Annotated in this window: 47 protein-coding genes (2 of these 47 cut by a window edge); 25 read left to right on the forward strand and 22 right to left on the reverse strand. The window is 36.0% G+C overall.

Translation table 11 applies throughout. The annotated features are described in order from the left end of the window. The 3 genes from DFQ03_RS03815 to DFQ03_RS03825 all read right to left on the reverse strand — a co-directional run. On the reverse strand, positions 1 to 2,037 hold the 5' portion of the coding sequence (locus DFQ03_RS03815; protein WP_133671678.1) for a SusC/RagA family TonB-linked outer membrane protein. 1,068 nt of this gene lie to the left of the window's left edge; the window shows 2,037 of its 3,105 coding nt (coding positions 1-2,037); the start codon lies at positions 2,035 to 2,037; its stop codon lies off the left edge, out of view. Between the two features lie 146 nt (positions 2,038 to 2,183). Next, positions 2,184 to 3,305 (reverse strand): family 10 glycosylhydrolase, encoded by a 1,122-nt coding sequence (locus DFQ03_RS03820; RefSeq protein WP_133671679.1) that lies wholly within the window; start codon positions 3,303 to 3,305, stop codon positions 2,184 to 2,186. After that, positions 3,289 to 4,377 carry a carbohydrate-binding family 9-like protein gene (locus DFQ03_RS03825; RefSeq protein ID WP_133671680.1) on the reverse strand — a complete coding sequence of 363 codons (1,089 nt, stop codon included), beginning with the start codon at positions 4,375 to 4,377 and terminating at the stop codon, positions 3,289 to 3,291. Before DFQ03_RS03825 ends, DFQ03_RS03820 begins: the two co-directional genes overlap by 17 nt. Before the next feature lie 351 nt (positions 4,378 to 4,728). Between DFQ03_RS03825 and DFQ03_RS03830 the strand changes: the two genes are divergently transcribed. The 4 genes from DFQ03_RS03830 to DFQ03_RS03845 all read left to right on the forward strand — a co-directional run bounded on the left by DFQ03_RS03830 (position 4,729) and on the right by DFQ03_RS03845 (position 8,482). After that, the gene (locus tag DFQ03_RS03830) at positions 4,729 to 5,814 is read left to right on the forward strand and encodes a sensor histidine kinase (protein WP_133671681.1); all 1,086 of its coding nucleotides are present in this window, start codon (positions 4,729 to 4,731) and stop codon (positions 5,812 to 5,814) included. Continuing rightward, positions 5,811 to 6,524 (forward strand): LytR/AlgR family response regulator transcription factor, encoded by a 714-nt coding sequence (locus DFQ03_RS03835; RefSeq protein ID WP_133671682.1) that lies wholly within the window; start codon positions 5,811 to 5,813, stop codon positions 6,522 to 6,524. Before DFQ03_RS03830 ends, DFQ03_RS03835 begins: the two co-directional genes overlap by 4 nt. A gap of 64 nt (positions 6,525 to 6,588) precedes the next feature. Continuing rightward, the gene (locus tag DFQ03_RS03840) at positions 6,589 to 7,248 is read left to right on the forward strand and encodes a tRNA1(Val) (adenine(37)-N6)-methyltransferase (protein WP_243834411.1); all 660 of its coding nucleotides are present in this window, start codon (positions 6,589 to 6,591) and stop codon (positions 7,246 to 7,248) included. A 55-nt stretch (positions 7,249 to 7,303) separates the two neighbouring features. Then, positions 7,304 to 8,482, forward strand: coding sequence for an acyl-CoA dehydrogenase family protein (locus tag DFQ03_RS03845; protein WP_133671684.1), 1,179 nt, complete (start codon positions 7,304 to 7,306; stop codon positions 8,480 to 8,482). 133 nt (positions 8,483 to 8,615) lie between these two features. On the opposite strand, the gene DFQ03_RS03850 is transcribed toward DFQ03_RS03845, so the two are convergent. From DFQ03_RS03850 to DFQ03_RS03875, 6 genes are all read right to left on the reverse strand, one after another. Then, complete coding sequence (locus tag DFQ03_RS03850) at positions 8,616 to 9,977, reverse strand: GH1 family beta-glucosidase (RefSeq protein WP_133671685.1); 1,362 nt, start codon at positions 9,975 to 9,977, stop codon at positions 8,616 to 8,618. A 16-nt stretch (positions 9,978 to 9,993) separates the two neighbouring features. Then, positions 9,994 to 10,992: a glycosyltransferase family protein gene (locus tag DFQ03_RS03855; RefSeq protein ID WP_133671686.1), complete on the reverse strand. Its 999-nt coding sequence runs from the start codon at positions 10,990 to 10,992 to the stop codon at positions 9,994 to 9,996. Further along, the gene (locus tag DFQ03_RS03860) at positions 10,989 to 11,852 is read right to left on the reverse strand and encodes a UDP-2,3-diacylglucosamine diphosphatase (protein ID WP_133671687.1); all 864 of its coding nucleotides are present in this window, start codon (positions 11,850 to 11,852) and stop codon (positions 10,989 to 10,991) included. The genes DFQ03_RS03855 and DFQ03_RS03860 overlap by 4 nt, the downstream gene beginning before the upstream one ends. Before the next feature lie 239 nt (positions 11,853 to 12,091). After that, complete coding sequence (locus DFQ03_RS03865) at positions 12,092 to 14,389, reverse strand: FdhF/YdeP family oxidoreductase (protein ID WP_133671688.1); 2,298 nt, start codon at positions 14,387 to 14,389, stop codon at positions 12,092 to 12,094. Positions 14,390 to 14,472: 83 nt separating this feature from the next. Then, the gene (locus tag DFQ03_RS03870) at positions 14,473 to 14,838 is read right to left on the reverse strand and encodes a DUF7009 family protein (RefSeq protein WP_133671689.1); all 366 of its coding nucleotides are present in this window, start codon (positions 14,836 to 14,838) and stop codon (positions 14,473 to 14,475) included. A gap of 266 nt (positions 14,839 to 15,104) precedes the next feature. Further along, complete coding sequence (locus DFQ03_RS03875; RefSeq protein ID WP_243834412.1) at positions 15,105 to 15,983, reverse strand: nucleotidyltransferase family protein; 879 nt, start codon at positions 15,981 to 15,983, stop codon at positions 15,105 to 15,107. A gap of 143 nt (positions 15,984 to 16,126) precedes the next feature. On the opposite strand from DFQ03_RS03875, the gene DFQ03_RS03880 reads away from it, so the two are divergent. After that, the gene (locus DFQ03_RS03880; RefSeq protein ID WP_133671690.1) at positions 16,127 to 17,479 is read left to right on the forward strand and encodes a Gfo/Idh/MocA family protein; all 1,353 of its coding nucleotides are present in this window, start codon (positions 16,127 to 16,129) and stop codon (positions 17,477 to 17,479) included. A 3-nt stretch (positions 17,480 to 17,482) separates the two neighbouring features. On the opposite strand, the gene DFQ03_RS03885 is transcribed toward DFQ03_RS03880, so the two are convergent. The 4 genes from DFQ03_RS03885 to DFQ03_RS03900 all read right to left on the reverse strand — a co-directional run bounded on the left by DFQ03_RS03885 (position 17,483) and on the right by DFQ03_RS03900 (position 23,503). Next, complete coding sequence (locus tag DFQ03_RS03885; RefSeq protein WP_208295884.1) at positions 17,483 to 18,670, reverse strand: AEC family transporter; 1,188 nt, start codon at positions 18,668 to 18,670, stop codon at positions 17,483 to 17,485. Between the two features lie 118 nt (positions 18,671 to 18,788). Next, on the reverse strand, positions 18,789 to 19,979 hold the full coding sequence (locus DFQ03_RS03890; RefSeq protein WP_133671691.1) for a pyridoxal phosphate-dependent aminotransferase: 1,191 nt from the start codon (positions 19,977 to 19,979) through the stop codon (positions 18,789 to 18,791). A 28-nt stretch (positions 19,980 to 20,007) separates the two neighbouring features. Next, positions 20,008 to 20,511 carry a hypothetical protein gene (locus tag DFQ03_RS03895; protein WP_133671692.1) on the reverse strand — a complete coding sequence of 168 codons (504 nt, stop codon included), beginning with the start codon at positions 20,509 to 20,511 and terminating at the stop codon, positions 20,008 to 20,010. A 28-nt stretch (positions 20,512 to 20,539) separates the two neighbouring features. Next, positions 20,540 to 23,503 carry a TonB-dependent receptor gene (locus tag DFQ03_RS03900; RefSeq protein ID WP_166637429.1) on the reverse strand — a complete coding sequence of 988 codons (2,964 nt, stop codon included), beginning with the start codon at positions 23,501 to 23,503 and terminating at the stop codon, positions 20,540 to 20,542. Positions 23,504 to 24,039: 536 nt separating this feature from the next. Between DFQ03_RS03900 and DFQ03_RS03905 the strand changes: the two genes are divergently transcribed. After that, a complete protein-coding gene (locus DFQ03_RS03905) occupies positions 24,040 to 24,513 on the forward strand; it encodes an Lrp/AsnC family transcriptional regulator (RefSeq protein WP_133671694.1) in 474 nt (157 codons plus the stop codon). Here DFQ03_RS03905 and DFQ03_RS03910 read toward each other — a convergent pair whose 3' ends face one another. Further along, positions 24,514 to 25,905 (reverse strand): Gfo/Idh/MocA family protein, encoded by a 1,392-nt coding sequence (locus tag DFQ03_RS03910; protein WP_133671695.1) that lies wholly within the window; start codon positions 25,903 to 25,905, stop codon positions 24,514 to 24,516. It abuts the gene before it with no gap. Between the two features lie 233 nt (positions 25,906 to 26,138). Between DFQ03_RS03910 and DFQ03_RS03915 the strand changes: the two genes are divergently transcribed. Together DFQ03_RS03915 and DFQ03_RS03920 are read left to right on the forward strand one after the other, a co-directional pair. Then, entirely contained in the window at positions 26,139 to 26,597 is a 459-nt protein-coding gene (locus DFQ03_RS03915; RefSeq protein WP_133671696.1) for a COG2426 family protein, read from the forward strand. 105 nt (positions 26,598 to 26,702) lie between these two features. Continuing rightward, complete coding sequence (locus DFQ03_RS03920) at positions 26,703 to 27,056, forward strand: pyruvate kinase (RefSeq protein ID WP_133671697.1); 354 nt, start codon at positions 26,703 to 26,705, stop codon at positions 27,054 to 27,056. 183 nt (positions 27,057 to 27,239) lie between these two features. Here DFQ03_RS03920 and hutG read toward each other — a convergent pair whose 3' ends face one another. From hutG to hutH, 4 genes are all read right to left on the reverse strand, one after another. Further along, complete coding sequence (gene hutG, locus DFQ03_RS03925) at positions 27,240 to 28,196, reverse strand: formimidoylglutamase (protein WP_133671698.1); 957 nt, start codon at positions 28,194 to 28,196, stop codon at positions 27,240 to 27,242. 82 nt (positions 28,197 to 28,278) lie between these two features. Continuing rightward, positions 28,279 to 30,279, reverse strand: a complete 2,001-nt coding sequence (locus DFQ03_RS03930) for a urocanate hydratase (protein ID WP_133671699.1) — start codon at positions 30,277 to 30,279, stop codon at positions 28,279 to 28,281. Positions 30,280 to 30,358: 79 nt separating this feature from the next. Further along, positions 30,359 to 31,606 carry an imidazolonepropionase gene (gene hutI / locus DFQ03_RS03935; RefSeq protein WP_133671700.1) on the reverse strand — a complete coding sequence of 416 codons (1,248 nt, stop codon included), beginning with the start codon at positions 31,604 to 31,606 and terminating at the stop codon, positions 30,359 to 30,361. Between the two features lie 4 nt (positions 31,607 to 31,610). After that, on the reverse strand, positions 31,611 to 33,185 hold the full coding sequence (hutH, locus tag DFQ03_RS03940) for a histidine ammonia-lyase (RefSeq protein WP_133671701.1): 1,575 nt from the start codon (positions 33,183 to 33,185) through the stop codon (positions 31,611 to 31,613). An 84-nt stretch (positions 33,186 to 33,269) separates the two neighbouring features. Here hutH and DFQ03_RS03945 point away from each other — a divergent pair, with 84 nt between their 5' ends. After that, positions 33,270 to 34,163, forward strand: coding sequence for a LysR family transcriptional regulator (locus tag DFQ03_RS03945; RefSeq protein ID WP_133671702.1), 894 nt, complete (start codon positions 33,270 to 33,272; stop codon positions 34,161 to 34,163). Between the two features lie 146 nt (positions 34,164 to 34,309). Further along, on the forward strand, positions 34,310 to 34,867 hold the full coding sequence (locus DFQ03_RS03950; protein WP_133671703.1) for a nitroreductase family protein: 558 nt from the start codon (positions 34,310 to 34,312) through the stop codon (positions 34,865 to 34,867). 7 nt (positions 34,868 to 34,874) lie between these two features. On the opposite strand, the gene DFQ03_RS03955 is transcribed toward DFQ03_RS03950, so the two are convergent. Continuing rightward, entirely contained in the window at positions 34,875 to 35,390 is a 516-nt protein-coding gene (locus DFQ03_RS03955) for a DUF456 domain-containing protein (RefSeq protein WP_116770239.1), read from the reverse strand. A gap of 144 nt (positions 35,391 to 35,534) precedes the next feature. Between DFQ03_RS03955 and DFQ03_RS03960 the strand changes: the two genes are divergently transcribed. The 6 genes from DFQ03_RS03960 (at position 35,535) to hemW (ending at position 41,080) form a co-directional block, all read left to right on the forward strand. After that, complete coding sequence (locus tag DFQ03_RS03960) at positions 35,535 to 35,897, forward strand: BlaI/MecI/CopY family transcriptional regulator (RefSeq protein WP_071341198.1); 363 nt, start codon at positions 35,535 to 35,537, stop codon at positions 35,895 to 35,897. After that, positions 35,894 to 37,609 (forward strand): M56 family metallopeptidase, encoded by a 1,716-nt coding sequence (locus tag DFQ03_RS03965; RefSeq protein WP_133671704.1) that lies wholly within the window; start codon positions 35,894 to 35,896, stop codon positions 37,607 to 37,609. Before DFQ03_RS03960 ends, DFQ03_RS03965 begins: the two co-directional genes overlap by 4 nt. A 3-nt stretch (positions 37,610 to 37,612) precedes the next feature. Further along, positions 37,613 to 38,752: a tetratricopeptide repeat protein gene (locus DFQ03_RS03970; protein ID WP_133671705.1), complete on the forward strand. Its 1,140-nt coding sequence runs from the start codon at positions 37,613 to 37,615 to the stop codon at positions 38,750 to 38,752. A 42-nt stretch (positions 38,753 to 38,794) separates the two neighbouring features. After that, a complete protein-coding gene (locus DFQ03_RS03975) occupies positions 38,795 to 39,271 on the forward strand; it encodes a hypothetical protein (protein ID WP_243834413.1) in 477 nt (158 codons plus the stop codon). Positions 39,272 to 39,276: 5 nt separating this feature from the next. After that, a complete protein-coding gene (gene ruvC / locus DFQ03_RS03980) occupies positions 39,277 to 39,882 on the forward strand; it encodes a crossover junction endodeoxyribonuclease RuvC (protein WP_133671707.1) in 606 nt (201 codons plus the stop codon). Positions 39,883 to 39,955: 73 nt separating this feature from the next. Next, positions 39,956 to 41,080: a radical SAM family heme chaperone HemW gene (gene hemW / locus DFQ03_RS03985; protein ID WP_243834422.1), complete on the forward strand. Its 1,125-nt coding sequence runs from the start codon at positions 39,956 to 39,958 to the stop codon at positions 41,078 to 41,080. A gap of 116 nt (positions 41,081 to 41,196) precedes the next feature. Here hemW and DFQ03_RS03990 read toward each other — a convergent pair whose 3' ends face one another. Continuing rightward, on the reverse strand, positions 41,197 to 41,487 hold the full coding sequence (locus DFQ03_RS03990) for a GIY-YIG nuclease family protein (protein ID WP_133671709.1): 291 nt from the start codon (positions 41,485 to 41,487) through the stop codon (positions 41,197 to 41,199). 549 nt (positions 41,488 to 42,036) lie between these two features. Between DFQ03_RS03990 and DFQ03_RS03995 the strand changes: the two genes are divergently transcribed. From DFQ03_RS03995 to DFQ03_RS04035, 9 genes are all read left to right on the forward strand, one after another. Further along, complete coding sequence (locus DFQ03_RS03995) at positions 42,037 to 42,783, forward strand: cyclase family protein (protein WP_133671710.1); 747 nt, start codon at positions 42,037 to 42,039, stop codon at positions 42,781 to 42,783. Positions 42,784 to 42,785: 2 nt separating this feature from the next. Further along, positions 42,786 to 43,145: a DUF4260 domain-containing protein gene (locus DFQ03_RS04000; RefSeq protein WP_133671711.1), complete on the forward strand. Its 360-nt coding sequence runs from the start codon at positions 42,786 to 42,788 to the stop codon at positions 43,143 to 43,145. Then, on the forward strand, positions 43,138 to 43,758 hold the full coding sequence (locus DFQ03_RS04005) for a DUF4230 domain-containing protein (protein WP_133671712.1): 621 nt from the start codon (positions 43,138 to 43,140) through the stop codon (positions 43,756 to 43,758). The genes DFQ03_RS04000 and DFQ03_RS04005 overlap by 8 nt, the downstream gene beginning before the upstream one ends. A gap of 24 nt (positions 43,759 to 43,782) precedes the next feature. After that, positions 43,783 to 44,178: a Dabb family protein gene (locus DFQ03_RS04010; RefSeq protein ID WP_133671713.1), complete on the forward strand. Its 396-nt coding sequence runs from the start codon at positions 43,783 to 43,785 to the stop codon at positions 44,176 to 44,178. Between the two features lie 9 nt (positions 44,179 to 44,187). Further along, on the forward strand, positions 44,188 to 44,742 hold the full coding sequence (locus DFQ03_RS04015) for a GNAT family N-acetyltransferase (RefSeq protein WP_133671714.1): 555 nt from the start codon (positions 44,188 to 44,190) through the stop codon (positions 44,740 to 44,742). Next, positions 44,732 to 45,085, forward strand: coding sequence for an MmcQ/YjbR family DNA-binding protein (locus tag DFQ03_RS04020; protein WP_133671715.1), 354 nt, complete (start codon positions 44,732 to 44,734; stop codon positions 45,083 to 45,085). The genes DFQ03_RS04015 and DFQ03_RS04020 overlap by 11 nt, the downstream gene beginning before the upstream one ends. A 69-nt stretch (positions 45,086 to 45,154) precedes the next feature. Then, complete coding sequence (locus DFQ03_RS04025; RefSeq protein ID WP_133671716.1) at positions 45,155 to 46,927, forward strand: MutS-related protein; 1,773 nt, start codon at positions 45,155 to 45,157, stop codon at positions 46,925 to 46,927. Between the two features lie 144 nt (positions 46,928 to 47,071). Further along, complete coding sequence (locus tag DFQ03_RS04030; RefSeq protein ID WP_133671717.1) at positions 47,072 to 49,378, forward strand: hypothetical protein; 2,307 nt, start codon at positions 47,072 to 47,074, stop codon at positions 49,376 to 49,378. 67 nt (positions 49,379 to 49,445) lie between these two features. After that, on the forward strand, positions 49,446 to 50,447 hold the full coding sequence (locus tag DFQ03_RS04035; RefSeq protein WP_133671718.1) for a metal-dependent hydrolase: 1,002 nt from the start codon (positions 49,446 to 49,448) through the stop codon (positions 50,445 to 50,447). Positions 50,448 to 50,452: 5 nt separating this feature from the next. Here DFQ03_RS04035 and tamL read toward each other — a convergent pair whose 3' ends face one another. Both tamL and DFQ03_RS04045 read right to left on the reverse strand, forming a co-directional pair. Next, on the reverse strand, positions 50,453 to 52,777 hold the full coding sequence (gene tamL / locus DFQ03_RS04040; protein WP_243834414.1) for a translocation and assembly module lipoprotein TamL: 2,325 nt from the start codon (positions 52,775 to 52,777) through the stop codon (positions 50,453 to 50,455). Beyond that, positions 52,767 to 57,671, reverse strand: the 3' portion of a protein-coding gene (locus DFQ03_RS04045) for a translocation/assembly module TamB domain-containing protein (RefSeq protein ID WP_133671720.1). The gene runs 93 nt beyond the window's last position; only the last 4,905 of its 4,998 coding nucleotides appear in the window; its start codon lies beyond the right edge, outside the window — the gene reads right to left on this strand; its stop codon occupies positions 52,767 to 52,769. The genes tamL and DFQ03_RS04045 overlap by 11 nt, the downstream gene beginning before the upstream one ends.

The raw sequence follows: 57,671 nt of genomic DNA on the forward strand, positions 1-57,671 counted from the left end.
GTTTCCAAATATTTCATAAGTTAAAGCAAGAGAATAAGGGTCTTGAGCACCACCCGCAACTTCTGAATAACCACCTCTTAATTTTAAGAAGCTAACGAAAGAAGGCATGTTAAAAGCATCCGATAGAATTAAACTACCATTAACTGAAGGGTAGAAATCATCGTTAGGAGTAGTTTTACCTGGGAATGATAATGTAGAGAACCAGTCATTTCTACCAGTAAAGGTAACATATGCCCAACGGTCGTAAGACAGTTCTAGTGATCCATATACGGATCCAATTTTTCTTTCAGAATATTCTCTACTTCTAGATTGGCTAACAGTGTTGCCTATATCCTCTAGTCCAGGAACAATAAAGTCATTACCGCCTAAAAATAAATTTTCAGATTTAACGTGGTTGTTGTTCGCTCCCACTAACGCTGAAATGGCAAATTTGTCTGTAATATCTTTTTCTGCAGCTAAGATAAGATCTGCATCTACTTGATTATAACGTCTTTCTTCATCGTTAATACCACCTAATGGTTTGTATGCAGTACCAAATGGTTCTACAGATGTTCTTCTGATAATATCATTATCAATACCAACTCTACCGGTTAAGGATAACCAATCTAAAATATCATAACGTAGAGATGTAGATGCTATTATTCTATTTCTTACATCTTCATTATTGAAATTATAAGCTGCAAAATACGGATTCGTAGAAAACGTATTGTTTGAAAAACCTCTTTCACTTCCATCAGGATTTGTTGATGGTTGTAATGTTGTTACATCGATATTGCCTGGTAATAAGGCAACTGAAAAGTTCGCATTACCTGGTGAATCTGAAAGTCTAGGTCTATTTTGTACTTTTTCTATAATGTATTTGGCATTAACATTGCTTGTCAGTTTTTCACCCAAAATTGCACTTGCATTTAAAGAGAACGATTTTCTATTTAAACCTGCATTAGGCAATACATCTTCGTTTGTTAAATCTGATGCCGAAAGTCTATAGGTCATGTTTTCAGAGGCATTTGTTATTGCTACTGTGTTAATGAATGTAGTACCTGATCTATAAAATTTATCAACATTATTACCTGTGTATGAGTATGGTCTAGATACACCGTCATATTGTGGAGAACTAAGGCCATCGTAAGCCTCGCCCCATGATGAAGTACCTGCTTCAAAAGCAGCTTGTTGAGAACCTGGTCTTACGCCTCGTACACCTTGACCGTATTCAGTTTGAAAATCTTGTAGATCAGTATTTACTTTATCAAAAGTTACCGAACTACTAAATTCTACTCCAAATCCTTCTTGTCCTTTACCAGATTTAGTGGTTACGATAATTACACCACCTGCTGCACGAGAACCGTATAACGCAGATGCCGCACCACCTTTAAGTACTGATATAGATTCGATGTCATCTGGATTTAAACTAGAAATACCATCGCCACCATCAGAACCACCCCATAAACTGGCAGAACCATTATTTCCATTACCGATAGGAATACCATCTACTACGTAAAGTGGTTGGTTATTACCAGATAATGAACTTGCACCTCTAATAACAACTCTACTAGAACCAGCAGCACCTGTTGCATTTTGAGAAATGTTTACACCGGCAATCTTACCCTGTAAAGAGTTAATCGCATTCGGTGTTTTAATGGTAGAAATTTCTTCAGCATCAACTTCAGTTAAAGAATAACCTAAAGCTTTGGTTTCTTTACGAATACCTAATGCAGTTACCACTACTTCATCTAATTCGCTCGCATCTTCAGCAATAGAGGTGTTAATTGTAGATCTACCATTAACACCAACCTCTTTAGTCTTGTACCCTAAAGAAGAGAATACTAAAGTTGCATTGGTATCAACGTTAATAACGTAATTGCCATCAAAATCAGTTGAAGTTCCGTTCGATGTGCCTTTTTCAACTACGTTAACACCCGGCAAAGGTGATCCTGTATCATCAGTGACAACACCGGATACGTTTTTATCTTGACCTGTTACTCCTTGAAAAAAAAGCAGTAATGTAATGGTCAAAAAACTTAAGAATTTTTTGTTCATAAATGATTGAGTTATGTTAGTTGTATTTATTATCAGCTTAAGGTGGGCCATAATCTGTTGAATGATGAAAAATTTCGACAAATAACTATTGTGAAAAGCTTAACAACGTGTCAACAAAAAGTAAAATTTTAGAAATGAAATAATGATTATGGTTTTTGAGAAGACCTAATTATCTCCCATTGTTCTTCTGTTATGGCGGGTCCGTCAAAGAATGAGACTCCATTTGCACCATTACTTCTTGCTTGATAAATAGCTTCTTTCAACTGCTCAGGGGGCATTTCTGGTACATAAATACCCGTATGTAATTCTGTATTTTTTCCTTTTAAATCTTCAACGCCTTGCTTGGTTGCATACCCGATCCAGTCTATTTCTTCGTTATAGAAGACATTATAAATCATTGGTAAAACGGCATCCACCTTCCATTTATCCCATCTTTGACGTACCATATGGTCTGCCATTTCTGGATAAGGAAATACTGCTGCGGTCAATAGTTTGCCGTTTTCGTGGGTAATTTTATAGGCTTCGTCCACAATTGCCTTAACCTTGTTTAATCTGAAATTTTTCCACTCCATGTCAATAGCGGGGTTATTAAAGTCATTCGGATTTTTATGATGTTCTTCTTCAAATTCTGATGTACAAACATCGCAATAGCAGAAGTCATATTCTGGCAATTCTGTTTCTTGCTTTAAGTCATATTTTGGAAGTAGCCCAATAGGAAGAAAGATGTCTGAGTATCGTATATAATCTAAATGAAAACTAGCCACCCCCTCAACTTTTGCCAAACCTTCAATTAAACCTAGAATGTGTTCTCGAGATTCTTTTCTAGTTGGGCAAAGCCACTTGTAATAACCTACATAAGGTGGTTCGTCATAACACGATTTTCCATCCCTACTTACAGCATACCACTCTGGGTGCTGTTCTGCAACTTTGTCACCTGGGCGGTTCATAGTAAACATCCAAGCATGTACTTCTAGGCTATATTTTTTAGCAATAGGTACTAATCTGGCTAGTAATTCGGGGTCGCCATAGGTATTGATTAGTATAGCGTTTAATCCGTTGTCGCTATATTTTTTAAACTCTTCATCGAAAGAGACATCTGTTCTTGTTTTTTCAGCAGTAATCCACGTCCAAAGTTTGAAAGACTCCTTTTCTATTTTAGAGTTTTCTTTGTTAGTTGTAGTTGTTGCTTCTTTTTTGGTTTCACATGAAATGTTTAGTGCGAAGATAAATAGGGCTAGAAAAGGTAATAGTTTAGTCGGTTTTATCATGGTAAGTTTCAAATTTTCCGTCGGTATGTATAACTAATTTATTATTTGTGAAAGGACTTTTCACCCAAATGGCGAAGCCAAAATTGTTCTTTTCTAACAATGCAATAACCGGTTTGTCCTTTGTTATTTGCACTTCTCTTTGAAATTTCCCGTCCTTAAGGTCCCACCCCTGTTCATTATTGTTCTTAATATTTCTGTACAATTCGTACATATACCATTTTATATATTCGTCTTCAGAAATGGTAAATTCTGTGGAATTATCTTTGCTAAAGTATACATAGCCCCAATGTTCTGGCTCGTGCATATTAATTACCCCTTGTGGAGACCAAACCCAATTGTATTCTGGGAGAAAATTTCCTACTGCATCCTTCTTTCTTGTATATCGACCGTTTTCTAAATCGAAATCCCAATTCACCCTAGAAAAATTAATTCTCCAAGATTCATTTTCGGGTACTCGTGTAGTTCCGCCAGGTGTAGTGGTGAAAGACCATGGTATGGCAATTTCAATAGTCCAGCCTTCATCGATATCGGTAGAATTATTCAGTGTGCCATTCACTTGTACTGCGCTTTGTATTCCTTTAAAATCCCATCCATCCATAACATATCCGTTATTTCTGTACGGTTTTGATAAATATAGATCCCAAATAGTATTTAGAGCGTTCATTTCAAGCTCATAGTAGTTGTGTGTGTCGCCATCTGGGTCTAAGAAGATTTCAAAATCATTATCATAGAATATAATTGTGTCTTTTTGTTTTAAAGTAGCCCAAACATGAGGCTCTTTTAATTCAGCAAAAAAATAGATGTTTGTGTCATCCCAAAGCATTTTGAACTTTGTTTCATACGTTGGCTTTATAATACCTTCAATATCTACGAAGTTGCTAGACCAAGACGTTTTACTCCATGAAACCTCATCCATTTTACCATCGATATTGATGATTTCTGTGGTATTTTCAGCTACGTAGGTTCGTGGCTTTATTTGTGCCGCCATTGATATGGCACCTAGGTATAGAAAAAATAATAGTAGGGCAACTGCTTTTTTTGACTTTAGTGACTTTTTATTGATGATTGCCATAACCTTATTTTCAGTGTGGTAATTAATTTTTCACTAACATACGCTATACCAGTTAATGCAACACTTAGAGTTGAAGGATATTAGGTAAGTCAATCCTTTTACTTTAATTTGTTCTACTCTTTTGGTATTTATAATATTACAAGACGTTACGAATTGGCTATTAATCTCATTTTAAAATGAAATTATGTTATTGTTGTTTTTAAGTAATTTAGCAACAATTAAAATTTGCCAATTCTAAACAGTCACGTTGAATATTTTTAAAATATTGATCAATCTGAATATTTTTAGCCGTACAACGAAGAATTGATGCCCAACGTCTAATTAAGTGTATAAAAGAAGTGAATTTAGCCTATGGATATAAAATTGAGAAAGTTCTTAAGTAGGTCAAAATTCTTCGGAACCAGCGAAATTAAACTCTGGCACCATGTTTTATTTTGGTTTGTCTACTTCGTTTTCAATACTTTTCGTTGGAGCTTTATTCACAATGATTTCCTTCTTTCTTTACGTACCAATTTAATAGGTTTTCCTATACACATGTTTTTGGCGTATTTGAATGCTTACTATTTAATGCCAAAGTTCATTTATACAAAAAAGTACTTTCAGTTTACTGTCTATATTATGTTGGCTTTAGTAATAATGCTCTTATTCAAATATAACCTAACCTATTATTTGGTGAGTACAGACGTTATGCCCGAAGCGAACGAAGTTATAGACTCACTTACCATTGGCTATGCAGTGCAGACCATGATCGGTGAAGTATATGTAATATCATTTTTTACGGCTATCAAACTAACTGTCGATTGGCTTAGAGAAAGTAGTAAGCTACACGATTTAGAAAAGCGCCAATTGAAAACCGAACTGCGCTTTTTACGTTCTCAGGTTTCACCTCATTTTTTCTTTAATACCCTAAATAATATATACTCTTTAACATTAGAAAAGTCTGATCAGGCGCCAGAGGTTATTTTAAAATTGTCTGAGCTGATGCGTTATTTACTGTACGCTACTAAAAAGCAGCGGCAAGATTTAACCAGCGAAATAAATTGTATTAGAAATTACATAGATTTGGAACGTATTCGTTTTGATAATTCTTTGAAAATAGATATGAATATTTCGGGCAATCTTAATAATTGTAAGATACCGCCCATGTTATTAATTCCGCTTATTGAAAATTGCTTTAAACATGGGGCAAGTAAAAACATAGGGGAAATGAAGATTATAATTGACGTTAAGGTTGATGATGGTTTTATGGATTTTAAAGTGTCCAATTCTATTCCTATCGTTAATAAAGAGTATGTTTATCCTGTGGAAAGAGGTGGCATCGGACTCTCAAATGTGAAAAAGCGTTTGGAGTTAGGGTATGGTAAAAACGATTATGATTTACAGATATTCGAAGAAAATAAAATGTTCAATGTTTTTTTAAAGCTTAAGGTGATATGATTTTGAAAGTGATAGTGGTAGATGATGAACCGTTAGCAGTAAATGTGCTTAAAAACTATATAGAGAGAGTTAAGGAATTACAATTAGAAGGTACTTTTTCAAATGCTTTAGATGCCTCGGCTTTTTTGAGAGATCACCAAGTCGATATTATGTTCTTAGACATTAATATGCCCTTTCTTGATGGATTGGAATTCTTGAGTACCCTACACAAAAAGCCGTTTGTTATTATGACTACGGCACATGAAGAGCATGCATTGAAAAGTTTTGAACTTGAGGCGATAGATTATTTGGTAAAGCCCATTTCTTTGCCGAGGTTTTTTAAATCTGTAGATCGTGTAATTTGTTTAAAAAAAGGTTCAGATAACGGTTCGTCAGATAAAGATGAGAAACCATCCATTTTTGTGAAGGTCGATAAAAAGAAACTTCAGAAAATATATCTTGAGGAAATTATGGTTATAGAAAGCCTTAAAGATTATATTAGAATAATTACCCCAACTGCCAAATATATCATACATAGAACGTTAAGTAGTTTCACAGATGAGCTGCCAGGCGATAATTTTATTAGAATTCATAGGTCATACACAATTGCCGTAGATAAAGTTAGTGTTGTTGAAGGTAATAGTGTTGAAATTGGCGGTATTAGATATACTATTGGAAGAAGCTATCTATCAGATGCCAAAAGTAGAATATTGAATGATTTAACGGATTAAGAATTGTACTGTGAACGAGCCGTTTAAATTTAAGCAATTCAGTGTGAACCAAAATCGCTGTGCCATGAAAATAGGTACGGACGGTGTTCTTTTGGGCGCTTGGACTTCTGTAGATAATAACCCAGAATCTATTCTTGATATTGGTGCCGGTACAGGCTTAATTTCTTTAATGTTGGCACAACGTTGCTTTGCAGAAGTAATAGATGCCATTGAAATAGATGCAGATGCTTATGAGCAATGTGTAGAAAATTTTGAATTATCGCCTTGGGGAGATAGATTGTATTGCTACCATGCGGGTTTAGATGAGTTTGTTGATGAAATTGAAGATCAATATGAATTGATTGTTTGTAACCCTCCTTTTTATTCTGAGACGGTTACTTCAGGTAATCAACAGCGGGATCAGGCACGACAAAATGAGTTTCTTCCTTTTAGCGAACTTTTAGAGGGAGTTTCGAAATTGTTAACCGAAAACGGACTGTTTACCACAATTATTCCTTTTAAAGAAAAAGATTCGTTTGTGCATATGGCAGCAGACTTAGGTTTGTTTCCTAAAGAATGTCTTCATGTAAAAGGGAAGCCTACCGCAGAAATAAAACGAGTCTTATTAGCGTTCTCTAGATTAGAGCAAGAATGTAAGACTTCACAATTGATTATTGAAACCGATAGGCATGTCTATACCGCTGAGTATGTGGATCTGACTAAAGAGTTTTATTTAAAAATGTAACTTTGGTCTTGCATAATGTTATATTTCTTTATTTATCTTTGATAAAAGCATTGTTATGAGACCAGATTTATTTGAAGCACCAGACTATTATAATTTAGATGATTTACTTTCCGAAGAGCATCTTTTAGTCCGCGATGCCGCACGCCAATGGGTGAAGCGAGATGTATCTCCTATAATTGAAGAATATGCTCAAAAAGCAGAATTCCCGAAGCAGATTATAAAAGGTCTTGCTGAAATAGGCGCTTTTGGGCCATATATTCCTGAAGAGTATGGTGGGGCAGGTCTGGATCAGATTAGTTATGGACTCATCATGCAAGAAATTGAGAGAGGCGATAGTGGCGTTCGTTCTACTGCATCAGTACAATCTTCTTTGGTGATGTATCCGATATTTACATACGGTACAGAAGGGCAACGAAAAAAATACTTGCCAAAATTGGCGTCTGGTGAATGGATGGGGTCTTTCGGTTTGACAGAGCCTAACCATGGCTCTAACCCTAGCGGTATGGAAACCAAATATAAAGATATGGGTGACCATTATCTTTTGAACGGAGCTAAGCTTTGGATTTCAAATTCACCTTTCTGTGATATTGCCGTTGTATGGGCAAAGAATGAAGAAGGTCGTATTCACGGTTTAATCGTTGAACGCGGTATGGAAGGTTTCACAACGCCCGAAACCCATAACAAATGGTCATTGAGAGCATCAGCAACGGGAGAGTTGATTTTTGATAACGTAAAAATTCCGAAGGAGAATCTTTTACCAAACAAATCAGGCTTAGGCGCTCCGTTAGGTTGTTTAGATTCTGCTAGGTTCGGTATTTCATGGGGTGCGATCGGTGCGGCTATGGATTGCTACGATACGGCATTGAGATATGCAAAAGAACGTGTACAATTCGGTAAGCCTATTGCAGCTACACAATTGCAGCAAAAGAAATTGGCAGAAATGATTACCGAAATTACCAAGGCGCAATTATTGGCTTTTAGATTGGGCCAATTGAAAAATCAAGGCAAAGCTACTTCTGCTCAAATTTCTATGGCGAAAAGAAACAATGTTGAGATGGCTATTAAAATTGCTCGTGAAGCAAGACAGGTATTAGGTGGTATGGGTATTACCGGCGAGTATAGTATTATGCGCCATATGATGAATTTAGAAAGTGTTATTACTTATGAAGGTACTCATGATATTCATCTATTGATAACAGGAGCCGATATTACAGGAATGCCTGCTTTTCAATAATGTAACACTTTGGTAGTATAGCCATAACATGAAACAAATAAGCGACTACTATCTTTGGGTTGCGCGTGTAAGATGTGTGCATGTTATTTGGATAAAAGCTTAAGCCGATGGGAGCATCGGCTTTTTTATGCGCTTAATTCTTGTTAGATAAAAATTGAGAAAACCACTTTCCGGATTCTTTAATTGTTCTTTTTAGTGTTTTGAAATTGATATGTACCAATCCGAATCTAGGGAAATAACCTTCTGCCCATTCAAAGTTATCGGTAAACGTCCACACGAAATAACCGTGAATATTTAAACCATCTTGCTTCGCTTTTAGAACTTCACCCAAATAACCTTGTAGAAAATTTAATCGGTTTGTATCGGTTATAATCTCTCCCTCAATGGTGTCTTTAAAAGCAGCTCCATTTTCTGTGATAATTATTTTTTTAATCTCATGATACTCACTGAATTTTTTGATCATATTGTAAATGCTAGGTGGGTACACCTCCCAATCCATCAATGTGGTAGCTACGTTTCTTTTGCTTGCTTTTACAATTTTTGCTCTTATGTAGGGTACTAGAACACTGTATTTCACTTTTTCTCGGGTATAATTTTGAATCCCGATGAAATCAAAATCGAACTTACAATCTTCCATGTCGGTTGGTTGAATGTAGGGTTTTAATTTTTTTAGAATCGGTGCCTCATTTGTGGGGTAACCTAAGCCCAAAGCTGGTTCTATAAATAGGCGATTAAGTAAGGCATCTACCATTATCGCAGTTTTTCTATCTCGCTTATTTTGTCTGTACGGCGTAATTTGAGAACATGAAAATGTGGTGCCAATTTGTGCGTCGGGCACTAGTGTTCGAAGTATTCTGGCGCCTTTTGCTTGGCAAAGCACTGCGTGGTGTGCAGCAGGTAGAAAACTCTTCAACCTCTTTTTACCAGGTGCGTGAACACCTAAAAAATACCCGGCACCGGTAAAAACCATGGGTTCGTTCAATACCATCCAATTTTTTACGCGGTCGCCAAAAGCATTGGCGCAAACTTGAGTGAATTCGGAAAACCATTCAATGATGTCTCTATTGGTCCATCCGCCTTTTTCTTCTAAAATTTGTGGTAGATCCCAATGGTATAAAGTGACCCAAGGAGTTATTTTTTGCTCCAAACAAAAATTTATGACATCATTGTAAAATTGGATGCCCGCTTCATTTATAGATTCTGTTCCATTGGGTAAAATTCTTGGCCATGAGATTGAAAATCGGTAATTGTCAATATTCATGGATTTCATTAATAGAATATCCTCTTTATATCTATGGTAAAAATCACAAGACACGTTTGCATTGTCTCCGTTGAGAATCATTTTCGGTGTAGCGGTAAACTCGTCCCAGATGGATCGACCTTTACCGTCTGCATCATGACCGCCTTCAATTTGATATGCTGCAGTCGACACGCCCCATGTGAAATCTTTACCAAAATCTGATGCGTTCAAAAAGGGTTCTTTTTGTTCTTTCAATGAAATAGGGGATTTTTTAGCGGATTACTAAAGACTCTTCAAGAAGTTTTGAAACGATCATATCTGTAATATCTGGATAATCTACATCGACAATAGTATCTGTCTCTAGCCAATGTTTCACTTTGTCTAGATGTTTGTTCTTAAGTGATTTGATTACAGGAACTCCCATTTCTGCTAAGGTCGCTGCATTACATTGCTGTTCATACTGCCCTTTCATGGGGACGACAAGCAATTTCTTTTGCATGTAAAGACTTTCTGCAGGAGCCTCAAAACCGGCTCCGCATAATACACCTTTACTAGAAGACATACTTTTTACAAAAGCATCATTGGTAATCGGTTTTATATGAATGTTTTTGTTGAAATATGCATATGTGTTGTGCTTAGAGAAAACTTCCCAATTGGTATTCTTCATCTTGCTTAAAAACTTCAGCAATTTTTCATCACTGTAGGAGGGAAGATAAACCGTATAGTGCTCACCGTTAGAAATTGTTGCCGTTCGTATATCGTCCCTTATTATAGGCGTGTAAATGTTAGGTTCGTAAGATTTAAAATGAAGTCCGAGTTGTTGACTGGTTGGTGCGTAGTTATTTAAGATCCATTTGCCCATTCTGTCTGTTTTCTTGGGTTTTGGCGCTTTGGCAGATAATACGGCAGCTTGGTGACTAAAACTGTAACAGGGTTTATTTTTTAACTTACACGCCCATGCAGTAACAGGTTCAAAATCATTTATGATAAGGTCGTAATCTTCTACAGGTATGCTTTTGATTTCTTTTTGTAAGCGCATGGAGTTTGACCTGTAATAGGTTTTCCAAACATCAACACCACCCTTTTTGCCGAAAATGAAACTTAGCCCTTTTAATTGATATTTTACAGGGTAAGGCAGCTTAATATCGGCTTGTATGCCGCTTACCAAAATATCTAAAGAAATGTTGTGTTTCAAAAGGGCTGGGATGACGTCTCGTGCTCTGCTTAAATGACCGTTTCCGGTACCTTGTATTGCGTATAATACTCTCATTTACTCTGCTGTGTCATTCCACTAATTCTAAATTCTTCTAACAGACTTTGAAAAAGCTCAGCCTTTTCTAAAACAAAAGTTTCCTCTTTAATATCTTCCTTATGGTCAATGACTAGTTGATCTTCTAAATAGGAGTATAGTTTCCAGCTGCCTTTATGGTATTCAAGTGCGGTTAAATTTTCAATCCAGTCACCCGAATTTAAATAGGTAACTTCACCTTTATCCGTCTTTATTTTACGAATTTCTGGTTGGTGAATATGTCCGCATATCACGTAGTCATATCCATTTTCAATAGCGATAGCTGCGGCAATTTCTTCAAAGTCATTAATAAATTTAACGGCAGATTTTACACCGTTCTTTATTTTTTTAGACATAGAAATGGGTCCTTTCCCCATTTTCTTGCTAATGAAGTTAATTGCTCTGTTCAGTAGTATTAAAAAATCATACCCCTTGGCGCCAAGTTTTGCAACCCATTTAGAATGTTGCATGGTTACATCAAAAACATCACCATGAAAAATCCATGCTTTTTTATTTTCAAGCGGAATTACCATTTTATTGACAATGCTTAACGAACCCATGTTATTGCCAGAAAACTTACGTAATAGTTCATCATGATTACCTGTTACGTAATGTACCGGTATGCCTTTAGCAACCCACTCTAATAAGAGTTTAATAACCTTCATGTGAGATTTAGGAAAATAACGTTTGCTAAATTGCCAAATATCAACAATGTCACCATTCAGAATTACTTCTTTCGGCTTTATAGATTTCATATATTTTAAAAGCTCTTTAGCGTGGCAGCCGTATGTTCCTAAATGTACATCAGAAATGACTACAATGTCAACTGGTCTTTTTTTCATAAAATGATTGGAGGTTTCTTACCTGAAAATTTTGAAATACGAAATAGGGGTAGATTGACCTCCAACTTGGCATAATATGCAAGAAGGGAATTTGAGAAAACGGTCAATTCAATAGATTTCATGCACTGAAACTTATGACCGTAAAGATTCTAAAAATAAGATTATAACAAGGTTACTGCTAACTTATTTTTGAGTTACTAGATTGTTAAGTAATTGAATGTCAGTAAAATATTAGTTAACTATTTCTTTACTAATCTTACCTTAACTGACTTGCTAATAGGTGTTTTACTACGGTCAGCAAAATGATTAAAAGGTACCAGTACATTAGTTTCAGGAAAATAGGATCCCAAATTTCCTGACGGTATATTGTACGGTACTATCTTAAAGTTATGAGCAGTTCTAATTTGTTCATCATAAGTACTGGTAATATCTACAACATCGAATTTTTTGAGTCCGATGGCTTTCATGTCATTAATATTCATGAAAATTACCCGTCTCGCATTGTATACACCTCTATACCGATCATTAAGACCATAAATAGTGGTGTTGAATTGATCATGAGAACGTATGGTCATCAACATGTATTCATCTTTTGCCAGCTTGTGCTCTGGTAATTTATTTATAGAAAATTGTGCTTTTCCATTTGGTAACATACTAAAATCTAAATCACGTACATTATTTGGTAAATAGTAGCCTGCGCATACAGAACGTTCTTCAGTTTTGCTAAAACCTTTTGCTACTTGATCTATCTGTGTTCTGATCAGTTCGTAATCATTACCCAGCGATTTCCAGTTCATAGAATGACCTTCCCCGAAAAAGGCATGACCCATGTTCGCAATAATCTCAGGCTCGCTCATTATAGTGTCAGAAGCTGGTTTCAAAATCCCTTTAGAGCGTTTTACACGACCCATACTATTTTCTACCGTAAAATGGCGAGGTTTACCGTCTTTCATATCTTTTTCAGATCTGCCTATGGTTGGCAGAATTAGAGCTGTTTTACCGGTAATTAAATGTGTTCTGTTCAATTTGGTGCTTACCTGTACTGTAAGGTCGCAGTTTTGAATACCCTTAGCCGTATATTCAGTATCAGAAGCCGCCATTAAAAAATTACCACCAAGGCACATGAATACTTTTGCTTTGCCTTCGTACATAGCTTTTAACGTGCCTACAACATCAACGCCTTCATGTTCTGGTGGGTTGAAGCCTAAGTGCTCTTTAATACGTTCGTTCATCGCCTTATCAACAAAATGCTGAATACCAACACTGCGATCACCTTGTACATTACTATGGCCACGTACTGGGCAGGTACCGGCATTTGGTTTTCCTATAGCTCCTTTAAGTAAAAGGAGATTAATGAATTCTCTAATATTCTCTACCCCGTTCTTGTGTTGTGTGAGCCCCATTGCCCAGCACACGATAATTTTAGATTTGTTCGCTAATAACGATACCGTTTCATTAATTTTATCTTCTGATACGCCAGTTTGTGCCAGAAGTTCTTCTGAAGAATAATTTTTGAGGTCAGAAATCAAAGACTCATAACCGTTTGTATATTTTTCTATGAACTCATGGTCAAAAACATTCTTCGATTCTTCTTCTAATGCAACTAATTTCTTCAGTATCAATTTTACTAAAGGGATGTCTTGATTAATGTTGACCGGTAAATGAATATCTGCCATGTCTTCGCCGCCACCAATCCATCCGCCAATATGCTGCGGATTTTTAAAATTGACCAATCCTGATTCCTCAAGCGGATTTATACTGATCACCTTACCTCCATTCTGCTTACATTTTTCTAATGCCGATAACATTCTCGGGTGATTGGTACCTGGGTTTTGACCAGCTATCAATATAACCTCTGCTTCGTAAAGATCCTCTAAGGTTGTTGACCCTTTACCTATGCCCAATGTTTCGCCTAATGCGACACCACTACTTTCATGGCACATGTTAGAGCAGTCGGGTAAGTTATTGGTACCTATAGCACGGGCAAACATACCATATAAGAATGCAGCTTCGTTACTTGATCTACCAGAGGTATAGAAAATTGCCTCGTCTGGATTGTTTAATTTTTTTAGTTCCGAGGCGATTAAATCAAAAGCATCTTGCCAAGAAATTGGTTCGTAATGAACGCTACCTGGTTTTAAAATCAAGGGTTCTACTAAACGCCCGAATTTGTTTAGTTCGTAATCGGTTAGTTGAGATAATTCTTCAACTGAATTTTTTTGAAAGAAACTTGCATCAATTTTTTCTGTAGTAGCTTCATCACCCAAGGCTTTTGCTCCATTTTCGCAATATTCGGCTACTGGTGACGGATGTTCTGGGTCTGGCCATGCACAACTAGGGCAATCAAAACCGTCTTTTTGATTCATGCTCAATAATGTGCGCATGGATCGCAAAACGCCCATTTCTTTAAAGGTATGCTTAAGTGCTTCGCGTACACCTAAATATCCGGCGGCATTTGTAATCGGGTCTTTTAATTCTATGTCAAGAAATTCTTCTGATCCTCTAAATGAGACGTTGCGTTCGGTTTTTGCATCCATACGCTAAACTTAGTAAATGTAAAAGTAACGACCGCAATCAAATTTATTAAAACTACCTTGAAAATGATGAATTTGAATTGGTTTTAACTCAACTTAGGGTTTGGGTAATTGTCAGATTGATCTTCAATAGTATTGTCAAGACAGGTAAAATCTTTTTCTAAAAGTAAGTAGAGTTCGTTGCCAGACGTTGTTTTCAAAGTGTGGTCATAGGTGATGATATCATTTTCAAACCAAACCTTACCTGTAGTTTCTGGCATTTCTAAAATAATTCGATTGTTCTCAAAGCTAATTCGTAATTGATCAGCATGACTCTTTAGAATAACTCCGTAACTGAATACTTGACCTACAAAATTAGTACTGTCGTAAATCTCTCCATTTGTAGAGAGCGATTTTACTTCTGATTGGGTTAGTCGAAACCTAACAGAATCACCTTTTATTCTAATTTTCATAGCTATAAATTCAGTTCACAACAAAAATAGACCATCTGACAACAAAAAATAAGCGGTTGACATCAATTTGTTTTTAATAATTAACCTTACCTGTACATTTATAATGTAATAAAAAACGAATTAAAATTTTTTCATTTTCATATAGTGTTCTCGTAAAAGAGTCCGGTCTGTTAAGATCGGACTCTTTTTAGTTTACATCATTTTGAAGCAAATAAAAACCCATCAAATGAATATCTAATGGGTCTTGTTTTAATAGGATGAACATCTTATTTCCAAATAGGAGCAGGGTATTTACCTGATTCCGATTTTTCTTTTAAGCTATTCATAGCTTTTTCTTTATCACTTGCATACGTAACCCCAAACCAGTCTCCGCCAGAAGGTATACATTTTACTTTGATCTCATTTGCTTGAAGCATTTCTTGTATCATTAAAGGTATGTACAATTCGCTATTTGCAATACGATCTTCATCTTTCAAGAAAATTCTGAATTCTGATTCTATTTTATCAAAAATAGAAGGTCTACATACCCAAAAATTCATACTAGCTTGTTCGTCACCGGTAAATTCTAGGTTCGTGTCTTCATCGACAATGCTGTTCTCTTTTTGTACAAGTTTAAGTCTCTCTTGTACAGAAACCAGATTATCACCGTTTACTTCACAAACACCTCTAGAAACTGATCCGTGCTCAGATAAAGTGTCTTTTAATGTGTAACCTAAAAGAGCATATGCGCTATCGTCAGATTTCATGAAATCGGCAGCTTTTTTGTAAGCAGATTGTCCGTAAAAATCATCTGCATTAATAACCACAAATGGTCCGTCGATTACTTTTCTTGCTGTCCAAACCGCATGGGCGGTACCCCATGGTTTTTTACGTTCACCTGTGAATGTAACGCCATCAGGTAAATCTGTAAGTTCTTGGGCAAGAACATTTAATTTAATAGTACTTGGTATTCTTGTTGACAGATGCTCTTCTAAAAAAGAAACGTTTTCTTTTTTGGTGATAACTACAATTTGTTCAAAATTATTTTGGATGGCGTCATAAATGGCAAACTCCATTAAAAACTCACCATTTGGTCCTAAATCATCAAATTGTTTAAGCTTTCCATATCTACTACCGCTACCGGCAGCCATTAAAAGTAATGTCATAATTTTCTGTATTTACGGCGTAAAAATAGCGAATGTGATTAAAATTCATACAAATTATTGGTTGTAACATCATTATAATTGATGATAAGTTAATATGGGTCGGTAACTTTTTATAAATTCAGAGTTCATAAAATTTACATCGCATGGCATCAAGAAGAAATTTTATTAGGAATACATCATTGGCAGGTATGGGCCTATTTGCAGTACCAGGTTTTGCGAATAATAGTTTTAGTGCCGCCGATAAACTTAATGTGGGTTTAATAGGTGTAGGCTTGAGAGGAACAAACCATTTGCAGAATTTACTACTGAGAAAAGATGTGAATGTTACCGCTATTTGCGATGTTGATACTGAAAGAATAACCATTGCAAAGAAGCATATTGCCGATGCTAAGGGTAAAGCACCAAAGGTTTTCGCAGCAAATGATCTTGATTATAAAAATCTTTTGGCATTGCCAGATGTTGACGCTGTAATTATAGCGACACCCTGGTTGTGTCATACGCGTATGACTGTTGACGCAATGGAAGCTGGTAAATTTGCAGGTGTAGAAGTATCTGCCTCTAATACCTTAGAAGAATGTTGGGATTTGGTGAATACCCATGAACGCACAGGTACACATATGATGATTTTAGAAAACGTGAATTATCGTAGAGATGTTTTGGCAGTTCTAAATATGGTAAAGCAAAATGTATTTGGCGAAATGGTACATTATAGATGTGGCTATCAACATGATTTGCGACATGTAAAATTCAATGATGGTAAAACGGCTTATGGAAAAGGGGTGGAGTTTGGTGAGAAAGGAATATCGGAGTCTAAATGGCGTACCGAACATTCGGTGAAACGTAATGCAGACGTATACCCTACACATGGATTGGGACCCATTGCGGTAATGGCAGATATTAACCGTGGTAATCGTTTTATGTCAATGACCTCGCATGCATCAAAAGGTATTGGGTTGCATAATTATATAGTGAAGGAAGGTGGTGAACAACACCCTAATGCAAAAGTGAACTTTAAGCAGGGTGATGTAATTACCTCTACTATCAATACAGCCAATGGAGAAACTATCATCATTACCCATGATTGTAATTTGCCAAGACCTTATTCTTTGGGATTTCGTGCGCAAGGTGCAAACGGACTCTGGGAAGTAGACGGTAGCCGAATTTATGTAGAAGGAAAATCTGAACCACATCAATGGGATGAAGCACAGCCATGGTTAGATGAGTATGACCATCCCCTATGGAAAAAATATGGAGAATATGCCCTGAATGCTGGTCACGGTGGTATGGACTTTTTTGTGTTGAATTCTTTCGTAGAATCGGCAAAACAGAATATCGCTCCGCCATTAGATGCTTACGACGCAGCAGCATGGAGTGCGGTTACGCCACTTTCAGAAGTTTCTATTGCGAATAATGGCGAGCCTCAAGATTTTCCTGATTTTACTCGAGGTCTTTGGATGAAAAGAACACCTTATAAATGGATGAAAGAAACGTATTAGAATTTAGCTTGCTTTGGCTTCATTCAAAGTTTTTTCATCTTTATAGTTGCCCTTCGCAATTGACATTTTAGATTTCTTTTTCATCTTTTTATGAGAAATTTTACGGTCGCGGTCAGCTCTAAAACTAGTAGATTTAAAGATATCTGGTGCAAATGAAATGGCAAGAATGACAGCTCCTAACCCCAGTAAACTAACCGGATTTATAAAGTAATCGCTAAAAGAGAAAATGCCTATAATTAATAGTGTTGAAAATGGTAGCGAACATGCTAATATATTCAGACCGAAGTTGACATCAAAAGTTGGGTTTGGCTGTTCGTCTTTCTCTTCCATAGACTGTATGGCACTCATGTGTGCAAATGGCCAAAAGCTACAGGCACTTTGTGGAAATACCACTAATAGTAAAATCATAGCCGGAGTTAAAGCGGGTATTGCATAGGCAAAAAGACCGCTCAATAAAAAAGCTAGTCCCATTCTACGAAACAACATAGAAATTATCAACTTAAACTCTCCTTTATTGATTCTAACCGCCATACCAATAAATAATAGTACTAACGGCGTCATTAAATCTTTAATACTCAAAGCTGTGTTTTGAAAAAATGTTGGTAATGATGACAAATCCAATCCAAAGCCCAACATAACTAAACCTACTACTATAACTATGTTTATAGGTTCATTGATTAGAGAAATAAATAACCCTTTTAATTTAGCCGAAGAAGACTCTTGTTTTTCTATGACCGAGTTCTTTCTATACCAATGCATGGCTAGCATGTATAAAAGTATAAGAACAAATATTTTGTTTCCAATATCTGCAAGTGCGGCCAGTGCCAAGGTATCATCACCTAGGTAAGCTACAATAAATGGAAAGCATGAAAGACCGGGTGCAGTAGATGGTAAAAGCATCATCAAGGTCCGTTTTTTACTTTTCTCTTCTTTATGTAAAGATGCTGCCAAGAAATATTTGGTTGCCAATAACATGAGAAGATTAAAAGTTAAGGCAGCTAACGGAAAAACTAACAAGGTACCGTTAAGCTCTATTTTTAAGAGTGCTACGAATATAGTCGCTGGTAAGGCTACACTTAAAATAAGCACTTTAACACCTTTTAAATCTTGCTTGGCTACCTTCTTCTGTAGAAGTACACCTAGACCAATTATTAGTATTAATTCGAGGGTTTTTTGTAGAGCAAAATTCATTTTTCGAGTGATTTGATTTGAGTAGATAGATGAATTATGAATAGTCCGAAGGAGTTGAATTCAGGATTTTTGTGTCAAGGCAATTATCCAATCTTCCAACTCCTGGACTAATTCAAACTTAAACTAGCACTTTTTCAAGGGCAGCTGTAAATAACTTCATCTCGTCCATAGTACCCATGCTTACTCGGCACCAGTTTTTACCATAGATTTCAAAAGCTCGTACACCAACACCTTCGGCGGTCATTTTTTCTAAGAAAGGTTTACCGTCCATTTCAATTGGAAATATGATAAAACTTGTAGAAGATGGCACATATTCGAAACCTAATCTATCAAGATTTTCATACACATATTCCCTACATACTTTATTCAGTTTTCTAGATTTATCTTTAAAAGCTACATCTTCCATGCTGGCCATGGCTGCATAAACAGATGGTAATGAAATGCCCATACCACCACGTGTAATTTTTTGAATAATATCTAGAGTTTCTGTTTGTGCTACTATATAACCAACACGTAAACCTGCCATACCTTGAATTTTAGAGAATGTACGGGCAATGATTACGTTTTTACCTTCGTTGATAAGTGATACCATACTCTTTTTAGCAGCATCGTCTAAAAAGCCTAAATAGGCCTCATCTACAAAAATCGGAGTCTTTTCAGATACGCGAGAACAGAAATCTATCAGCTCTGCATGGTCCGTCATACTACCCGTTGGGTTATTCGGGTTACAGATGTAAACCAATTTTGTGTCATCATCAACTGCTGCTTCCATTGCTGCTAGATCGTGAGACCAATCTTTTTTAAGAGGTACTGGCTTCCAAGTTGCACCTGTAGCTTCTGCTACCTTGATCAATGACATATATGCTGGGTCTGCAGAAACGATATTACCGCCATTTTGAAAGAAGACCATGGCCGTTTTTTCTAATAAGTCAGATGAACCAGGACCCATCATAATATTCTCTTGCTTGACACCTTCTTCAACCGCAATTTTATCCATTAACTGATACAACTCTTTCCAAGCATAACGGTTTCCTTTCGGTGCATACTCTTGCATTGCAGAAACTGCCATTGGAGATGGTCCGTATGGGTTTTCGTTAGCATTCAGTTTTGCTGCAAGCTCTAGAGGTTGCGTTGGTGCATATGGTAAATACTCTTTAAAAAACGGAGTGTAAGGGATGTTTCCTTTTGCATCTACCGTAATAGGTTGCGACGGGAAAGCCCCATAGGTCAGATAAGGAGCTGCCATTACGCCTGCTGCGGTAAGAACACCTCTTTTAAGCCAATCTCTTCTGTTTACATTTGTTTTCATACTGTGCTATATTTAAGTTAAAAAATTTCTAGTTTGAATCTACCGGCGTAGCATTGGCACCTATATTTCCTTCGGCAACAACAGTGTTATCGACTGTGCTCAATGCAATGCTAACATGTGCGTCTAGTGTTTCTAAACTGTCGTAGAACGATGTGTCCGTAATAAGAAAGAACTTGTTTTCAGTAAGTTCTCCAGTAGTTCCGTCTACATCATCCAACGTTGTTAAAACCGAAGTACCAACGCCAACGGCTCCATCAATAATCACTGCTGGGTGAAAGGTGTCCTCTATGGTATTGTACATTGATATCTGTACCAATGTTTGCTCTAAATCGGTCTTCCAGAATACGATTCTTCCAAAAACATTGGATCCCATTGGGTCTGTAGAATCTATGGTATAGGCTGTAAAAGTATCTAAGGTGCCACCACCTTCGGCTGCCTCTTGAGCTGAATCTAGCCGCTCTAAATCGCACGACCCGAATGTTATTAAGATCATAGTTAATACACTTAACTTTTTTATATATGTCTTTATCATTTTCTTATTTTTTAATATTAAACATCAATTAGAAGCTTAGTGTAGCCCTTACTGAATAAAAAGCCCCTAGAGATCCTTGTTGTGCATTACCGTATAGGTAAAAACCTCTTTCTTCTGATCGATATAAATCGGGATAATTATTGAAAATATTTTGTCCTGTAAGGGTAAAAGCCAAGTTCTCAGAAGCCTTATATGTAATCCCTAAATCAGAGGTAACCTGAGCCGAAAATGTTTGATCTGAATAACCTTGTTCCCCAACATTTGGAAAGTTAGCATCGGTCAAGGTGCCAATTCCATCATCTATTCTGGCGATTTCCCCAAAATAGTTACCTCTTAGCATTCCAGACCATTTTCCTATGCTATAGGTTGCAGAAGCTATAAATTGTGTATTTGGAACACCTTGCTCATAGGCACCTATTACGGCACGGTCAATATAAAGGTCTTCAAGTTCTTGATCGGTCAAAACAGTATTCAAGTCAGGAACGTTGGCACCTTCAAAAGTTCTGTCTGATAGCAATCCGGATACGTTTAGATTCAACATTCCTTCACCAACTCTTTCACTATAGTTAGCTACTATTTCTATACCTTTTGTGCTGATATCACCACCGTTTATTCTAAAACTTGCCAAACCGGCACCTATAAGTGGCTCTAAAGCTGGGGCATTACCTGCACTGAAGTTACCAGTACTGAACAAGCGGTCTTTAATATCGATTTGAAAGGCATCAATACTAAGGTCTAACTTATTAAAAAGTTTTGCGGTAATTCCTAAACCAATGTTGGTAGATCTTTCTTCCTGTAACTGCTGAATACCAATAGTTTTTGCGACTTGACTACTATTTGGGTATAGTGTTCCGTCAAACGGTTCTAGATCTACAAAAAAGGTAAATGTATGTGAGTAATTCAATTCTTGTAATGATGGTGCTCTAAAACCATTACTTATCGATCCTCTAACTGATAAATTATCTGTAATAGAATAACGAGTAGCAATTTTTCCGGTAAAAACCCCGCCAAAATCCGAGTATTGTTCTGTACGTAAAGCACCACTTACAAACCATTTGTCTGTAACATCTAATTCCAGATCTAGATAAAGTCCAGTAACCGAGCGAAACTCATTTGCCTCGTTCTCAGGTGCAAAACCTCTAAAACATTGACAATTTGGACTGTATTGTAGTACAGGGTAGGAGCTAACACCACCATAAGGTAGTACAAGAGCATCTCCATTAGCATCAACAATTGGACTGCCGTCCAAACCTTCTAAAGGAAAACCATCTGGTCCAATAAGTTGTTGATTGTCTTCTGTTGCGGTAATAACACCTGCATCGCCTGCAGCGTAACTTTCTTCCTGTCCTCTTTCTATAATATAGTTCTCAATTCTAAATTCTCCTCCAATTGCTATGTTAAGGCCAGATAAAAAATCTGGATAGTATCTAGAAAGGTCAAAGTTGGTTGTGTTCTGTGTAAATTTGTGCGTACCCAAATCTATTTCTGTTGGTGAAGCAGATTGTAAACTGGCGTTAAACGTATTAAATTGTCCAAGTCTTTGAGTATTGGTGCCAAAGGTATTGCTGAAATCAAAATCCCATTCACCTACTTTTCCTTTAATACCACCTGTAAAAGCCAAATTGGTTTGATCATTGGTCATTTGTGGCCTAAAACCGTTAGGATACAGGTCATAATTGAAACGATCGGTTTGTGCTGATCTACGATAAAAACATCCAAATAGTTGACCGGATTTATACCCAAAATCACCAAAGGAATAAAAACTGCTTTCAGACATTTCAGAAAGTGGTATTTCTAAATCATAAGAAACTACGCCCAATACACTTGGTGATAAACCTGCAAAGGTTGATATATCTCTCGCAGTAAGGCCACGTGCAGCAAGTAGTCCTGCATCTGTCTGTAATTCTGCGGCAAGTGCAGCATCTCCAGCTGTTTGTGCGGCCAATAATTCAGGATTGGTTATTATAGGGTTACCCTGCGCATCTGTTCTTTCATTATTTAGATAAGAGTCTCCGTAAGGAGTAGCACCGCTAATATTTGGGCGAATTGCTGCTTCATTTTGACGATAGGTTCCTGCAACGTTAAGATATCCTCCGTTTTCCAAGGAGGTTCCATAATTGATTCCAAGTTGATGTGTTATACCATCTGCTCCGTCCGTATCGTTAAGTAAATCTTGGTCAGATTGACTAATATTGGAATCACTGATATCTGGATTGGAATTGGTATAAAACCCGGCAGTGTAGTTTGTTGTGAATTTGTCCGTGCCTTTTCTGGTAACTATATTAATTACCCCTGCAATAGCGTCAGAACCATATTGTGCTGAGGCACCGTCCCGTAAAACTTCCACACGGTCTATGGCATCTAAGGAAATGAAATCCATATCAACTGAATTTGCAGATCCACCTGTTGCCGAACTTATTAATTGTGCTCCACTATGGCGTCTTTTGCCATTTACTAGAACCAATAACTGATTGGGACCCAAACCTCTTAAAGAAGGAGGTGTAACCGAAGCACTAAGGTCACCCCCTTGCGATCTAACAGCCGTAAACGATGGTGCGGAAGCAACAAGTAATTGACCAACATCCAATTGTGGCATGTTAATGGCCTGTTTACTTACGCTTATAACATCTACAGGAGCTGCAGTCTGTAATTTTGTTCTTGCTTGCCCTCTTGAACCTATCACTATGGTTTCTGTTAATTGTTGTGCAGATTCTTCAAGAATGGCATTAATCGTTGTTTTACTATTTACGGGTATTTCTAGTTTGGCATACCCTATAAAGGAGTATACTAAAGTGGCGTCACTATCCGCTGTAATAGAGTAAAGTCCATCAAAATCTGTAATGACGCCTTTAGTGGTTCCTTTGACCATAACGTTAACGCCGGGCAAGGGACCTTGTGCATCTGATACTTTACCGTTAATTGTAATTTCCTGTGCTTGAACTACAATAAATGTGTGTAGTAATAGGAAGGATAATGTTAGAATTTTCTTCATAATCATGTGAGTTTAGTTGTTGCTCAATGATGTATCTACCTAATAAATAATCTTGTGGTTAACAAGAAAATTACAAGGGGAATACATTATGCGTAAAAGAAAAGTTCCGGATACTTTACCAGTCAGAAAACCATGTTATTAGGTGATTAAATGACTTAGACAATATTATAAATTGTTATAGCAAAATAAAAATAGCTCTTATGCTTGAGCTATTGATTTTAAAGGTGTTATGAGGTTGTATTTTGAGTTATCAGTAATTTTTTGATTAAAAAATGTTGATAATTCAAGTTTATAGCTCTTTAAAATTAAAAATCTGACTATCTGATATTATTGCTTAGTAAAGTGCTTTTTGTGCTATTTGTAATTTGATTAGCAGAAAATAAACAATACCTCATTTATTGGCTTTTTTATTGCCGTATTATTACTAAAAATTACATAACTATAAATTAAATTTGTTAAAATGGGTTAAATACATATAATAGTTTAATGAAAATTTAGATTTTATTGAAAAAGGTGACTTAAAACGATTAGCACAGATGAGGAATAAATTAGACCAAGTAGATTTTAGTATTTTAAATATTTTGGCAGAAAATGCTCAGACTCCATATACTGATGTTGCCAAAAAATTAATTGTATCTCCGGGTACGGTCCACATGCGAATGCGCAAGATGAGAGAAATGGGTTTAATTACTGGTGCGACCTTAAGTCTTGACTATGCTAAAATGGGTTGGAAGATGACTATTTTCTTGGGAATCTTCTTGAGCGAAATTAGCTTGTTCAAAAAGGTAATGAAACGATTGAACGATATTGAAGAGGTGGTAAAAATACACCACGTAACTGGTAAGTACGATATCTTTATAAAAATGCATGCTAGAGATAGTTTTCACTACAAACAAGTGTATCAAGATGAAATTCTTAGTATTTCAGGTATACGTGGTATAGAATCTTTTATTTCAATAGAAGAGAACTTGGAACGCCATATTCAATTCGTTGAGGTAGAGGATGATTAGCTATAATAATTTCATTTCGGTCGGATTCCAGTCTACTGGCTGTTTTCTCGAATAACTCTTATTTGCCAAAAGCGCCGCACCTGCTGCCCTTAATCCAAACTTTGGATCTTGTATTACGTTGCCATTATTTCTTATACTCGAAAAGAAATTATAAAAATGATCGTAATGCGCACCTTTATAATCTCTTGATGCTTTCCAGGTAGTTGTACCAGTAGCTAAATTACTTGCTCTAGTATCTAATTTTTTTGCAGCATATTCATCTCTTATTTTGGCTTGCATATCTTCGGTAAATGATATCATTGAATATCCGCTAGGTTCCATACCCAATTTAGAGCGATTTACGGTAACAGAATTCTGACCTATTTCCATCTCGCCTTCGGTACCAATTAATTTAAATCCGCCACCACCGCCACTACCAGCAATGAAGTTAATGCGAAATGCAGCATTAAACGGTGCATGTGTTTCCGTTTTTGGGTAATCATAAAGTGTTATAGAAACATCGGGCACATCTCTGCCATCTTTCCAATAGCGGAGTCCGCCTGTTGCCATAGCCCTGTTCGGTCCGTCTGAACTTATCACGTAGTTTAAGGTAGAGAACGCATGAACAAATAAATCTCCGGCAACACCGGTACCATAATCTTGATAGTTTCTCCATCTAAAAAATCGATTTGTATCAAAAGGTACTTTTGGTGCGCTCCCCAAAAAAGTGTCAAAGTCAACGGTTTTAGAATTGGCATCGGTAGGTATTGGATATTGCCAAGCACCTTCCGCAGAATATCGATCATTATACATGTCTAACATCACAATATCTCCGATAGCACCATCTTCATAAAGCTCTTTTGCTTTTTCATTACCCAGCGATGACATCCCTTGACTACCGATTTGACATATTTTACCTGAATCTTGTTGTGCTTTAATAATTTCTTGCCCTTCATTAAAGTTTTGAACCATTGGCTTCTCGCAATACACATGCTTGCCCGCTTTTAATGCGGCTATTGTAATGGTCTGGTGCCAATGGTCTGGAGTCGCAACTAATACGGCATCGACATCTTTTCTATTTAAAACTTCGCGGTAATCTCTTGTTACAAAAATGTCTTGTCCCCAAAGCTCTTTTGCTCGATCAAGTCTGCCTGTATACAAATCACATGCGGCAACTAATTTTATGCCATCAACTTGTAAGGCAGCTTGTGTGTCGTAAATACCTTGAATACCTGTGCCTATTAGGGCAATATTAATTTTGTCATTTACTCCAAACTCTTGAAAAGAATACGCTCTTTGTAATAGTTGAGTTTCGTTTTTTGTAGCTGATAATAAAAAAGGTGTTGCGCTTAATGCGGCAGAGGAAAGCGAGGCTCGTTTTATAAACGACCTTCTAGAGTTGTTTTTATTCATGTGTTGGTAAGCGTTGAAATTAGTTGTTGTGAGCTATTAAAAATAACAAATAATTATGGTCTTAGGTATATACAATAGAAGCATATTCTTTGATTTTTTAAATCCTTAAAGTCGACGCTACATAATTTATGGTCATTCACCTGTATAATTGACCAATTGGCAATATTTATGATTTAAATGGCATAAAATTTTTCAAGAACAACGTAGTTTTGCATTCGCTTAAAAAAACAGAATTGTTGAAAGATATACTTATAGCAGCACTTTGGAGTATCTCCCCATTAGGAGAGGCTAAAGTTGGTATACCCTACGGTCTTCTACAAGGAGGTAATATTTACGTAGTATTTGTAGTTTGTTTTTTAGCCAATGTTTTGGTGTTTCCTATTATGATGTTTTTTCTAAACACCGTAAATAGGTATTTACTTAGATGGCATTTTTATAAAAAGAATGCCCTATTTGTAGCCAGAAGAGCAAAAACAGGTTCTGGAGATCAAATTAAAAAATACGGATTTTACGGACTCATATTTTTCGTGATGTTACCTGTGCCTGGTACTGGTGTGTATGCGGGGAGTATTGCGAGCTACCTTTTTAAGATTGAAAGAAAGAAAGCCTTCTTGGCTAATACCATAGGTATATTTTTATCTTCTCTTATTGTTTGGGCAACTACTTTGTTGACCATGAAGGGTATGGCGTAATAACTTAACGCAATTTTTCTTATCCTTTTTATTTTGTGAATAACTATACCCGCTAAAAATTTTAAGAACAAGCTTTGCCTTTTAAATTTGCAGCTTTTTGAAGTTATGGATACCCTTAATATTGGTGATAAATTATATAATGTAGAGCAGAACGGTTTTAACGATTTTGCCAGATATTCTTTCTCTGAAGTTGTTCGACTTACCGAAACTCTTGCGGTTTTAAAAAACGGAGTACGACTTATTAATAGACCTAAACAATCTTACATTATGGAAGATGTAGGGTATTCGGTTTCTAGAAATAAGGGAGCTCATTGGCATATTGTTTCTTTAAAAGCGATTAGAAATGCCCAGATAGAAAATGAAAAAATTAAGATTCATGACTGGTTTGAAGAGAAACAATTTACCCTAAAAGAGAAACAGCATATCTATAAGATGTTCAAAGCTGAAGAGGCTCTGTAATATTCAGGAAGGCTATAGTTGTTACAAGAAATGAACAGACCGTTTTTTTATTAAAAAAGCTTTATTACCTTTACAGCGTTGTGTTGTGTCTCAAAGAAATTTGAGACAATTGTGTTTATCGAATTTAATCGATAGAACCCAATGAAAGGCTTTCCATTAAGGGAGGCTTTTTTTGTTTTTACCCTAAAGCTTATGAATTACGTAATGAACCAACGATGCTGCCAGTTTTGCGGTTTGGTCATCAATATCATAGTTAGGGTTTAATTCAACCACATCAAACCCTACTAATTTTTCAGATTCGATAATTAATTTTAGACTTTCTGTTACAATATCTGGAGAAAAGCCCATAGGTGATGGGGAGCTTACCCCTGGGGCGTAAGCAGAAGAAAAACCATCTAGGTCTATGGTAGTATACACATAATCTACATCTTCTAGAAATTGAATAATCCTTAATTGAACATGCTCAAGGTAGTTCATATTAAAATACTTCTGAAAAAGGTAGTTGATTTGATGTGCCTCGGCAAATTCAAATAATTCTTTTGTATTTGAATCTTTTCGAATACCTAAAGCCATATATTTAATAGCCTGACCTTTTTCGTTATGATCCATGGCAATTTGGTAAAACGGAGTGCCAGAATTATTTCCATTGGTATTTGCCCTTAAATCAAAATGGGCATCGAAATTTATAATTCCTATTTTTTCTTTAGTTTTTATATGTTCTAGTAATCCGTTATAGTGAGCATATGCCAAATCGTGACTGCCTCCAATAAGTATTGGTGTTGCCCTATTTTTTATTAAATGGCTTACGGCCTTAGTAAATTCGATTTGTTGCTCTTCTAAATCTTGATCTTTACATTCTAAATTTCCAAAATCTATTAGTCGGGTATTATCTTTTAAATGATTTGGCATTTTCGCCAATTGCTTACGAATTTCATCTGGTCCTATTGCGGCACCAACTCTGCCAGAATTTCTTCTAACACCTTCGTCACTATTATAGCCTAATAATGCTATAGTCTTATTGTTCGTAATAGGTAAAGCCTCTTTAATGCTTGAAAATGATATTTTTTCGTGCAGATAGAGCTGTTGGTCAGAAATACGTCCTTTCCAATTATCTTTGTTCGCTAATTTATAATTTGACATATTATTTAAAAATTCAGATAAATATTACGATTTTGAATCTGTCGTTTTATTAAAACGATAAAGTAGTCTTAATCTTACATTTTTAGAATAAATCTTTTAGATGTTTATCTTCGACTATAGATGGCATGGTAACTTTTAAAGTTTTGGTTCGCTCCATTTCACGTTGTAACGCAAACATTGCTTCTGGGTTTCTTGCCCAGCTTCGCCTGGCTATACCGTTATTTACATCATAGAATAACATGTTTTTTAGTTTACTCGCTGCATCTGCAGATCCGTCTAATACCATACCGAATCCGCCATTAGTAACCTCGCCCCAGCCAACTCCGCCACCGTTATGTATTGATACCCAAGTTGCACCTCTAAAACTATCGCCAATAACATTGTGAATGGCCATATCTGCAGTAAATTTACTCCCGTCATAAATGTTACTGGTTTCTCTGTAAGGTGAATCTGTACCACTTACATCATGGTGGTCTCTACCTAATATGATTGCATCACTTAACCCTCCATTTTCTATAGCTTCGTTGAACGCCAATGCAATTTTTGCCCTACCTTCTGCATCGGCATATAAAATTCTAGCTTTTGAACCTACAACCAATCTATTTTGCTCGGCTTCAGCTATCCACTTTATATTATCTGATAGTTGCTGTTGAATTTTTGCCGGAGCATCTTTTTTAATTTCCTTTAAAACTCGTAATGCAATCGCATCCGTCATTTGTAAATCTTCTATTTTTCCTGAAGAGCATACCCAACGAAATGGTCCGAAACCATAGTCGAAACACATAGGTCCTAATATATCTTGCACATAAGAAGGGTACTTAAAGTCTATTTCGTTTTCTGCCATTACATCGGCACCCGCTCTCGAAGCTTCCAATAAAAAGGCATTTCCATAATCAAAGAAATAAGTGCCTTTTGCTGTATGCTGATTAATAGTATCTGCATGTCTGCGTAAAGATGCTTGAACACTTGTTTTGAAAGATTCTGGATCCTGATTCATCATTGTATTCGATTCTTCAAATGATAATCCAACAGGGTAATAACCACCTGCCCATGGGTTGTGTAATGAGGTTTGATCAGATCCTAGATGAATGAAAATATCTTCCTTATAAAACCGTTCCCATACATCTAACACATTGCCAATAAACGCTAGAGATACGATTTCATTTTTAGATTTAGCTTCTTTTGTTCTGGCAACCAAAATGGCTATATCGTCGATTAATTCATCTACCCATCCTTGTTCAAATCTTTTTTTTGCCGCAAGCGGATTTATTTCTGCACAAACGGTAATACATCCGGCAATGTTACCGGCTTTTGGTTGCGCACCGCTCATACCTCCTAATCCGGCAGTGAGGAATATTTTCCCACCCGGATCTTCATCCGCATTCAACACCTTTCTAAAAGCATTCATTACGGTGATAGCTGTACCATGAACAATGCCTTGCGGACCAATGTACATATAAGAACCTGCAGTCATTTGACCGTATTGGGTAACGCCTAGCGCATTGAATTTTTCCCAATCGTCTTGTTTGGAGTAATTCGGAATCATCATTCCGTTTGTGACTACAACTCTTGGTGCTTCTTTGGATGACGGGAATAATCCCATTGGGTGACCGGAATAGATATGTAAGGTTTGTTCGTCGGTCATTTCAGACAAATACTGCATGGTCAATAGATACTGTGCCCAATTCTGAAATACAGCACCATTGCCACCATAGGTAATGAGTTCTTGGGGATGTTGTGCAACGGCAGGATCCAGATTATTCTGAATCATGAGCATGATGGCTGCAGCGTGACTAGTCTGTGCAGGATAATCTGAAATAGAACGAGCATGCATATCATAAGAGGGTTGAAAACGATACATATAAATTCTACCATACGTCTGTAATTCCTCCGCAAATTCAGGAGCCAATACCGCATGCCAGTCCGCCGGAAAATAACGCAAGGCATTTCTAATCGCCAATTGCTTTTCTTCTTTAGAAAGTATCTGCTTTCGGTTTGGGGCGTGACTTACCGCTGAAGACCGCTCTTTCTTTGGCGGTAATTCAGTAGGTATTCCCATCTGTATCTGTACTTTAAAATCCATCTTTAATATTTTAGTAGTTTGAAGGGTTCTCGACTGCGCTCGAACTGACATACATTTTTTAGGTTCAACCAACAACCAACTATTTATGTCTATCAAAAACCAACTCCCCATTTTTCCAAATCATACATGGTTTTAGATTTCCTTGGTTGTATAGAATATCTTGGTAATTATCTGAATGAAAAACCGCTAAATCAGCTAAAAGTCCCGCTTCTAATTTTCCTCGATCTGATAGGTTTAATGCAGCAGCAGCTCTAAAAGTGATACCAGCTAGAACTTCGGCATTGGTCAGTTTTTCAAATGTTCCCAGAATGCTGGCTTGGGTCAGTAAATCTCCCATTGGTGCGGATCCTGGGTTATGATCACTGGCAATGGCAAGTGCTGCGCCAGCATCTAATAATTTACGTGCAGGAGTAAAATCGCACCCTAACCCTATGGAAGCTCCGGGTAATGCAACGGCAATGGTATCACTATTTGCCAAAAGCTTTATTTCTGTATCGGAACTTGCTTCTAAATGATCTGCACTTATGGCATTAAAGTCAACAGCTACTTTACTGCCACCCACAGAAAATTGGTCTGCGTGCACAGTAATATCAAAATATAGCTCACTTGCTTTTGAAAAATACGTTTTTATATCATCCGCAGAAAAAGCACTTTGCTCAATAAAGGCATCAATACGTTGAGCTAGATTTTCTTCTTTAAGTATAGGAAATAACTCCTCAGCTATCATTTTTAAATATTCATTCTCTGAGCCTTCAAAATCTTTTGGTAACATATGAGCTGCAAGGCAAGTAGAAATCAATTCTGGCAACGCCTCTTTATCTGCTTTCTTAATAGCACGAAGCATTTTCAGCTCTTCGGAAATTGTTAGTCCGTAGCCACTTTTAATCTCAATAGTAGTCGTTCCGTTTTTCAAATGACGATTGGCCCTTTTTATAGTACTTTTGGTTAATTCTTCTATGCTCGATTTTCTGGTTTGGGTAACGGTATCCCAAATACCACCACCAGATTGCGCAATTTCTAAATATGTTTTACCTGCGTTTCGCATGGCGTAATCTTTAGCGCGGGATCCACCAAAGCAAATGTGGGTATGGGCGTCTACAAAGCCTGGAAGACAAACATGATTTCCTTTTAGTTGATGAATAGCTATTTCTGGGAATTTCAATTTTAAATTTTCAAAATTCCCTATCGCTAGAATCAGGTCGTTCTCTATTACAATTCCGCCATCAGTAATAACCTTAAGCTCATCGTCGACAAGGGCACCTTTCAATGCTAATTCGGTCATGGGTATAATTTGTTTAAACGGACCTATAAGTGTTCTCTTTTTCATACAACTAGTAGTTTTCAAACTCTTCTGAGTGTTTTGTTTTTAAAGATATGTTATGTTCCGCTTGTACACGGTCTATAACTTTTAGTATTGTTTGATCTTTTATCATGGCAATACCCTTTTCAATATCATCTGCAAATACACGATCTTTACTTGCAAAAGATACCTGCTCACGAACGGCATTATGTACCTCGTCTAAATAAATACCCGATTTCAAAGGTTTTCTAAATTCAAAAGCTTGTGCAGCGGTCAGTAATTCAATTGCTAATATCTTCTCAACATTGCCGATTACCTGTAAAGCTTTTCTGCCGCCAATAGAACCCATACTCACATGATCTTCTTGACCTAGTGAAGTAGGAATACTATCTGCACTTGACGGAAAACATAGTCCTTTATTTTCACTTGCCAGTGCTGCGGTAGTATATTGTAAGATCATGTATCCGGAATTGATGCCGGTATCGTTCATGAGTAATTTTGGTACACCGGGGCTATTACCTTCTAAGGATAAATAAATACGACGGTCTGAAATATTACCGATTTCGGATGCAGCTAAACAGGCATAATCTAATGCCATTGCCAATGGCTGACCGTGAAAATTGCCACCGCTAATGGTCAGTTCTTCATTGATAATTACCGGATTGTCAGTTACCGAGTTCAGCTCAACTTCTAATAACTCTTTAAGGTGTAGCCAGGCAGTTCTAGAAGCACCATGTACTTGTGGTATACAGCGAATGGAGTAGGGGTCTTGCACTTTTTCGCAGTCTACATGGGCTTCCATTATTTCTGACCCCTTTAATAATTTCTTTACTCGTTTTGCAACATGCACATTACCTTTAAATGGTCGTAACGCATGCAATTCGTTATAAAATGGCTTTACAGAACCTTGTAAACCTTCTATCATCATAGCGCCAATAACATCTGCCTGAGCTAAAATTGAATGAAGTTGTGCTACTACTTTTACTGCGTGTGCAGCAATAAATTGTGTTCCGTTTATTAATGCTAGACCTTCTTTTGGTCCAAGAGCAATTGATTCTAATCCTGTTTTTTTGAAAAGAGCTTCGGTCGTAATCGTTTCATTTTTATATTCTACTTTACCTAAACCAATTAGCGGTAAAAACAAATGGGATAGCGGAGCCAAATCACCTGATGCACCTACTGATCCTTGCGATGGTACTACAGGTATAGCATCGTTCTCTATATGCCATATAATTCTCTTTAAGGTGTTAAGGGCAATACCAGAATAGCCTTTTGCCAACGATTGTGCTTTGAGAATCAACATCAATTTAGCGATATCTTTTGCTATAGGTTCGCCAACACCTACACTGTGACTTTGAAGTATATTGGTCTGTAAAATATTAGTTTCTGACTTAGATATTTTCGTTGTGCATAATGGTCCAAAGCCCGTGTTGATGCCATACACAGGATTACCTTTCTCTACAATGTTCTGTACAATTTTCCAGCTTTTGGTTATTTTTTGTTCTGTAGTTTCAGACAGTACAGTAGATAAATTACCATTAACAATCTGCATGGCTTTACCCGCGGTTAGCCAATCTTCACCTAATTTAAAAGACTGTACGTTCATAGCTTTCTGCTTTCAATATTTAAATTAAAACTAATGACTATTTTTAATACCTGGTAATATCAATTTTATCATCAATTCATAACTATGAGTAATCAAATAGAATTACGTCATCTTACCTATTTTCTAGCGGTAGCGCAAGATTTACATTTTAGAAAGGCTGCAGAAAAACTGTTTATTTCGCAACCGGGCCTCAGTAGGCAAATAAAGCAAATGGAAGAGATTCTAGAAACGCAATTGTTTGAGCGTAATAAGAAAAAAGTAGGTTTAACACCTGCGGGGTACTACTTAAAAAAGGAGGTTGAATATATTTTCAACCATTTAGAGAAGGTTGAACGGCAATTGAAATTGGTTGGCGATGGTAATAGTGGCGAATTACGTATAGGGTTTTTAGGTTCTGCAATGCAAGAGGTAATACCTAAATTATTACTGAATATAAAGGATAAATACCCAAAAGTAAAAACGTCTTTAGAAGAACTTTCAAATTTTGCACAAGTAGATGCGGTATTAAATGATCAATTAGATATGGGGTTTGTACGAGTATCTAGAGTGCCAAGTACCCTAGAAATGAAAACTGTTTTGACTGATACCTTTTCTTTGGTTTTACCAGAAAGGTACCCAATGTTGACAAGGGAATTTGATGGTATGGAACGATTTGCTAAAGAGGACTTTATTCTTTTTAGTCAGGCGTATAGTCCGTTGTACTATGATACCATTCTCAGTATTTGTAAAGATGCTGGTTTTACACCTAAAGTCTCACACAAATCGGTTCATGCCCATACCATTTTTAAATTAGTGGAAAATAATATGGGCATAGCAATCGTGCCTACTTCTTTACAAAACGGATTTCAAATGCGGATAAAGTTTGTGGAGTTGAAAGATATTCCCCAGCGAGCCGAACTTTCTGTAATTTGGAAAAAGGAACATACAAATCCGGTTCTTAAGAATTGTATGGAATTACTTTTAAAAGATAAGTTTTAATACTTATCTAACATAGAATCAGTTTTTGAAGCGTTAATTTTACTTTGATTTTGGAATAGAAAAGAGAGCGTGCTGCGCTTGGCGTATTGCGTTCAGCGAACAAACGAACAACGAACAACGAACAACGAACAACGAACAACGAAAATATGATATTAAATATAATAAAGAAGAGACGATCGGTATTTCCGGTACAGTATAACGGTACACCAATTGCAAAAGAAGATATTGAAAAGGTATTAGAGGCCGCAAACTGGGCACCTAACCATAAATGTACAGAGCCATGGCGATTTAAAGTAATTCAAGGTGAGGCACAGGGCAGACTTGGTGCTTTCTTAGCTAAAAAGTATGAGGAGTTAGACGCCAAGCCAAAGGCAATGAAGATTAAAAAATTACAGGAAAACCCGAAAATGGCAAGTGCTATTATTGCTATTTGTATGCAGAGAGACCCAAAGGAATCGTTGCCGGAGTGGGAAGAGGTAGCAGCTGTTTCAATGGCTGTACAGAACATGTGGTTGCAATGTACCGATATGGGAATAGGTTCGTACTGGTCTTCTCCGGGACTCATAAAACACATGGGAGAGTTCTTAAGTTTAGCCGAAGGAGAAAAATGTTTAGGCTTTTTCTATATGGGTAATTTTGATGGTGAATTAGGTGAAGGCAAACGTGAGCCCATTGAGACCAAAACCGAATGGATTACCGAATAACCGTATGCTAATTAAAAAAGGGGAACAGGGCATTACTGTGCTCCCAAGCCTTTGAAATAAAGAGTCCCAAATAAACAATGGCGACCATAAATTTCAAAAATGTACCTGTTAAGAATCCTAAGAATGAACCAAAAGCCGCTTTCGTAGCGGTTTTTTTGTCCGCCTTATTTAATAACTCTCCAACTAAAGCACCCACGAAAGGCCAAATGATAATACCGAAAGGACCTAATATTGGAAATATCAAGGCAACCAATAACCCTACCGTGGTGCCAATAACACCGGCTTTTGTGCCGCCAAATTTTTTGGTGCCCATTGCGGGGATCACATAATCCAACCCGAATACAAGTAGTGCTATGGCAAGGGTTATACCCAAAAATGTCCAATTCATTGCTATTGCACTGGTAGAATACAGTAAAAGTAAACCTACCCAACTGATCGGTGGTCCTGGTAAAACGGGTAAAAAGCTTCCTAAAATGCCCACAAGCATTAAAAGAAATCCTAGAACTAGTAAAAATATATCCATTGAAAATAGTAAGTGTTGCTTATAAGACTAATATAGGTTGCATTTGTTACATGATCACCTATCAAAAGTAATTTTTTTAACTATAAAATTAGTTTAAACTAAATATTTAGTTATATTTGAGTATAGAACTAAAAGATTAGTTGAATGAAACAGTTGACAAAAGCAGAGGAAGAAGTAATGATTGTACTATGGGAATTACAGAAATGTAACGTAGCATCGATCATTGAAAAGTTGCCTGAACCAAAACCGGCATATAATACCGTTTCTACTATTGTTAGAATTTTAGAAAGCAAAGGTTTTGTAGATCATGAACAACTAGGTAAGGGGTATTTGTATTTTCCTTTGGTGAAGAAATCAGATTATAGTAATCAGTCCATCAACAAATTGGTAGACGGCTATTTTCAAGGTTCGTTTAAAAGTATGGTGTCATTTTTTATGAAGAAGAATGATATGAGCCTGTCTGAATTGGAATCGGTTTTAAATGAAATTAAAAAGGAAAAACCATGATACAGCATATTTTGGAATGCATTGCCTTTCAACTTCTTTTCTTGGTTATATATGACTTTTTTCTAAAGAAAGAGACCTTTTTTCAATGGAACAGAGTGTATTTGATCGGAACTTTTGTTTTGTCCTTGGTACTGCCTTGGGTGAAAATAGAAGCTTTTAAGCAACAAGTACCACAAACGTTTGCCCAATACCCAGAATATTTATGGGGATTACAAAATGAAGCGGTTGTGGTTAAAGTTCAGGAATCAGCAAGCTGGAATCTCACTTGGCAAGAAGGTGTTCTTTATGGCGGAATGCTTTTGGCATCGTTGTTATTTATATTAAAAATTAGACAATTATATCTGTTAAGAAAGAGTGGAGAGAAAGTTCATTATCCGTTTTTTACGCAAATTGTTATCGCCAATAGCAGCATAGCTTTCTCATTCTTTAAGTCCATTTTTATTGGTGACCGTGTATTACGCATGAAGCATGATACTATAATTGCCCATGAATTGGTGCATATAAAGCAAAGGCATACGTACGACTTGTTGTTCTTTGAGTTTATGAGAGTTATAGGCTGGTTTAATCCGTTAGTGTACGTGTATCAGAATCGCATTTCAGAATTACATGAGTTTATTGCCGATGCTCAGGTATCAAAAGAGCATAAAGCAGACCATTATGAGCAGTTGTTGGCTCAGGTTTTTCAAACCGAACATATATCATTCATAAATCAATTTTTCACAAAATCATTAATCAAAAAACGAATAATCATGTTACAAAAATCAAAATCAAAAAAAGTAGTTCAACTGAAGTATTTATTATTAGTCCCTTTGGTGCTGGGGATGTTGTTGTATACGAGTTGTGAAATGAACTCAGAGAATATGGATGAATTGAATCCGATTATTGAAGTTGCTAGTATTAATAATCTCAGTTCAGAGCAAAGAACAAAACTTTATAATCAATTAATTAAACTTTCTCTACAGCCTAAAGATTGGACAATGATTGTAAAAGATCACAGTTCTAAGATTACTTTTTCAAAGGCTCCAAAAGGCTCTGGTATTTCTGGACTGGGTGGTGATATAATAGAAGCAAGAATGCATATTGAATCGAAGTTTTTAGAAGATGATTTTGAACTATTTAAAACTAATTCAAAACAAATCAGGATATTAGATAATGATGTACCTTTTGCTGTAGTTGATGAAGTCCCTATTTTCCCCGGTTGTGAAGATGCTGTCGATAAACGTGCTTGCTTTAATGAGAAAATACAAAATCATATTGGTAAACATTTCAAATATCCACAAGCTGCGTATGACGCTAATATTGAAGGTAGGGTAAATACTATGTTCACAATTTCTTCAGAGGGTACCATTGAAAATATTAAAATGCGAGGACCCGATAAACTGTTGGAAGATGAAGTGGAGCGCATAATAAAAAGGCTGCCGCAAATGACTCCAGGAAAGCAATCGGGAAAAGCAGTTAATGTTCCTTTTTCTATTCCTGTACAGTTTAAATTACAGGAGGATAATACGGCAAGCATAGTTTCCGAAATTTCGAATGAAAGCAAAGTAGATCCTTTATATTATGTTGGCGATAGAAAAATTACTAAACTAGAAATGGAAGCTATAGACCCAAATACTATTGAAAGTATTTTTATTCTTAAAGATGAAAAAGCGATAGAAAAATATGGTGAAGAGGGTGAAAATGGAGTAGTTGAAATTAGCATTAAAAAGTAATAAGTGAAGCATCTTTTTATTTTAACACTGCTATTATTACAGATTAAAGTCGAGGCGCAAACCTCGGCTTTAACTGTTGCCGATAGTTTATATTCTATAGGTAATTATTCAAAAGCGATTAATGAGTACTCTAAAGTTGGTGGGCTTTCTTCTGCGCTACAAATTGCAAGAAGTTATAATGCTGTTGGTAATTATGAGAAAGCTATTACGCAATATCAATATGTGGTTGAAGAAGATGATACTGATCAACTTGCTCAATTAGAATTAGGTAAACTATTATTAAAAGTAAACAGATTTGAAGAGGCTAAATCTGTGTTTACCAATTTAACAGACTTCAATACAGACCATCCTGAATTTCAGTTTTATTTAGGTGAAGCCAATAGGAAGTTGAACTTATCAGAAGAAAGTTTAGAGCAATACAAAAAAGCAATTAGACTAGATAGTACACATCTAAGAAGTCTGTTTCAACTCGCAAAACATTACACTATAAAACGAGAACGCGACAAAGCTTTAAAGTATATTTTATTGGGTTTGGATTACTATGAGAATGATGTCTCTCTCATTAATTTACATGCATTGGTGCTATTTAATGATTCTCAATTCGAGAAAGCAATTCCTTTATTCGAACGGGTATTAAAATTAGGAGAGGATAAAGATTACGTCTATGAAAAACTAGGAATTTGCTATAACCGGAATTGGGAGTTCAAAAAAGCTAAAGAAGCTTACGCTATTTTATTGAAGAGAGATGATACCAATTCACAGACCTATTTTGACCTAGCCAGCGTTTATCAAAAAGAAAGCAAATTAGATAGTGCGAAAATTTTCATTAAAAAAGCAATGGCAGTTCAAAAACCGATTTTTGCAAATGGTTATAGTCAATTGGCATATATAGCCCGTGAACAAAAAGATTTTAAAACAGCATTCAGATTCTTCAAAATGGCTCATCAAGAAGATACATTTGATGCTCGTATATATTACAATATGGCCACTACGTACGATCAGTTTGGTGCTGACTTGCAGAAGAAATTAACCTATTATGAGAATTTTTTAAAAGATTACCCCAATGAGCATCCGTATTATTATGAAACCGCTGAAAAACGTATTTCTGAATTAAAGTCCGAAATCCATTTTGCCAAAGAATAAACTCCTCAAAAAAATCGTAATTTCACCAGTAGAATAGGTGTAATGAAACGAGTTGTATTTTTTCTTTTGATGATATTAATAAGTTCATGTTCGTTCTTTGACTCAAAACAAAAAAGAACGCAAGAGCTTATTGATGAAGAATTACGCCATATGGATTGGAACAGTGTAGACTCTTATCCGTTTTTCTATACCTGCGATGAAGCGGATACCAAAGAACAGCAGAAAATTTGCTTCGAAGAAACTCTTATTTCTCATTTTCAAGAAACATTAAATGATTTTGAATTCACCTTGACCGATAAAGAAAGTGAAACGGTTGATGTCATTTTTGTCATTGATACCTTAGGTCGAATAAGAGTTGATAAGATTTATAAAAATGCGCTGGTATTAAATCAAATGCCAGAATTTGATGGCGTTATTACGCAAAGTTTAAAGAATCTTCCTAAACTTGCACCCGCTTTAAAAAGAGGGATTCCGGTGAATACTAAATACCGAATTCCCGTTCAATTAAATACAAACTAAGTATTTTGGCTAACGAAAAAATAATATTGGGTATTGATCCAGGTACGACCATTATGGGTTTCGGAATCATAAAAGTAGTAGGAAAAAAAATGGAGTTTATTCAAATGAACGAATTGCTTCTTCAAAAATATAGCGACCCATACACCAAATTAAAACTCATTTTTGAGCGTACGATAGAATTAATTGATACGTATCACCCAGATGAAATTGCCATTGAAGCACCTTTTTTCGGTAAGAACGTGCAATCTATGTTGAAACTAGGTAGAGCACAAGGTGTTGCCATGGCTGCGGGACTATCACGACAAATACCTATTACAGAATACTTGCCCAAAAAAATTAAAATGGCCGTTACCGGAAACGGAAATGCCAGTAAAGAACAAGTGGCTAGAATGCTACAAAGCGTATTGGGACTAAAAACGCTGCCAAAAAATCTAGACAGTACTGACGGACTAGCAGCTGCCGTATGTCACTTCTACAATGCTGGTAGAGTTGATGTGGTCGGTAAGAGCTACTCTGGCTGGGATGCTTTTGTGAAAAGTAATAGCCCCCAAACCCCCAAAGGGGGCAAACGCGGAAATACGGTTATTGATCTTCGTAATAAGAAAAAATAAAAATTCTTTGAAATCATTAGATCCAAATAATTTATTAAGAACTCCCCCTTCGGGGGCTGGGGGGCAGGTCGGAATCTACATCCACATCCCATTTTGCAAGCAGGCTTGCCATTATTGTGACTTTCATTTTTCTACCTCTATGTGGAAGAAAGAGGCGATGGTGAATGCTTTGTGTAAAGAACTGGAGCTCCGAGAAAAAGAATTTTTAGGGGAACAGGTGGCAACCATCTATTTTGGTGGTGGTACGCCTTCTGTTTTGGAGACCGAAGAAATAGTACGATTGATTAACACCGTTCGTGAGCACTATGATGTTGTGGACATTCCGGAGATTACCTTAGAGGCTAATCCTGATGACCTGTCCGAAGATAAAATACTTCAGCTGGCAGCGAGTCCTATAAATCGTTTAAGTATAGGTATTCAATCATTTTTTGAGGAAGATCTAAAACTGATGAACCGTGCGCATAATGCCTTGGAAGCTGAAAAATGTTTAACATTGGCACGTGAACATTTTAATAATATTTCCATAGACCTAATTTACGGAATGCCGAATATGACCTTAGACCGTTGGAAACGGAATATTGAAATAGCACTAGGTTTTGGTATACCGCACATCTCCAGTTATGCCTTAACGGTTGAGCCGAAAACGGCTCTTGCTAAATTTGTTGAAGACGGATTAATTACTCCCGCTTCTGATGAAGAAACACAAGAACATTTTAACCTATTAAATGACACCTTGCTTGCGGCAGGATTTGACTGTTATGAGATATCGAATTTTGGAAAGCCAGGATATTATTCCCAAAACAATTCCGCCTATTGGCAACAGAAAAAGTATATAGGTATTGGTCCGTCCGCTCATTCGTTTGATGGTAAACAACGTGGGTGGAATATTAATAATAATCCGAAATACATTAAATCCATAGAACAAGATATAGTACCTATGGAGGTTGAGGTACTTTCTGCGACCGATAAATATAATGAGTATGTCATGACGGGCTTGCGTACGATTTGGGGTGTTTCGTTATCTAGAATAGCGACTGAATTCGGATCGAATTATAAAGAGTACATTTTAATGCAAGCCGATAAGTTTTTAGAAGAGCATTTGCTTTTCGTTGATGGTGACATTCTGAAGACCACTAAAAAAGGGATGTTTCTAGCAGACGGCATTGCGGCTGATTTGTTTATGTTGAATTTGAAATAATCTATTTGCAGAGTTGAGGTAAAACGTAATGTCAGTTCGAGTGATTTTTTATTGAAGTGGAACGGAAATGAAAAATTGTATCGAGAATATGTTTGGAACACGCGAGCTTCTCGCCTTTACGAGAACTTCTTTCTCGAAAGATTCGGCAATTCGTCGTATTCTCCTGCAATAAGCGCCCTTTTCTTAGCTTTTGACCACTTTTTAATACGCTTTTCGGTTTCTATTGCCATATTGGGGTCAGTGAATTCACAATAATAGACAAGAGTGACAGGTCTTCTTTTATTTGTATAGCTATCCGTATATTTTCCTGATTGGTGCGATTCTATCCTTTGAGTAAGGTTAGAGGTTATGCCTGTGTAAAAAGTGCTATCGGCACATTCCAATATGTAAACATAATAAGTTATCACCTTTTCAATTTACGATTTAGATGGTTAAACGCGAGCTTCTCGATACAAATTTTCTCGTGCCTCGAAAATTCACTCGAAGTGACATGAGTACTAGAAACATTCATTTTGTTAGGGTTAATGTTAAACGCTTTGTCAGTTCGAGTGGTTTTTTATTGAAGAGAATCGAAAATTAAAAATTGTATCGAGAACAGGTTTGGAACACGCAAGCTTTTCGATACCCTCCTCAACGGCGGGCAGGTAAATTTTCTCGTACCTCAAAAATTCACTCGAAGTGACATGAGCACTAGAAGAAATCATTTTGTTAGGGTAAATGTTAAACGTTTTGTCAGTTCGAGTGATTTTTTATTGAAGTAAAACGGAAATGAAAAATTGTATCGAGAACAGGGTTGGAACACGAAAAGGCTTCTTGATTCTCTTTATTACAGTTTATGTATCGAGAACAAGCTAGGAACACGAATATTTACCTCTTCTAGAATCCTTCACAATAACCGCTCAAAAAGTTGTAATTTTCTTATCTCAAAACTGCCTTGTAATTTGAGCGTAAGTAAAATGAAGACTACCATAACCCATAATGCTAAGGAATACGAAATAGACCTATCTAAACCATTGGATATTTCAATACCAATCACTAGTAAAAAGGAAAATGTAAACGCGTGGTATATTGATGCCCCAAAGATAGAACCACATCGGGAGAAGGATTTTGTTGGGAGTATTCCGGCAGGGGCGAGCACCAATTTTAATGATATATGGTTTAATCCGCATGCACACGGTACACATACCGAATGTGTTGGGCATATATCTTCAGCACATCAATCTATAAACCAAAATTTACATCAGTTTTTCTTTTTGGCAGAGTTGATTACTGTTACTCCATCCGAAGAAAAAGAAGATTTGGTCATTACTAAAAAACAATTGCAAAATGCTATTGGCGAGATTACTCCAAAAGCATTGGTGATACGCACCTTGCCCAATTCAGAGTCAAAACGAAATAGGCAGTATTCACATACCAATCCGCCTTACCTTTTAGAAGATGCCATGACATATATAAAAGAATTTGGTGTAGAACATTTGTTGGTAGATTTACCATCTGTAGACAAAGAAAAAGATGATGGAAAGCTTTTGGCGCACAAAGCCTTTTGGAATTTCAACGGTAATGTTCGACTTGGTGCAACTATCACAGAATTTATTTATGTACCAAATGCGATTGTTGATGGTTCGTACTTTTTAAACTTACAAGTAGCGCCCTTTGAAAATGATGCTAGCCCAAGTAGACCTGTACTTTATAAAATAGAATAGTTATGAAAAATCTACTCAAATTAGAGGAACTCGCTTTAATGGTTCTCGGTATTTTTATGTTTGGTCTATTAGGTTATCAATGGTGGTGGTTACCGGTTTTGATACTTACTCCAGATATTTCAATGTTGGGTTATTTACTAGGTACTAAAATAGGTGCGTTGTGCTATAATTTTTTTCATCATAGGGGTTTTGCCATACTTTTATACTTTGTAGGCATATATTTTATGTTGCCCATAGTACAATTAATAGGTACAATTCTTTTTATACATATAGCCATGGACCGTATCTTTGGCTACGGACTCAAATATGATAATGGGTTTAAGTTTACGCATTTAGGCGAAATAGGAAATAAAAATGGATAATATTTTTGATACGATTCTCGGTCTGGTTTTAGGTGCCATTGGCATGTATTGGCTTTTCAATTTTTTTAAAGGCAAGAAAAGTAAAGAGATTACCACGCATCAATCTACCGTGTTATTAGAGAAGATGAAAAGTGTTTGTAAGTTGATATCTGTAGAAGGCGAGTTTGCCGAAATCTACAAGTATGAGAACGTAAAGGACTTTTTGAGTTTGGTAAGTAGCAAAAAGAAGGCGCTGGTGGTTATAAAAGCAAAAGCCCATATTGGCTATGATTTAAGCAAGCTTTTAATGCATGCCGATGAAAAAAATAAAAGAATTGTTCTTGATAATTTCCCACAGCCAGAAGTGTTGAGTATTGAACCAGAATTGGAATTTTATGATATTAAAAGCGGATTTTTTAACTTCTTTGCTCCCGATGACCTCACTAAATTGAACTCAGAGGCGAAAACCCACATTCGAGAAAAAATACCGGAAAGCGGATTGATGGAAACCGCTAGAAATGAAGCATTGCAAACCGTTTTAATCATGGAAAAAATTGTAGAAACTATTGGTTGGACACTAGATTACTCCGCACTTAAAATTCCCCAAAAACAAATTGATCTACTCGAAAAATAATAACAAACAACTAAGATTTAAAAAATGAAAAACGTAATTTGTATCCTTGTATTAACACTAATGACCACAGTAACTTTTGGTCAAAATGATAAAGAAATGACAGAATTCGATGCTAATTTTTCACATACCGTATTTTTTTGGTTGAAAAACCCTGATAACCAAGCAGACCGAACTGCCTTTGAGACTTCATTACGTAAGTTTTTAGATAACTCGGCATATGCCAAAACTCAATTCATTGGTAAGCCACCAAAGGCGAGTAGAGATGTTGTTGATGGTTCATTTACATATTCTCTAATAGTAAGTTTCGATTCTTCAGAATCGCAACAAGCATATCAGGATGAGGCACCACATAAATTATTCATTGAAGAATCTAGTGCGCTTTGGTCAAAAGTAATTGTTTATGATTCTATTGGAATCTAAATTTGCCGTATGATTTTTAGAAAGGCAACTGCAGCAGATGTAGCGAAGATAGCAACACTACATTCAGTAAGTTGGCAACAAAATTATCGAGCATCTTTCAGTGCTGATTTTTTAGATAATTTGGCTTTTGATAATAGGCTCAAAGAATGGAAGAAGCGTTTTCAAAATCTGTCAAATGATCAATTTGTTATTATCTCTGAGGAAGATGACGAGTTCTTAGGCTTTATGTGTGCATATTTTAATCATGATGCTCATTACGGCACATTGTTAGACAATTTACATGTTAGCCTAAATGCCCAAGGTAAAGGTGTTGGTACAAAACTGATGACAGCATTGGCACAAGAGATTCTTTCTATAGATAACGGGAACAACTTTTATTTATGGGTGTTAGATACCAATGCTGCCGCAATAGTATATTATGAAAAATTAGGCGGTGTTGCTATAGAACGTGTAGAATCTAATGATATTGGAGATAAGACCTTTGTGAAAATTAGGTACTATTGGGATGATGCCTCTCTATTTTTAGAGAACATAAAAGCTAAAACGCTAAAAAATGAATGTTGAGGAATACCGAGAATACTGTATTTCAAAAAAAGGAGTTACAGAGTGTTTTCCTTTTGATGAGGTAACCTTGGTGTTTAAAGTAATGGGCAAAATGTTCGCGCTTTGCGGATTAGACCACTTGCCATTACGTATCAATTTAAAATGTGACCCAGAAAGAGCCATAGCACTTCGTGAAGAGCATGATGGCATTATAGAAGGGTGGCACATGAGTAAAAAGCATTGGAATACTGTTTACCTAGACAAAATTTCTAAAGATCTTACGAAAGAACTTATTGACCATTCTTATGATTTGGTGGTTTCTAAATTGACTAAGAAAGTTAAGGCAGAGTTGGAGGCGCTTTAAAACTGTTTCCATTAATAGAAATCACTTTCTAAGGTTATCTTTGCCTTTTTCTATAATAGGTTGATATTCATGAATAATTTAGAGGAATTTTACACCCAACGCGTACAAAAGTTTGATGAGGTTATTGATGCTTTAAATAAGAAGCTCTTTTTATTTAGTACGTTACGTTTACTCATATTTTTAGGCACTATCGCTGCACTTTATTTTGCTTCGATAAATGCAAAATATGTGGTTGCCGTGCTATTTGTAGGTATACCATTATTCTTGTTTTTAGTAAGTAAGTACACAAATCTGAAACTTCAAAAAGCTAAAATAGAGGAATTAAGAAATATCAATCTGGTAGAATTGCAAGTGCTAAAAAGAGACTTTTCCAACTTGTCCAACGGAAAAGAATTTGCAGACGATATCCATTTTTTTAGTCAAGATATAGACTTGTTCGGTGAGGGGTCTTTTTATCAAATTTCCAACAGAACAAAACTTGCAGAAGGGAGTTTGTTATTGGCGGATATCTACAAAGAAAATTCCATCAATGACATAAAGCAAAAGCAAGAAGCTATTGCCGAGATTGGTGAAAAAGTAGACTGGCGACAAGAATTTTCTGCCATGGCAGCTTTGACCAAAACAGAAATGTCAACACATACTATTGTTAAGTGGCTTAAAAACTATGAACCTTTTGTACCAAAGGCCATGAGGTTTATTCCCTTGGTATTTTCTATCATTTCGGTATGTATATTTATCGCTTATTTTTTAGATTTTTTACCCGAAACGGTTTTGATTATGTGGTTGGTGCTTGGTATGATTATCGTTGGTGTTTTTTCAAAGAAAGTTACCAATTTAGGTCAGAATGCTACCAAAATGAAATCTACTTTTGATCAGTACAATCAATTGCTGTCAATGATAGAAACAACGGAATTTTCGTCTGGTCTATTGAAGAAACAGAAATCCAATATTTTAAGCAATGGGGAGAATAATTCTAAAGTACTAAAGAAATTCGCATCGCTTTTAAGTAATCTAGACCGTAATAATAATCTTCTATATCTAATTTTTGCAAACGGATTTTTCCTCCGCTCGTTGACCGATTGCCTTGCGGTAGAAAACTGGATCCAAAAACATGGTAAGAGTGTAGAATCATGGTTCAATACTATTGCATTTTTTGATGCTTATAATAGTTTCGGAAACTTCGCATTTAATCACCCAACATTTACATACCCTAACCTTACTGATGATGGTGTAGTTCTAAAGTCAAAAAATGCAGGTCACCCTTTATTGGATCCCAAGAAAAGTATATTGAATGATATCACAATAAAGGGCGGACAGTTCTTTATTATCACAGGAGCAAACATGGCAGGTAAAAGTACTTTTTTAAGAACAGTTTCCCTGCAGATTATGATGGCTAATGTTGGGTTGCCAGTTTGTGCAGAAGCTGTAAGTTATTCTCCAATTAAGTTAATTACCAGTATGCGTACTACAGATTCATTGACAGATGATGAATCGTACTTCTTTTCAGAATTAAAGCGCCTTAGATACATTGTAGATGAAATACAAACGGACCGTTATTTTATTGTGTTAGATGAAATTTTGAAAGGAACCAATAGTACCGATAAGGCATTGGGTTCACGAAAGTTTGTAGAACGATTAGTAAAGAGTAGATCTACCGGAATTATAGCTACTCACGATCTTAGCCTCTGTGAAGTTGCCAAAGAATATAATGCAGTAAAGAACCATTATTTTGATGCGGAAATCATAGATAACGAACTACATTTCGATTACACGTTTAAAGACGGTATTTGTCAAAATATGAATGCTTCTTTTCTGTTAAAGAAGATGGGGATAATAGAATAAATCTTTTTTATTCTTAGATTTAAAATTGTAATCATTTTCCGTCTTTTTTTTATGCATAGAATTTCGCTTTTATTCCTTTTTCTTTTTTCAAATATTCTTCTGGCCCAAAATGAAATTGGTAACAATTTGGTCAAGGATAAATTCTTGAAATATTTTGAGTTACCAAGAGAGTCAGCTTTTTTACATACGAATAAAACAACGTATATAGCAAATGAAGAAATATGGCTAAAAGGTTATGTATACGATAGGCATAACAATAAACCCTTTAACCAAACTACAACAGTTCATGTAGGCTTGTATAATGCCGACGGTAAGAAATTTAATGACTACCATTTTAAAGCCGGTGATGGTTATTTTAAAGGTAATATTGCTGTAGATTCAATGCTTGCTAGTGGTGAATATTATCTTCGTACAAGTACAAATTGGATGAAGAATTTTAAAGAAGATGATTCATTTGTTCAGAAAATCACTATACTAAACGAGAAGCCGATTGAAAAGGCTAAATCCATTAAAGATTATGATATCCAGTTTCTGCCTGAAGGCGGTAAATTCGTTCAAGATGCGCCAGGTGTTATGGGAGTTAAAGTTACCGATGCTAACGGATATGGTGTTAGAATTGTTGAAGGGTCTGTATTCGATAAGGATAATACTCAGGTAGCCAGATTTTATACATCAATTTTTGGTTTGGGAAAATTTAATTTTAATCCTAAGGCGGATGTTGAGTATGTGGCTAAAATAGTGTTTGACGATGGTAGTGTGGAAACCACTACACTTCAAAAACCTTCTAAAGTAGGCATCTCTTTTAATGTAAAGAATGTTTATGATGACCGATTCATTATTAGTTTGACAACAAACGAGGCGACAAAGGAACTCATTAAAGAAAAACAGTTTTATTTACTGGTACACAAAGATGGTCATGCAAATAGAATACCCATTACCTTCCCCAAGAATAAACTATTTGTATCAAAAGTTTTAAATAAAGAGGTGCTTAATAAAGGAATGAATATCTTGACGTTATTCAATCTAGAGGGTAAGCCAATTGCTGAGCGATTGATTTTTAATCATGCAGATCTTTTTGACTCTAAATTGGAGGTAAGAAAATTAACCACAGATGGCGATTCTTTGAATATTCAAGTCAAACTTCTTGATAACGTTAATGTGCAACAAAATTTAAGTGTCTCTGTTTTACCTGGCAATACAATTTCTTACAATCAAAAAAACTCTATTTATAGTGCCTTATATTTAAAACCTTATGTAAAAGGATTTATTGAAAATCCAAAATATTATTTTAAGGATGTTACCCCTAAGAAAGAGAATGATCTAGATCTTTTATTGATGACCCAAGGTTGGTCTAAATATGATTGGACAGATATTTTTAAAGGTCCTCCTGGTCAGTTTTATGAATTTGAAAAGGGAATAGATTTAGAAGGAACTATTTATAATAAAGGAGTTACATCAGAAGAAAAGCTATTAGTTAGTTTTCCGGATGGTCGTAGTAGATATTTAGACATCTTAGACAATAGATTTTTAATACAGAAAAAATTTCCTGTAAAAGGCGAAACCTTGGATTTTACCCTCATTGTTAAGAATGGAAAATTGGCAAAACCAAATATAGGTTTGAATATGAAGTTAGGGGCAATCATCGATGAAATGGATACTATTTGGAAAGAAAAAGTAGAATTTGAAAATGAAAATAGTTCTAAAATAAATAATGCGCTAGATTTAATTTCTTCTGATAATACCATAAGTCTAAATGAGGTTACAGTTGTTGAAGATAAGGTCCAAACTACTGTCGCAAAGAATTCTTTAATTCCTAAATACTTGGTGAATAGGATGACTGAAGTTACTGAAAACTTGGAATTTAGTTTACCGTATGTTACCGATATCATTAGGTCTAGGGGTTACTATGTGCTGGAGAATCTTCAGTTTGGTAGTGTGAGTCGTGTAATTATTAGGTCAATTATACCATCTTCTTTTATGGGAGCTAATATTTACCCTGTTCCTATTGTATATTTAAATAATGCCCGTTTACCAAACTTTGACATTCTATATAAAATGCCTACAAGCGAAATAGAAAGTTTTATGATAGATAAATCAGGGTCTAGAGAAGGAGCAAGAGGCGCCGGTGGCGTAATTCGTATTTATACTAGAAGATTGCCAAGAGATTATAATAATCAATATGGTAAAGATGAGAATGTTTTTAAATACGAACTTAAAGAAGGATTCGAACCTGTTAAGAAATTCTATACCCCTAAATACACTTCATATCTTTCTAATGAATTTGAGAATTTTGGTACTATACATTGGGTTCCTGAATTAAAGACTGATGAAAATGGTATAGCTACATTCAAAATACTAAACACCTTACAGAATAATATCAATTTTTATATTGAAGGCATGGGGTCTGATGGTAGTTTGATTTCTGCTGAACAAAATCTTGTAATTGATTGATTTTTAATTTATTAAAATAATATAACAACACTTATTAATACCCCCTTTGGGGGCTAGGGGGCATCATATGGATTCATTAACACAAATTGTACTTGGCGCAGCAGTCGGTGATGCGGTTCTTGGGAAGAAAGTGGGCAATAAGGCTATGCTTTATGGTGCTATCGCTGGTACAATTCCCGATCTAGATGTAATAACGCGCTATTTTCTCGATACCGTTACGGCTACCGAATGGCATAGGGGAGTTAGTCATTCTATTTTCTTTTCAGTAGTATTTGCACCCGTTTTTGGTTGGTTGGTTTGGAAGATAAATAAGAATGAACCAGCTACTTGGAAAGATTGGTCTTGGCTTATGTTTTGGGGACTTTTTACTCACCCCTTATTAGATGCATTTACTACCTGGGGCACACAATTGTTTTGGCCCTTTAATACCAGATTGGCATTTCAAAGTGTTTTTGTGATAGACCCGTTGTATACAGTTCCGTTTATTATTTTCTTGATACTGGCGATGTTTCAAAAACGGACATCTATAAAACGCAGAACATATATAAAGATGGGACTTGCATGTAGTACGGCATATTTGATATTGACCTTGCTTTTAAAAGGAATCTCTTTTAATCACTTTGAAAAAGCACTAGAAAGTCAAGCAATATCTTATAGCGAAATGAATACAAGACCTGCACCTTTAAATACGGTACTGTGGATGGCGAATATTGAAACCAAAGATGCCTATTTAATGGGAGATTATTCCTTTTTTGATAACCAACCAATTTCATTTACATCATACCCAAAAAATCATGAATTGCTCGGAAAATGGTCAGGAAATGATAAAATAGAACGACTCATAAAAATAACAGAAGGCTGGTATACTATAACCGAAAATGATGGACAACTTTATTTTAATGACCTAAGATTCGGACTCATTAGTTTGAACGAAAATGAAAACCAATTTGCATTCAGCTATAAATTAGTGCCTGAGGGTGATGATTTAATTGTTGAAGAAAGACCTAAGTTCAAAAGAGATGCTAAACGGTTAATGGCTGCACTATGGCAACGTATGTGGGGGAATTGAATTTATTAAAATGGATAACCGATAGCAAAGTTCAAAGTCATATTGTTATCTGCATTTCCAAAGAAAGGCACGTTCCAACGTTCATTTTCGTCCAAGTATGGTATACGAATCGGAGAAGCCAAATCTAATCGAATTACAAAGTTTTGAATATCTAATCGCAAACCAAAACCTACACCTGCCGCTACTTCACTTAGCCAATCTTTTTCAAATTTTCCGTCTGTAAAAAGTGCTTCAGATGAAGCACTGATAGATTCGTCTTCTAGAAGTTCAGAGTAATCTCCCGTAAGCCAAACATTACCAGCATCAACAAAGAAGGCACCTTTTAAATATGAGAATAAAGGAAAACGATACTCCACATTGGCTTCTAGTTTTAAATTACCAGATTGGTCGTAGTAATCTGTAGTGTCATCATCGGAGCCCGGATAAAAATTACCTGGTCCTAAAGATCGAATATCAAAAGCACGAATACTATAAGGACCTCCCGAATAAAACTGTTTAACAAAAGGTAGGGTAGAACTGTTGCCGTAGGGTATGCCCCAGCCTGCATATAAACGAGAAACTAAAGTACGCTCCTTTTTCCACCTTATATATAATCGTAAATCGGCATCTACTTTTGCATATTGTGCATATTCAGAACCAAAAATAGTATTAGAACCACCGCTTGCAAGACTTAACATATTCCCGGCAACATCAAAATTTGTATTGAAATAGATAGGAGTTTCCTTATCAAGGTCAGATACCTCGTCATATGTAAAACTATATAATAAACCGGCGATAAAACGTTGCTCGAAACTTTGACTTAAATATTCGTTATCATCAAGAATAGCCTGAAATTCATCTGTTACATTAGATAATTTCGAATAGTTGATACTAATAGGGTCTAAGGTGTGGTATACAAATTTGTTTTCTTTCCAAGTGTAACCAAATGTGCCATTTACAGAGCTTAACGTAAAGAGATCACTACGTTGTAGAAAATCTACCCCTAGCGATATTTTGGTTTTTGGCACTGCATATTTGAATCTACTTGGAGAAAAAGGTATGGATCGAGGTATAATTAAATCTGCACTTATTCCACCAGCTATACTGGTTAAATTGGTGTTGCTACTATTAGACAACTGTAGCTCATAAGAGAAATCAGCAGAAACACTGAATGTTTCGCCACCATTGAATATATTTCTATTTGTATGACTCAATAAAATTCCTGGACCGGTGTATCCATTAGATTTTGATACCGCTTGTAACTCGGCTCTAATAGAGCGTTTGGTTAAAGGTGCTAAATAGATACTAGCGGCCAAAGAACCGCCATCACCGTCAATGCCAGTGGTGTCTAATTCTGTATACTGTACATTTACGTACTTATAACTACCTAATGCAGATAATCTATTACTCGTTTGTTTAGATGTGTTGGCATCATACAAATCACCTTCATTGAATAATAAATACGATTCTAACAATTCGGGTTTGAAATACAATTCATTCTGAATAAAATCGATGCTGTCAATTCGTGTTACGTTTTCTTCCGTTAGGGGTAATGTATCACCTTCAATCGAATAATTTGGATAAACTGCAATAGAATCAATAGTGTAGGGGATAGAAGCACGCGCAGGTACGTCTTTCTTCAATCTAAGAAAAAGATCGAATTTTCTATTCTTGTATTGGTTGGTATCTGCTTCAAATATTAATAAATCTTCTTTACTGTTGTAAAACCCTTTTTGCTTGAGTCCGTTATTTAAACGTGCTCTTTCAGCTTTCAATAAATCTAGATCAAACCGGTCACCTTTTACAAGAGCCGTTTCTGGAAGCATTTTTTCAATTTCTTTATAAATCGGTAAGGAGTCAGACTCTAAGTTATAGTTTTCAAGTACATAGGGCTCTGGTAATGTGGCTGTGTATTTAACAGACGCAAAATTGCCATCAATAATGGTTTCAGATGCTGACCGACTGTAGAAAAAACCGTTATTATCTAGTCTGTTCAATATTAATTCTTCTACCCGTTCAGGATTTACATCAGAGAAGTAAACCGGTTCTTCACCAAAAGATTTGTTCAAGAATTTATACAGAAACCCTGGTTTTTCTCGCTGTGCTTTGTAATGAAAAAATAAGGCAGGTTTCATTCCTAGAAATCGAGTGTTGGGGTTCGGTTCAATAAGACTAAGTAATTCTGTGTTTACTTCTTTACGGTCTTTAAGGCCACTATCCGTCTTTAGCTCTAACTCGGCACCAGTATATAATTGTTCGCCTTCAGGTATATATTTTTCTATACCGCAAGAGTAGACAAGCATAAATGCCAAGCAGAATAATGTACGATATGTAAAAATCTTATTTTTCAATCTTTTCTTGTTCTTCTTTATCCTTTGCATTCTTCTTTGAAGGCTTCTTTTCTATTTTTTCTTTTTCTAGCGGACTGAACAACTGACTGAATTTGTTGAACTCGCGGTTAAATATAAAGGCTACTCCCGTTATTATTAACTGCCCGTCTATTATATTTTGATATTCTTGCCTTCTAAACCCTTTAAGTCTATAAATACCTTCTTCACTTAGCAGATACTCTAAGGTTACATTACCTATTAATGGGGTTTCCGTTTCACTTGATGTCGCGCTACCTTCTACGTCTACGGCACTGCCAGCGGTGACAATTAACCGATCGTTAAAAAGTTTTTTGCTCGCGTTGATATTTAGTTGAGTTCTGCTTTGGGCACTTCCGCTTTCATAATCATCAAAGCTGTCTAGATCGAAACCAAGCTCAAAACCTGTTTTGCCCAATAATTTATTAGAAATAGCGGTAAGTTCATTTGAGAGTACTTTATTCACATTATTTCTTGCCATAGAAACTACTCCGCCACTACTACCATCACTTCCCGTGGTTGGGTAAAAACGATTTAATGCTAGGAGTGAGAATACCTGCTTGTTCAGTTCAGACTCTTGCTCGTTCAATTGTTGAATACGACCATACACGGCACCGCCAAAATTACCTTGTTCACTTTCGGGCATGTCTAAAGCAAAAGATATTTCTGGTTGTGTTAGCTGTCCGTCAATATTTAGATACACCAAAAAATCGGTAGCCTGTTGGTATGTTCCAGAGACACTGCTATCTGTACCGTAACTTATAGATGACATTAATGACGATGCTGAGGTTTCTATTTCATAAATTGCAGTAACATCCATCTTTGCATCGAATGGGTCACCGCTCCAAACAATGCTACTGCCTTTTTGTATTTTAAATTCACGACTCACCAAATTGTACAAGCTTGTTCTGTAAAAGCCTGAGTTTAATTCTAATCTACCCGATAATCGAATATCTTGGTTTGGATCAATATTTAGATTTAAAGTTGCTGCCCCAGATGCGCGTAACTTATCATCGGTCTTTTCGTCAAGAACAATAGTAAATTCCGCCTCATTACCTATTTCTAAAATGGTATTGATATCCATTCCTGCAAAAAATGAATTAGACTTTTCACCATCGCTTCGGGTGAGTATGGCATCAGGGTTTTCTTTATTCACAAAAATAACCACACCATCACGTTCTTGAATATCTAGCTCGTCTTGAGGTACAATATAAGTGAGGTCGGTAACATCTCGAACGCGTAATTTACCATCTATAACAGGTAGTTCTAAATTTCCTTTTACGGTTAAATCTGCCTGAATACTGGCATTACCATATACAAGTTCGTCATCTCCTTTTTTAGAATCTAATACCCTAAATTGGTCTGTTTTAACCGAAAGATCAAAATCAGGATTTGCAAAACTCTTCGTAGTAATGGTACCATCAACTGTTAAAGTACCTTGATTGATATCATTAATGCTAAAGGAATTGAACGTTATTTCATCTTGATCAATATCTATATATTCTTTATCTATTGCAAAAGTAGATTTGTACGCTGCTAACGTTAAACTAAAATCATTGAAATTAATTCTACCAGAATATTTTGGTTCGGCAAGTGTGCCATTTACAAGTAAACTACCATCTAAATACCCTTTAGCATCAGATAATTGATCACTTGAAAGACCTTGAATAATGCTGGCTTCTAATTTTTGAATATCGAGCTCCATGTTTAGGTCTGCAGTATTTTCCTTGGCAGCGTAGTCTCCTGTTAAGGTAAGATTTGCTCCACCATCTTTTAATGCCAAATCAAAATCATATTCAGATAACGATTTAGAAGACGCATCTAAAGTCAGCGTACCTAACGGATTTTCTATGACCTGAAAATCTCTAATATCAATATCTGCCACTAATCCAGAAGCGGCATACGGATTTAGAATCACGAAATTTCCCGCTACTTTGCCTTTTGCCAATGCTTCATCTGGATTGAATAAGCTTAAAAATGTCTGTAATTGAAAATTCTCGAACAGAATACCGATATGGTCCGATTCCATTTTCGGAACTTTATTTGAAATTTCCATCTTTTGAGAATTTCTACTTAAAATCACATTTTTAAAATCAGAAAATGATTCGGCCAATACAATGTTGTTATCCTCAGGTATATCCCATTTTTTAGTGTTTAAAATGAGATCTTTCGGACTAATATGAAGCTTTAAGGTGTCTTTTTGAAATACTAACCCCGACGCTATATGCATGACCGTAACGGAGTCATTTTTAGAATTGAAGTCCAGTAACAGTTCTTTGTTTTTAAGACTACCTTCTAAATAGGTTTGTTTTAGATGGATGGGATCGTAAATTAATTCTGCTAGACCTGCGGAGAATTTAAGGTCTACAGAATCTCCTTTTATAAAAGCGTTTAAACTGTCGATAGAACTACCTGCATACGCAATATGTGGCACTTTTACCTCGGCAGATATTTTTCGTTTTTTAGAGTTGAAACTTGCAGCTATGTTTAAGGAATCTAAATCTTCTATTCCGTTAAAAAAAACTTTAGATAAAACGGGAGTAGGTATAATGGCAAGTTCCAGTTTCGCATCAATATCGTCTTCAGCTTCAAACGTAGTGTCGTCAGTAGAAAAATACTGTTCTAACTGTCTTTTAAGAGCATTTGTAATACGATTCGGTGATGCGTTGGATGCTAATTGTCCATTTAAGAAATTACTTATAACCGATACATCGGTAATAGAATCTTCAATATGAGCTTTAAGAGCTATAGTAGCTACTTGATATTGTTCATTATCTGCAATAGTAATACCGTCTTCAATAGTCGTGTTTACCGTAAATTTTGATGGTATACCAATATATTGTCCCTTAATGTTTGCCGCGATTTTAATATTGTTCTTAGTGAGCCCTAATTGCTGTAAGTCTGCCCCAATAATATTTGAAGTAAAAATAATATCGTTTTCTTGTGATGAAAGTGCCATAGTTGAATTGACCTTCATGTTCAAATTTGGGTCATCTATATTTGCGGTTACAGTACCGTTTCCATTTTTTAGATTCCCGCTAATTTCTATGTCATTATAATTGTATCCGTTATATTGAAATTGTGTGATAGTGCCATCAATAGTACTGTCAAAATCATTAAGTTCAGAACCCGCACCTTTACCTTTAATTTTAAGTGATAATTTACCCAGTTGATCGTTCTGCAATAGCGTTCCTAATTGTAGGCTATCAACAGAAACTTGACCATTAAACTTCATTTGGTTATTAAAACTTACGAGTGCATTTATAGTAGCTTCGCCTTCTGGTATTTTGATGTTTAAATCAGGATTTGCCCAGGTGGTTCCTCCAGATAAGCTTCCTTCTACGAGAATAGTTTTTGGAATAGAAATACCCAATTCTTTAGACGATATTATTTTATGGATCGCCGACTTAGTGCTTTTGAAGCTAATATTGTTCAAGTTATAGGCAAGCGAATCTATAGTAGTGAGATTGCTAATACTACCTTTTGCAGCCAGTTTAGTGTCTTTTCCCCATTGTAGTTCCGTATTAAAATCATTCACTTTTTCTAGACTACCTATAGCTTTTAGATTACCGGTGATTGGGTGTTTAGTTAAGGAATCAATATATTGATTTTGGGCAAGTTCTGGAAGAAACTTTAGCACATCTTTCAGCTCCAGATTAAGGTCAGAAATATTTGCTGATAAGTAAGTTTTTTTAGGGTATTCTATTGCTCCTTTTAAGGAGTTGAATTGAACATCAAAGTTTGCATTCGCTGAACTTTGGTTCAGGTTTAAAACAAGATCTTGAAGTGAAGCTTCTGTGTCTGACAAACCTGCCTTAAATGCCAATTGATTTAATCGAACACCACTTTGTTCTGAAAAAGAAAATTTGGAAACCTCGGCATTGAATTTCTCTGGCTGGTATGCTAGGTTTTTAGCTAGCAGTTGAAGATTTTGAATTTTATAAGCATCGAGATTGAAAGTGTCTGTATTAGAAACGCTACCATTTAAAGAATAACTTAAGGTGTTTTTTACAATGTTAATAGTGTTGGCTGCAATAATAAATTCTGGCCATTCAAAAGATGTGTTCTCGGTTGTATTGTCTTGTGCAGCTTTGTCACCTGCTATTTGAAGAGCTATTTGTGAATCTTGAAAGATAAGGTCATCGGTCTCGTATCTATTTTTAGAAACATCTGCTAGTATATCTGTTAGTTCAATGGTGCCTAATTGTAATTGAGTTTGTAAACCATCAGGCTGGCTATTGTAGGTAATAGCAACATTTTCTACTTTGAAATCTTCTAATTGTAAAAATGGTAAAATAGTACTAGTAGTATCTTCGGTAACCGGAAATGGGTGTGTTTGTTTATAGGTAAACTTGGTATCCTTTAGATTTAATTCATCCAAAGAAAATTTCATTTTTTCTAAATTAAATTCAGAAATAGCTACATCGAGGTTGCCAAGTACCAGGTTTATGTCCGATCCTAAATAGGCATCGTTATAATTCAGTTTCCAATTGGTTAAATCTAAGCTTCCCAAAGAAATATCCATAGATTCTGATGTTGTATCTGTAGGTGTTGTCAGCGCTTCTATAAGAAAGGTGAAATTAAATTCATCAGGTTTATCTTCTCTACTAATATAGGCAACGACACCATTAGAGGTAACATCATCTATCGATAATGAATTATTAAAAATAATGGGGTAAATAGGAATATCTGCTTGTAGTGATTTGGAGTAGAATAAAGTATCACCCTTTTTATCTTCTAGAAATACATTTTCTACTTGAATGTCTCCTGAGAAAGTAAGATACAATTTGCCTACTTCTACTTTGGTGTTCGTTTTGTCTGATATATAATTAGTGACTTTAGATACAATGAAGTTCTGTGCCCAGGGAGTTCGTATTAC

This window comes from Maribacter caenipelagi (assembly GCF_004364175.1).
Lineage (GTDB): Bacteria > Bacteroidota > Bacteroidia > Flavobacteriales > Flavobacteriaceae > Maribacter > Maribacter caenipelagi.

What these genes read in the sequence shown, in the direction of transcription:
- DFQ03_RS03820 (WP_133671679.1), bottom strand. Translation starts at nt 3,305, where the DNA reads ATGATAAAACCGACTAAACTATTACCTTTTCTAGCCCTATTTATCTTC.
- DFQ03_RS03825 (WP_133671680.1), bottom strand. Translation starts at nt 4,377, where the DNA reads ATGGCAATCATCAATAAAAAGTCACTAAAGTCAAAAAAAGCAGTTGCC.
- DFQ03_RS03830 (WP_133671681.1), top strand. Translation starts at nt 4,729, where the DNA reads ATGGATATAAAATTGAGAAAGTTCTTAAGTAGGTCAAAATTCTTCGGA.
- DFQ03_RS03835 (WP_133671682.1), top strand. Translation starts at nt 5,811, where the DNA reads ATGATTTTGAAAGTGATAGTGGTAGATGATGAACCGTTAGCAGTAAAT.
- DFQ03_RS03840 (WP_243834411.1), top strand. Translation starts at nt 6,589, where the DNA reads ATGAAAATAGGTACGGACGGTGTTCTTTTGGGCGCTTGGACTTCTGTA.
- DFQ03_RS03845 (WP_133671684.1), top strand. Translation starts at nt 7,304, where the DNA reads ATGAGACCAGATTTATTTGAAGCACCAGACTATTATAATTTAGATGAT.
- DFQ03_RS03855 (WP_133671686.1), bottom strand. Translation starts at nt 10,992, where the DNA reads ATGAGAGTATTATACGCAATACAAGGTACCGGAAACGGTCATTTAAGC.
- DFQ03_RS03860 (WP_133671687.1), bottom strand. Translation starts at nt 11,852, where the DNA reads ATGAAAAAAAGACCAGTTGACATTGTAGTCATTTCTGATGTACATTTA.
- DFQ03_RS03865 (WP_133671688.1), bottom strand. Translation starts at nt 14,389, where the DNA reads ATGGATGCAAAAACCGAACGCAACGTCTCATTTAGAGGATCAGAAGAA.
- DFQ03_RS03870 (WP_133671689.1), bottom strand. Translation starts at nt 14,838, where the DNA reads ATGAAAATTAGAATAAAAGGTGATTCTGTTAGGTTTCGACTAACCCAA.
- DFQ03_RS03875 (WP_243834412.1), bottom strand. Translation starts at nt 15,983, where the DNA reads ATGACATTACTTTTAATGGCTGCCGGTAGCGGTAGTAGATATGGAAAG.
- DFQ03_RS03880 (WP_133671690.1), top strand. Translation starts at nt 16,127, where the DNA reads ATGGCATCAAGAAGAAATTTTATTAGGAATACATCATTGGCAGGTATG.
- DFQ03_RS03885 (WP_208295884.1), bottom strand. Translation starts at nt 18,670, where the DNA reads ATGAATTTTGCTCTACAAAAAACCCTCGAATTAATACTAATAATTGGT.
- DFQ03_RS03890 (WP_133671691.1), bottom strand. Translation starts at nt 19,979, where the DNA reads ATGAAAACAAATGTAAACAGAAGAGATTGGCTTAAAAGAGGTGTTCTT.
- DFQ03_RS03895 (WP_133671692.1), bottom strand. Translation starts at nt 20,511, where the DNA reads ATGATAAAGACATATATAAAAAAGTTAAGTGTATTAACTATGATCTTA.
- DFQ03_RS03900 (WP_166637429.1), bottom strand. Translation starts at nt 23,503, where the DNA reads ATGAAGAAAATTCTAACATTATCCTTCCTATTACTACACACATTTATT.
- DFQ03_RS03905 (WP_133671694.1), top strand. Translation starts at nt 24,040, where the DNA reads ATGAGGAATAAATTAGACCAAGTAGATTTTAGTATTTTAAATATTTTG.
- DFQ03_RS03910 (WP_133671695.1), bottom strand. Translation starts at nt 25,905, where the DNA reads ATGAATAAAAACAACTCTAGAAGGTCGTTTATAAAACGAGCCTCGCTT.
- DFQ03_RS03920 (WP_133671697.1), top strand. Translation starts at nt 26,703, where the DNA reads ATGGATACCCTTAATATTGGTGATAAATTATATAATGTAGAGCAGAAC.
- hutG (WP_133671698.1), bottom strand. Translation starts at nt 28,196, where the DNA reads ATGTCAAATTATAAATTAGCGAACAAAGATAATTGGAAAGGACGTATT.
- DFQ03_RS03930 (WP_133671699.1), bottom strand. Translation starts at nt 30,279, where the DNA reads ATGGATTTTAAAGTACAGATACAGATGGGAATACCTACTGAATTACCG.
- hutI (WP_133671700.1), bottom strand. Translation starts at nt 31,606, where the DNA reads ATGAAAAAGAGAACACTTATAGGTCCGTTTAAACAAATTATACCCATG.
- hutH (WP_133671701.1), bottom strand. Translation starts at nt 33,185, where the DNA reads ATGAACGTACAGTCTTTTAAATTAGGTGAAGATTGGCTAACCGCGGGT.
- DFQ03_RS03945 (WP_133671702.1), top strand. Translation starts at nt 33,270, where the DNA reads ATGAGTAATCAAATAGAATTACGTCATCTTACCTATTTTCTAGCGGTA.
- DFQ03_RS03950 (WP_133671703.1), top strand. Translation starts at nt 34,310, where the DNA reads ATGATATTAAATATAATAAAGAAGAGACGATCGGTATTTCCGGTACAG.
- DFQ03_RS03955 (WP_116770239.1), bottom strand. Translation starts at nt 35,390, where the DNA reads ATGGATATATTTTTACTAGTTCTAGGATTTCTTTTAATGCTTGTGGGC.
- DFQ03_RS03960 (WP_071341198.1), top strand. Translation starts at nt 35,535, where the DNA reads ATGAAACAGTTGACAAAAGCAGAGGAAGAAGTAATGATTGTACTATGG.
- DFQ03_RS03965 (WP_133671704.1), top strand. Translation starts at nt 35,894, where the DNA reads ATGATACAGCATATTTTGGAATGCATTGCCTTTCAACTTCTTTTCTTG.
- DFQ03_RS03975 (WP_243834413.1), top strand. Translation starts at nt 38,795, where the DNA reads ATGAAACGAGTTGTATTTTTTCTTTTGATGATATTAATAAGTTCATGT.
- DFQ03_RS03995 (WP_133671710.1), top strand. Translation starts at nt 42,037, where the DNA reads ATGAAGACTACCATAACCCATAATGCTAAGGAATACGAAATAGACCTA.
- DFQ03_RS04000 (WP_133671711.1), top strand. Translation starts at nt 42,786, where the DNA reads ATGAAAAATCTACTCAAATTAGAGGAACTCGCTTTAATGGTTCTCGGT.
- DFQ03_RS04005 (WP_133671712.1), top strand. Translation starts at nt 43,138, where the DNA reads ATGGATAATATTTTTGATACGATTCTCGGTCTGGTTTTAGGTGCCATT.
- DFQ03_RS04010 (WP_133671713.1), top strand. Translation starts at nt 43,783, where the DNA reads ATGAAAAACGTAATTTGTATCCTTGTATTAACACTAATGACCACAGTA.
- DFQ03_RS04015 (WP_133671714.1), top strand. Translation starts at nt 44,188, where the DNA reads ATGATTTTTAGAAAGGCAACTGCAGCAGATGTAGCGAAGATAGCAACA.
- DFQ03_RS04020 (WP_133671715.1), top strand. Translation starts at nt 44,732, where the DNA reads ATGAATGTTGAGGAATACCGAGAATACTGTATTTCAAAAAAAGGAGTT.
- DFQ03_RS04025 (WP_133671716.1), top strand. Translation starts at nt 45,155, where the DNA reads ATGAATAATTTAGAGGAATTTTACACCCAACGCGTACAAAAGTTTGAT.
- DFQ03_RS04035 (WP_133671718.1), top strand. Translation starts at nt 49,446, where the DNA reads ATGGATTCATTAACACAAATTGTACTTGGCGCAGCAGTCGGTGATGCG.